Source organism: Pseudomonas sp. KH_021 (genome assembly GCF_057838865.1).
On the sequence record NZ_CM174477.1, the window covers coordinates 4,165,628 to 4,223,298 of the forward strand.

General features: G+C 57.2%; 37 protein-coding genes and 1 tRNA gene (1 of these 38 cut by a window edge). 21 read left to right on the forward strand and 17 right to left on the reverse strand.

Going from position 1 to position 57,671, the window contains the following annotated elements:
- Positions 1–251, forward strand: the end of a protein-coding gene (locus AC3IX4_RS19165) for a PLP-dependent aminotransferase family protein (RefSeq protein ID WP_489256977.1). It extends 586 nt beyond the left edge of the window; only the last 251 of its 837 coding nucleotides appear in the window; its start codon lies off the left edge, out of view; the stop codon is at positions 249–251.
- On the opposite strand, the gene AC3IX4_RS19170 is transcribed toward AC3IX4_RS19165, so the two are convergent.
- Positions 200–1,504, reverse strand: coding sequence for an IS4 family transposase (locus AC3IX4_RS19170; protein ID WP_489261189.1), 1,305 nt, complete (start codon positions 1,502–1,504; stop codon positions 200–202). The two genes, AC3IX4_RS19165 and AC3IX4_RS19170, sit on opposite strands and share 52 nt — an antisense overlap.
- 229 nt (positions 1,505–1,733) lie before the next feature.
- Here AC3IX4_RS19170 and AC3IX4_RS19175 point away from each other — a divergent pair, with 229 nt between their 5' ends.
- The 4 genes from AC3IX4_RS19175 (at position 1,734) to AC3IX4_RS19190 (ending at position 6,204) form a co-directional block, all read left to right on the forward strand.
- Positions 1,734–2,801 carry an IS630 family transposase gene (locus AC3IX4_RS19175; RefSeq protein ID WP_489256978.1) on the forward strand — a complete coding sequence of 356 codons (1,068 nt, stop codon included), beginning with the start codon at positions 1,734–1,736 and terminating at the stop codon, positions 2,799–2,801.
- 496 nt (positions 2,802–3,297) lie between these two features.
- Positions 3,298–4,659 (forward strand): hypothetical protein, encoded by a 1,362-nt coding sequence (locus AC3IX4_RS19180; protein WP_489256979.1) that lies wholly within the window; start codon positions 3,298–3,300, stop codon positions 4,657–4,659.
- Entirely contained in the window at positions 4,659–5,327 is a 669-nt protein-coding gene (locus tag AC3IX4_RS19185) for a phytanoyl-CoA dioxygenase family protein (RefSeq protein WP_489256980.1), read from the forward strand. The genes AC3IX4_RS19180 and AC3IX4_RS19185 overlap by 1 nt, the downstream gene beginning before the upstream one ends.
- 19 nt (positions 5,328–5,346) lie before the next feature.
- The gene (locus tag AC3IX4_RS19190; RefSeq protein ID WP_489256981.1) at positions 5,347–6,204 is read left to right on the forward strand and encodes an aldo/keto reductase; all 858 of its coding nucleotides are present in this window, start codon (positions 5,347–5,349) and stop codon (positions 6,202–6,204) included.
- On the opposite strand, the gene serS is transcribed toward AC3IX4_RS19190, so the two are convergent.
- A complete protein-coding gene (serS, locus tag AC3IX4_RS19195) occupies positions 6,171–7,448 on the reverse strand; it encodes a serine--tRNA ligase (RefSeq protein ID WP_489256982.1) in 1,278 nt (425 codons plus the stop codon). The two genes, AC3IX4_RS19190 and serS, sit on opposite strands and share 34 nt — an antisense overlap.
- Before the next feature lie 68 nt (positions 7,449–7,516).
- Here serS and AC3IX4_RS19200 point away from each other — a divergent pair, with 68 nt between their 5' ends.
- Together AC3IX4_RS19200 and asnB are read left to right on the forward strand one after the other, a co-directional pair.
- On the forward strand, positions 7,517–8,695 hold the full coding sequence (locus AC3IX4_RS19200; RefSeq protein ID WP_489256983.1) for an MFS transporter: 1,179 nt from the start codon (positions 7,517–7,519) through the stop codon (positions 8,693–8,695).
- Positions 8,696–8,705: 10 nt separating this feature from the next.
- A complete protein-coding gene (asnB, locus tag AC3IX4_RS19205; protein WP_489256984.1) occupies positions 8,706–10,517 on the forward strand; it encodes an asparagine synthase (glutamine-hydrolyzing) in 1,812 nt (603 codons plus the stop codon).
- 123 nt (positions 10,518–10,640) lie between these two features.
- Here the strand turns inward: asnB and AC3IX4_RS19210 are convergent, their stop codons facing one another.
- A complete protein-coding gene (locus AC3IX4_RS19210; protein ID WP_489256985.1) occupies positions 10,641–11,537 on the reverse strand; it encodes a LysR family transcriptional regulator in 897 nt (298 codons plus the stop codon).
- 251 nt (positions 11,538–11,788) lie between these two features.
- Between AC3IX4_RS19210 and AC3IX4_RS19215 the strand changes: the two genes are divergently transcribed.
- The 8 genes from AC3IX4_RS19215 to AC3IX4_RS19250 all read left to right on the forward strand — a co-directional run bounded on the left by AC3IX4_RS19215 (position 11,789) and on the right by AC3IX4_RS19250 (position 24,764).
- Positions 11,789–12,892: a sugar diacid recognition domain-containing protein gene (locus tag AC3IX4_RS19215; RefSeq protein ID WP_489256986.1), complete on the forward strand. Its 1,104-nt coding sequence runs from the start codon at positions 11,789–11,791 to the stop codon at positions 12,890–12,892.
- Between the two features lie 110 nt (positions 12,893–13,002).
- Positions 13,003–14,145: a glycerate kinase gene (locus AC3IX4_RS19220; RefSeq protein ID WP_489256987.1), complete on the forward strand. Its 1,143-nt coding sequence runs from the start codon at positions 13,003–13,005 to the stop codon at positions 14,143–14,145.
- A gap of 228 nt (positions 14,146–14,373) precedes the next feature.
- The gene (locus tag AC3IX4_RS19225; protein WP_489256988.1) at positions 14,374–14,796 is read left to right on the forward strand and encodes a DUF2946 domain-containing protein; all 423 of its coding nucleotides are present in this window, start codon (positions 14,374–14,376) and stop codon (positions 14,794–14,796) included.
- Between the two features lie 66 nt (positions 14,797–14,862).
- Positions 14,863–17,028: a TonB-dependent receptor gene (locus AC3IX4_RS19230; RefSeq protein ID WP_489256989.1), complete on the forward strand. Its 2,166-nt coding sequence runs from the start codon at positions 14,863–14,865 to the stop codon at positions 17,026–17,028.
- Positions 17,029–17,436: 408 nt separating this feature from the next.
- On the forward strand, positions 17,437–20,088 hold the full coding sequence (locus AC3IX4_RS19235) for a T6SS effector BTH_I2691 family protein (protein ID WP_489256990.1): 2,652 nt from the start codon (positions 17,437–17,439) through the stop codon (positions 20,086–20,088).
- Positions 20,088–21,236 carry a DUF6708 domain-containing protein gene (locus AC3IX4_RS19240; RefSeq protein WP_489256991.1) on the forward strand — a complete coding sequence of 383 codons (1,149 nt, stop codon included), beginning with the start codon at positions 20,088–20,090 and terminating at the stop codon, positions 21,234–21,236. Before AC3IX4_RS19235 ends, AC3IX4_RS19240 begins: the two co-directional genes overlap by 1 nt.
- Positions 21,237–21,662: 426 nt before the next feature.
- On the forward strand, positions 21,663–22,217 hold the full coding sequence (locus AC3IX4_RS19245; RefSeq protein ID WP_489256992.1) for a DUF3077 domain-containing protein: 555 nt from the start codon (positions 21,663–21,665) through the stop codon (positions 22,215–22,217).
- Between the two features lie 186 nt (positions 22,218–22,403).
- The gene (locus tag AC3IX4_RS19250; RefSeq protein WP_489256993.1) at positions 22,404–24,764 is read left to right on the forward strand and encodes a DNA polymerase II; all 2,361 of its coding nucleotides are present in this window, start codon (positions 22,404–22,406) and stop codon (positions 24,762–24,764) included.
- A gap of 128 nt (positions 24,765–24,892) precedes the next feature.
- Here the strand turns inward: AC3IX4_RS19250 and AC3IX4_RS19255 are convergent, their stop codons facing one another.
- Both AC3IX4_RS19255 and AC3IX4_RS19260 read right to left on the reverse strand, forming a co-directional pair.
- On the reverse strand, positions 24,893–25,624 hold the full coding sequence (locus tag AC3IX4_RS19255; RefSeq protein ID WP_489256994.1) for an RHS repeat-associated core domain-containing protein: 732 nt from the start codon (positions 25,622–25,624) through the stop codon (positions 24,893–24,895).
- A 229-nt stretch (positions 25,625–25,853) separates the two neighbouring features.
- Positions 25,854–26,417, reverse strand: coding sequence for a helix-turn-helix domain-containing protein (locus AC3IX4_RS19260; protein ID WP_489256995.1), 564 nt, complete (start codon positions 26,415–26,417; stop codon positions 25,854–25,856).
- A gap of 82 nt (positions 26,418–26,499) precedes the next feature.
- Here AC3IX4_RS19260 and AC3IX4_RS19265 point away from each other — a divergent pair, with 82 nt between their 5' ends.
- The 3 genes from AC3IX4_RS19265 (at position 26,500) to AC3IX4_RS19275 (ending at position 29,675) form a co-directional block, all read left to right on the forward strand.
- Entirely contained in the window at positions 26,500–27,426 is a 927-nt protein-coding gene (locus AC3IX4_RS19265) for a DMT family transporter (RefSeq protein ID WP_489256996.1), read from the forward strand.
- Between the two features lie 69 nt (positions 27,427–27,495).
- Positions 27,496–28,296 (forward strand): endonuclease/exonuclease/phosphatase family protein, encoded by an 801-nt coding sequence (locus tag AC3IX4_RS19270; RefSeq protein ID WP_489256997.1) that lies wholly within the window; start codon positions 27,496–27,498, stop codon positions 28,294–28,296.
- 314 nt (positions 28,297–28,610) lie between these two features.
- Positions 28,611–29,675: an autotransporter domain-containing protein gene (locus tag AC3IX4_RS19275; protein ID WP_489256998.1), complete on the forward strand. Its 1,065-nt coding sequence runs from the start codon at positions 28,611–28,613 to the stop codon at positions 29,673–29,675.
- Positions 29,676–29,777: 102 nt separating this feature from the next.
- On the opposite strand, the gene glgB is transcribed toward AC3IX4_RS19275, so the two are convergent.
- The 10 genes from glgB to AC3IX4_RS19325 all read right to left on the reverse strand — a co-directional run bounded on the left by glgB (position 29,778) and on the right by AC3IX4_RS19325 (position 52,159).
- Positions 29,778–32,000, reverse strand: a complete 2,223-nt coding sequence (gene glgB, locus AC3IX4_RS19280) for a 1,4-alpha-glucan branching protein GlgB (protein ID WP_489256999.1) — start codon at positions 31,998–32,000, stop codon at positions 29,778–29,780.
- The gene (gene treS, locus AC3IX4_RS19285) at positions 32,001–35,324 is read right to left on the reverse strand and encodes a maltose alpha-D-glucosyltransferase (RefSeq protein ID WP_489257000.1); all 3,324 of its coding nucleotides are present in this window, start codon (positions 35,322–35,324) and stop codon (positions 32,001–32,003) included.
- Positions 35,325–35,345: 21 nt separating this feature from the next.
- Entirely contained in the window at positions 35,346–37,370 is a 2,025-nt protein-coding gene (locus tag AC3IX4_RS19290) for an alpha-1,4-glucan--maltose-1-phosphate maltosyltransferase (protein WP_489257001.1), read from the reverse strand.
- Between the two features lie 1,082 nt (positions 37,371–38,452).
- Positions 38,453–39,226 (reverse strand): enoyl-CoA hydratase, encoded by a 774-nt coding sequence (locus AC3IX4_RS19295; protein WP_489257002.1) that lies wholly within the window; start codon positions 39,224–39,226, stop codon positions 38,453–38,455.
- Between the two features lie 16 nt (positions 39,227–39,242).
- Positions 39,243–40,370, reverse strand: coding sequence for an acyl-CoA dehydrogenase (locus AC3IX4_RS19300; protein ID WP_489257003.1), 1,128 nt, complete (start codon positions 40,368–40,370; stop codon positions 39,243–39,245).
- Between the two features lie 9 nt (positions 40,371–40,379).
- Positions 40,380–41,573 carry an acetyl-CoA C-acyltransferase gene (locus AC3IX4_RS19305; RefSeq protein WP_489257004.1) on the reverse strand — a complete coding sequence of 398 codons (1,194 nt, stop codon included), beginning with the start codon at positions 41,571–41,573 and terminating at the stop codon, positions 40,380–40,382.
- 16 nt (positions 41,574–41,589) lie between these two features.
- Positions 41,590–42,357, reverse strand: coding sequence for an SDR family NAD(P)-dependent oxidoreductase (locus AC3IX4_RS19310; protein WP_489257005.1), 768 nt, complete (start codon positions 42,355–42,357; stop codon positions 41,590–41,592).
- 143 nt (positions 42,358–42,500) lie between these two features.
- Entirely contained in the window at positions 42,501–46,637 is a 4,137-nt protein-coding gene (locus tag AC3IX4_RS19315; protein WP_489257006.1) for an NEL-type E3 ubiquitin ligase domain-containing protein, read from the reverse strand.
- A gap of 106 nt (positions 46,638–46,743) precedes the next feature.
- The gene (locus tag AC3IX4_RS19320; RefSeq protein ID WP_489257007.1) at positions 46,744–50,943 is read right to left on the reverse strand and encodes an NEL-type E3 ubiquitin ligase domain-containing protein; all 4,200 of its coding nucleotides are present in this window, start codon (positions 50,941–50,943) and stop codon (positions 46,744–46,746) included.
- Between the two features lie 196 nt (positions 50,944–51,139).
- Entirely contained in the window at positions 51,140–52,159 is a 1,020-nt protein-coding gene (locus tag AC3IX4_RS19325) for an AraC family transcriptional regulator (protein ID WP_489257008.1), read from the reverse strand.
- A 161-nt stretch (positions 52,160–52,320) separates the two neighbouring features.
- On the opposite strand from AC3IX4_RS19325, the gene AC3IX4_RS19330 reads away from it, so the two are divergent.
- The 3 genes from AC3IX4_RS19330 to AC3IX4_RS19340 all read left to right on the forward strand — a co-directional run bounded on the left by AC3IX4_RS19330 (position 52,321) and on the right by AC3IX4_RS19340 (position 55,893).
- Positions 52,321–54,024 (forward strand): Hsp70 family protein, encoded by a 1,704-nt coding sequence (locus tag AC3IX4_RS19330; protein WP_489257009.1) that lies wholly within the window; start codon positions 52,321–52,323, stop codon positions 54,022–54,024.
- Complete coding sequence (locus tag AC3IX4_RS19335; protein ID WP_489257010.1) at positions 54,021–55,142, forward strand: J domain-containing protein; 1,122 nt, start codon at positions 54,021–54,023, stop codon at positions 55,140–55,142. The genes AC3IX4_RS19330 and AC3IX4_RS19335 overlap by 4 nt, the downstream gene beginning before the upstream one ends.
- Before the next feature lie 97 nt (positions 55,143–55,239).
- Positions 55,240–55,893: a peroxiredoxin gene (locus AC3IX4_RS19340; RefSeq protein ID WP_489257011.1), complete on the forward strand. Its 654-nt coding sequence runs from the start codon at positions 55,240–55,242 to the stop codon at positions 55,891–55,893.
- 280 nt (positions 55,894–56,173) lie between these two features.
- On the opposite strand, the gene AC3IX4_RS19345 is transcribed toward AC3IX4_RS19340, so the two are convergent.
- Both AC3IX4_RS19345 and AC3IX4_RS19350 read right to left on the reverse strand, forming a co-directional pair.
- A tRNA-Gln gene (locus AC3IX4_RS19345) sits at positions 56,174–56,248 on the reverse strand.
- Between the two features lie 186 nt (positions 56,249–56,434).
- Complete coding sequence (locus AC3IX4_RS19350) at positions 56,435–57,670, reverse strand: saccharopine dehydrogenase family protein (RefSeq protein WP_489257012.1); 1,236 nt, start codon at positions 57,668–57,670, stop codon at positions 56,435–56,437.
- Position 57,671: the final 1 nt, after the last annotated feature.

Sequence of the window (57,671 nt, forward strand, 5' to 3'; positions counted from 1 at the left end):
TTAGTCATACCGGTGGTTTGGTATTTGGTAAAAACATCAAAAATCCATTAGATCAAGGCGCCGATTTGCTATGCGGTTCTACTCATAAAACCTTTCCGGGACCACATAAAGGCTTTATATGCACTCGAGCAAAAGAACTGTATCAAAAAATCCAGAAAAGCACGGATCACTTTGTAAGCCACCCTAACACCCAGCCCTTTCAAGGTCTTTCATCTTTTTTGGCCTTGAGCACCCGGTCCGTCGATACATGAGCACGCGCAGCTTTGCCCTCGAGCCATTCCTTGGGTTTATCTACTTTGGGGCCGCGTTTGCTTTTAGCGACCTGTCGGGGCTGGATATTCCTGGCCAGCGCCAACAGACGCTCCGCCAGAGTTTCTGAGGTCGTTTGGAGTGATAGGTAATCCGAGGGCAACGCGATCTGCATCCCCTCATAACTGCTGCGCACCTGCACCGCCAGGTGGAAGATCGAAGCTTCCCAGCCCTCGGGCTGCGTCTGGCGATGGGCCTGTTCAACACTGCGCTTAAGGACCGACAAAACGTTGTAGGCCAAGATCGCCGAGGCAAAACCGAGCAAGGCCGCTCGGGGGTTGCCCAGGCTTGCGATTTCACTGTCCAGCACCGATTCCAGGCGTTGGAACATCCCTTCGATACTCCAGCGACGACGGTACAAATCAGCGATCTGCTGAGCACTGATGCTGTCGGGCAAATTGCTCCAGAATAAGAGCGTGGAGTCACCCGACTCAGTGGGCGTTCGCAAGCTCAGTTCAATTCGCCGCCAGCAGCGTCCGCCTTTCAATTCGATGGTTTGTTCACGCACCGTTCCAGCCTCGACAGACACGGGTTCTTGCCAGTCGTTTTCCTGGATCAGGCGTGGATGGTGACTCTGCTGACGAATAATGAACGAGGCGCCCGACTCCTCGCAGGCTTCCATGACGGGGAGCGTGCAATAGAGCCGATCGGCCATCCACAGCTGTCCCGCCCTCGCACTCGCCAGCAACGGCAGTACGCTGACGCGTTCACTGGCGTAGGCATCTTCGCAGGGCTGAAGGTCAACGACCTGATCCAGGTCGGGGTCATAGACCACGACCGAAAAACCAGGCCGCGCGGCGCCTCGTTCACGCCGCAAAGCCCCCAGACGTTTTTCGGTAGAAGGCAGGTGGTTGCCGTCGACGATACGCAGTTGCCAGCCGGGCAAAATGGCTGAACAGCCCAACGCTTCTATGGTCGGGGTCAACCGCTCTGCGCTGCCGGTGACCAGGGCCCGCAGCAACGCGGGTTCTGTGCGGCTGACCTTGTCATAGAGCGCTGCCAAGGTAACCGGAAGGTCCTCCATCTGACGTGCAGCGGCATGCAGTGAAGGTCGTAAACCCAATGAAACAAGGGACATCAGCTCAACGATGGTCGAAAACAAAAGCTCACGCGGGTACTGGCGTTGGCGATGGTTTTCGAACACCTGATCGACCCACTCGGCCGGGATGGCCTGCTCCAACGCCAACTTGGCCATGACGCTGGCCGGTGCTTTTTTTTCAAACCGCGCTAAGACTTCTTCCCACATCGTTTCGTCATCCTGGACCGTAGATGGGAGAGAGTTTAAACGAAGACCTTGAAAGGGCTGACCCTAACACCGGAAGCATGCTATCACTTGCGATTACAGCTAGTGTGCTGTCTGCGAAATAGCTTTTCTAATTTTTCACCTACACTTCAGGTGTCATTTCCCCCTTGGAGAGCTTCAGGTGAGCGCACTGGACATTACGCTTAGCTCCGAAGAAAAGGCCGAACTGAACCGGCGCGTTCGCTCCGCCACCATTCCCCAGCGTGAAGGTCGTAGAGCACGCATTGTGCTGCTTGCAGCACAGGGCGAAACGCGGGAAGAGATTGCACGACTGACTGGGTTTTCTCTCCCGACAGTCACCAACTGGTGCCAACGCTTTCAGTTGCTCCGGCTCGACGGATTGATTGATAAACCAGGTCGTGGACGCAAGTCGTCGCTGCCTGCCGATACTGTCCGCCGCGTCTTGGAGCAGGTCACGAAACCTCGCATTGGCGAGTCGCGATGGAGCTGCAGGAGTATGGCGAGAGCGGTCGGGATTTCTTCGAGTACGGTCCATAAGTTATGGGCTGCCAATGACTTGAAGCCTCATCTGACTCGCACCTTCAAGCTCTCAAACGATCCGCAGTTCGAACAGAAATTCTGGGATGTTATCGGCCTTTACCTGGCCCCGCCGGACAAGGCATTGGTGCTGTGTTGCGACGAAAAAAGCCAGGTGCAGGCCTTGGAACGCACGCAGCCTGGGTTGCCTCTGGGCATCGGCCACATCCAGACGAAATCACATGATTACACCCGCCACGGCACGGTTACATTATTCGCTGCGCTGGATTATCTGCAGGGAAAATTGATCAGCAGCATCGAACGTCAACACCGTCATCAAGAGTGGTTGTCCTTCCTCAAGAAGATCAACAAGCAGACCCCCAAGAATCTCCAGCTTCACCTGATCGTCGATAACTATGCGACGCACAAGCACGCCGCCGTGAAAACCTGGCTGGCGAAGCACCCGCGTTTCCATATGCACTTCACACCGACGTCCAGCTCTTGGATGAACATGGTCGAACGATTTTTCCGAGACATCACGGTGTATCTACGAGACGGTAGCTTTGCCTCGGTGCGCGAGTTGGAATCCTCGATAACAACGTTCATGGCACTAAGAAATGCTCAGCCGACCCGGTACGTTTGGAACGCGAAAGGCGAGGAGATTTTGAGCAAAATCCAACGAGCTCGCGAGGCACTTGAGGTCGTACCATAGGGATAAATTATTTCGAAGACAGCACACTAGCGAATTCGTTAACTGTGACGGAAAAAAATACAGTCATCAGATTGTAGTCAACGCCAATCTATTTTCTACCTTGCTCAAAGAGCATGGCTTCACAGTTGCACTTCCTGAGTCAAATAGTAATTTGGTACACCAAGTATGGTTCAGGCATGAAGCAATCAACACAAATGATCTTTTTTATAAATTATGCCAAGCCGGGATACTCGTTAACCGAGTGGACTGCTTCCCTGGAGATTTTGGCTCAGGATTAAGATCATCACTGGCAGAGATTACAAAATTAGGCGGTGAAGCAGAACACGTCGAGGCACTTGTCAAGCTCATTAAAAACATTGCTGTAGGAAAAAAGGATTTTAACTATTATCTAAACGAGACAGAGCAACAGAGAAGTAGGTTGAAAAAACCACAATACTGTTATGAGACGATCGATTTCGGAGTCGAGCGCTTCCTTCAATTTTTGAGGTAGTGGTTTATGCTGATAGTGGATGAACAGCCTGCACTGTTGCAAAGGCTATACTTGATTAATTCAAAAATTCATGCCCAGATATCACCACACCTGTCACACTCGCTGGACACTTTTTTAACCCATTCGATAACGTGCGTACCTTCCGAGAACGAAAAATCAGCCATTGACGATTTCAACGATACGCTTGAGCAATATTTACTCTCCCGACAGATTCCAAGCGAAGGTTTTATAAACGCACTAAACAAATGCCCAATACTCCAACAGGCTGATCACTCAAGCTTAGTACTCGAGAGAGAGAGTTTTTTAAATAATCTTTTGTTCTCCAAAGCTCTTCTCAATAACAATATAAACCACGGAATTTCTCTCCAATGCTCCACCGTCAGTTGCATCACAAGCCGCGCCCCTTTACGCGGACCTGTTTTTTTATTTGATGGTCAACGGTCAATACCTTTAACCAACTTGACAAAAACCAAGTTGCAAGCAGCCTCGTTTTGTACGCTGCCAAAACCCTTTCAGTTTAACTCCGATCTCGCACGCAGTTCGGCGTGGGGCAAAACCCTTGAAGATATATGCAATTTAACATATCCAAGTATTGAAGCTGCATACTTCGCCATCAACACAAAATTATTGAAAACCCTGCGTAAATCACTCGGAGTGAACATTCTGTTCCTGGATGAATATTTCACAAATGAATTGATGTGTCGACATTTAAGTATGAGAGACAGCCTGATATCTCGCATGGTATTTGAACCTGACGTTCGAGATATTATTTTAAGTGAAAAGCAAAAATTTGTTAACTCTACAAGTAATTTGACACTAGGCCATGACCTAACGGATTTTTTTTACTTTAATGATGGCCATCGGTTGCACAGAGTTATCCTGAGTGGAGGCTCTGATGTCATCACTCTTAGAAAGCGCGCCGACCACAAAATAATAACAACCACCCACCGACAACATTTAATTCGAATATTGAAAAGCGGCGACCTTTTTTGCGATCGCTTTTTAGGCTACACCCTTCGCTGTTTAGCGAGTGGAATAAAAGCTTTAGGGGGCTCAAGCCAACAAGACTCAATAGATCATTACCTAACCATTCTAATGAACGCTAATCGCCTCAAAAACTTTATGAGTAGCCAAGAAATCTCGTTATACACACGCCCCAACAAGACTCAAATAGGTGGTGCCGCTTTAGTGGAGTTGACTATGCAAAAAGATTATATTTCGGGGCGTTACTTGCTCGATGGCGATATTGAATCTTATATCAAAATGCTGACTGGCAAAACGCTCAAACAATCTATTGGAAAAATGCAATGCATGTCCTACCTCATCGACCGTACTTCAAACCGTCCAGACAACGTCGAGAAGCTCTGATGCTAGACAACTTACAAACAAAAATATCAAACCTAGAGCAACAAGGCTTTTTACACGTGCGCGGTTGTCTGGAAAAAGAGCTAATTGAGATTCTAACGCACGAACTAAATGAGCTCGAGACGCAGGTATCGGAAAAGTTTAATCCTGCTGAAGACACAATCATTTTGTCAGCCACACGAACAATGATTCATTCGCTATACGATCGAAACTGTTGCGCGCTTAACCAACTTATTGAGACAGGGACTGGAATCAACATCATTTCTGCAGCCGTCGGTGGTCAGCCAATTTGTTGGACCTCAACCTATGCAAACTGTAAGCCGGGACATCCGAGCCTCCCGTTTCACACTGATTACTCTCCTTATAAAACTGAGCGGTACCGTCCTAATCACCCATCAGCGCTGAGAGCACTTTACTATCTGGATGACCTCTCACCCACCAAGTGCCCGATACATATTGTTCCCCACTCACATAATTTTCTCCACCAAGATTATCAGCCAGACATTTTGACCGATCTAATCGAAAAGTATGTTTACACTCCCACCGTAAAGGCGGGTGACTTGATCATTATTAATCCGCGCCTCATACATGGTACAGGTCCAAACCTTTCAAACGAAATGCGACGAGTCATTGCTATTACCTACGTACCAGAGTGGTCAAAAAGCATTTAATAATGATGGGGATGTAGAAATGTTAAACCACTGTATCTTGGGAACTGAGCACATTCCAGCGAATTATACTTCTCAATTCATCAGCGCCGCGTGGGAGCTTGGCTACCGTCACTTTGACACTGCCATTCCATACAGGAACGCGGCGAGTGTGTTCAAGGCGCTCAGCGCCTATCCAAGAAACGAGTACAAACTGATTGTAAAATCACCCATAGGGAACTTGTCTAGATCTCAAGTTTATTCAAAATTAGCAACGTTGATCACCCACTCGCGAATTCAATTTATTGATATTTTTTTAATCCACTCACCCAAAGCAGTCAATTTTTTTGAAGCATTACCAGGGCTTGATGACTTGGCAAATGAAAAGCGGATACTAAATTATGGGGTTTCAAATTTCGCAGAAGCGCATCTAAAACTATTAAAACGTGAGGAATTTCCCATAAAATATATTCAAAACGAAATCCACCCCTACCTCCCTGAAAACGACCTGGTTAATTATTGTCACGCAAACCAAATAACCATTCTCGCGCACAGTTGCCTTGCATGCGGTAAGATTTTCAAAGATTCGTCTCTTCAAAAATTGTCTAGTACGGCCGGCCTCAGCCCCCTTGAAATGACTTTAAACTGGTTAAAATCGCGGCAACTCGTTCCGCTATTGAGTACCACTAACCTGGTACACCTTAGGCAAAACTATTCGACATGGATGAACGCTGTATCGCATGCGCCTGATTTCAGTCTGCTCGACATGGCCCCTAGGATATGCAATTCCAAAGAATGGTCAGAGTTCGATTTGACGCCGCAGGAAATTGGAATAAATTTCCTGCGGCAAAAGTTCAGGTACCTTAATCAGCGTGGCTCAAGATACTCCTTACCTAGATAGGAAACCAAAACGTCAGGAACACGAACACGACCATCGCATTGCTGGTACTGTTCCAGCACAGGAATAATCGCACGAGTCGTTATTCCAGTGCCATTCAATGTATGGACCAAACGCGTATCGCCCTGTTCATTTTTATAACGGATTTTTAACCTTCGAGATTGGAAATCAGTGCAATTACTACAGCTTGTTAACTCTCCCCACCCCCAGTTGCCTTGCTCACTGCGACCGAGCATCCAGGCTTCCAAATCATATTTTTGGAATGCCGGTGCACCGAGGTCTGCTGTGCAAATCTTCAAAACCCTGAAGTGCAAGCCTAGCTGCTTAAATGTTTCTATTTCGAAATTTAGAATATCCTGCAAAATTGACCCCGAAGTTTCTGGCGTCACCAGACAAACAAGTTCAACTTTGTTGAACATTCTATTCCTATATAAACCTGCGTCCCTTCTTCCACTGGATCCTTCTCTTCGGAAACATGCACTCATCGCAGCGTTTTTAATCGGTAAATCGGTTGTTGAAAAAATGGTATCTGCGTACTGGCCAACCAAAGGAATTTCTGCCGTACCTATCATGAATAGGTTGTCGTTCATGATAGGAAAAAGCTCATTCCCCTCTGCAGAATTACGAGGCGTAAAACCAATGCCGCGCATTATTTCTGGCCTTGCCATGAGCGGCACACTAATCGGCTCGAAACCTACTGCAGTCGCACGATCCAAAACAAATCGCAATAAGGCCAACTCAAGTTTTGCGAGATCCCCCCTGAGTAACGGAAAGCCAGCCCCACTTATTTTTGTGCCAGCGTCAAAATCCATCCCCAACATACCGCCAAGTGTTAAGTGGTCCTTGGGTTCGAAAAAAAAATCGGGGGGGTCACCAAAAATTTCACTCTCGACATTTTCACTGTCCGACCTACCCACAGGGGTATCATCTGAGTATAGATTTGGCACCTGCAGCATTAGCCCTTCTAGTTCATTATTGGTCTCGGTCACCGAAGCTTCTAGTGCTAACGTCTGCTGCTTCAGTTTTCTACCAACATTCGCTGTATTGTTCTCTTGGGTAAGTGAATCATTAAAATTCTGTTTGGCATTCGTCTTGATTTTGTGCCTAAGGCCCTCAAGCTCACGTAGCAAACGTCGTTTTTTTTCATCCAAGGTCACGATTCGAGAAATATCGACGGTAACGCCTCTATGGGTACAGACCATTTGCACCCACTCAGGACGGGTTCTAATCGTTTTAATATCTAGCATTTTCATCTCTCAAAGGTTAACAGTTAATAATCTCGACCTTTATATTCTCACCCCTGAAGTATACTAAAATGATGAATTCCTATCTAAGCCTGCAACGTTCTGTAAAACTTATCTGCATTATTCGATTGTTGTGTGCATCGGCCAGCACAGTGCCACCGATGATGATATTTATTTTATCCCGAGATTTTGGTCTCGATTCGTTAACCATTTCTGTCAGCATGGCTTGTTTTACGTCAATGATTTTGCTAGGCCATTACATCGGCGGACTCCTCAACAGGTCCATGCATTGGAAACCCATCGTACTGATCACCATCCCCTTATTCTGCCTTTCCCTCATCACCGGAAGTTTGCCGGGAGAGGTTTATTCTTTTTTTTTCTGCGTAGGGTTGGCCTGTTTATTAGCAGGTATTTTTTTAGTGTGCTTTACGGTTGCGACAACTCAGTTAACAACGGAACATGAGCGCCCCCAGGCTTATGCTTTAGGCTATATCTGTTTCAATCTTGGTTTTGCGATAGGGGCCGCCATATCGGGTTTTTTATTTTCTATTTCCACAGCCGCACTTTTTATATTCGACGCCAGTTTGACTTTTGTTGCCTGCCTCGTCTTATTAGCTATTCCAAACACCCCCGTACGCAGCGCAGACAAAAGTTTAAAACCCTCTACGGGCGCCAGATCGCTAGTTTTTTTCCGAGCCGTTCCTCCGTTAATAATCACGTTCCTTTTCATTGCACATGGCTCATTTCTATTTAGCTTCCCACAACATATCAAAGCCAGCGCATCGGGGAATGCCGAAGTACAATTTGGTTGGTTTCTGGCTATATCTGCCATCTGCACAACTGTCGTGACACCTGCTTTGTTAAGGTTATGTAACCGTTATCGGGCACAGACAAATTTCTCTATTGCCGCTCTCTTATATGCAAGCAGTTTTTTCTGGATATACCTATTCTCCTACAGCTTGTGGAGTGCTGCACTAGCTATCCTTTCGTGGTCTTTAGCGCAAATTCTCGCCCTGACTTATGGGGATATATACTTTCAAAAAACAGCGAGTAACAAATCCCGAGGGGATGCAGCTGCAATTTTGCAAATACTCTTTCAATCTGGCGCTATAACGGGATCGATATTGGCCGGCCTATTGATAAGTCAACACTCGGTTACTTACTCGCTTGGCGCATTCCTTGTGCTCAGCACTTTTATTTTGTTTTTTTCTTTATCAAACATACATCAACCTCCGCCCCTCCAACGTTAATGGAGTCACTATGTGTGCAATTGCCGGTGTAGTAAATTTTTCTGCGCTCCCTGATGATGCTGAACAGCTGATTTCCGCCTTTTTAGATACCATGGTGTCCAGGGGACCCGATGGAGTCGGGATTTACGCAAACCAAAAAATCATATTCGGTCACCGTAGACTTTCTCTATTGGATTTACTGGGCGGAGAACAACCATTCATTTCATGCACTCAAGATGTCATCGTAGTGTTCAACGGGGAGATTTACAATCATCGTCTCTGGCAGCAAGAACTGAAGCGCAGAGGCTATAATTTAAGTGGCTATTCGGACGGAGAAATCATTACATATCTGTACCACCTATTCGGCCCCTCCTTCATCAGTAAAATCGAAGGAATGTTTGCAATTGCATTATATGATCTAAAAAATTCTGAACTATATCTTTATCGTGATCGTGCAGGCGAAAAACCATTATTTTATACAAAACATCAAGGCAGCTTGTATTTTTCATCCACCATAAATTCGCTGTTAAGCTTGAAAGGGCTAGAAATAAAAATTAGCGACCCTGCGATTATTCAATATTTTTCCACCACGCAAGCAGGCCCCCAGACAAGTTTTTATGAAAACATTTTAAAGGTACCTGCTGCGCACTATCTAAAATTCTCCGAACACGGAGAATATCATCTGATCAACTACTGGCAACTTGATTACGCTAAAAAAAATCAATTGAACGAATCAGAATTGATCGAGGCCGCTGATGAAAAAATGTCAGCCGCTTTGGACAATATGGTATTCAGCGATCATCCCATGGCAATAACTTTGTCAGGAGGGGTAGACTCTTCACTGGTGCTTGCACATGCAGAGCGCCACTCTAAAAGAAAGCTAACTTATCACTCGTTATCTTCCAAGTACATCGACGACCCCGAATATTATAGAGCAACAAGGGTAGCAGCCTTTTACAAGAAAACACCTGTTCGCTTCACCGTTACAAAAACTACATTTAGTGATCTTGTACAGGCAATGGCTTTTTTTGATGAGCCTGTGGCTGTCTATGATGCTGTCTACCTGTTACATCATAGTAACTTTATAAGTAAAACTCATCGAATTGCCTTGACGGGTAATGGAGCTGACGAAAGCTTCGGCGGGTACTCAGGCTATCTGGACTTTTTACGCGAGTGCCCAAGTAGAGAATGGGGTAAAGACGTAATAGACAAACACATCAAAACCCTTGTGTTTAGCGGCATTAAAGAAGATGCTCATTTTCTCTACTCAAAAAGCCTTAAAAAACTCGCCAACGATTTTTGCATGAACACCTATATGGACAGCATCTTTGGCATGGCCAACTATGAAGATCCGCTGGACGGCCGCTTATTTTATGACTTGTTTTTCGGAATGACACACAGTGCCTCGCTGGGGGATACTGTTGGAATGGCTTATAGCTTAGAATATAGATCACCCTTCTTTGACAAAGAGCTAATGGAGTTTGCGGCTAGCATCCCGACCAAACTCAAGTGCTGCTTGTCATCCTCTACATGCAAGCCGATTTTAAAAAACATGGCAAGCCGGTATTTTTCCAAGGAATTAATGCAACTACCCAAACTGGGATGCGGGCAAACAATCGATCGATTGCACTTAATGAAAAACGAGTGGTTCTTGGATGTTGAGTTGGCCATCATTGAAAATCAATCAATCTTATCTCGATACTTTGACATTGCAAAAACATTGCATTATTGGAGAAATATATCTCATATCAATCTCACACCGACAATGAATCGCAGAGCTTTAAAACTGGCTATATTTATTGCCTGGGTGAAAGCGAAGCGCCTGCTTTTAACGGGAGGCTGATTATCTGATCAGCCAGCGAGACTCGTCCTCCGCTCGCGCCGGGTATAATGCCTCGAAGCCAATCATTCGGGGCGTTTACTTGAGTCGCGGCTAATCTGAAGGACCACAAATAGACACGACTCATTAATCTCGGCCGATTTTGTCTCCTAAATAATCTATAAATTTTCTCGCCCTGACGGGAATTTTCACAGCATTGGGATACAAAACGTATACCGATACGGATGGTATTTGATAATCCCTGAACAGCCGAACAAGCTTTTTATTGTTTATATCCTTTTGCACCATCCATGCAGGCAGACAAGAAACCCCAAGCCCGGAAACTACCATTTGCCTTACAATAGACAAGGCATTCGACTGGTACTTTACGCTTGGTTTAACTTCAAAATTGCTGACACAATCACTTCTTAAAATCCACCCATCGTTTGTTAACTTTTCATTATTGACAACCCAGGGTAGCGCATTAAGAATGCTTACATCCTTGAGATCTGCGCCCTCCACCAAATTCGGAGAGGCCACCAAGTACATTTCAAACTCATAAATTTTCCTGCCCTTTTTTGAGGAGCTGAGTGGTTCGCCCACAAAAACCGTCAAATCATATTGGCCAGCCACATGTGCTTCATTAGATCTTCCCGCGTCGTAGATAATTTCCAACTTTGGATTAAGCACTGAAAACTCAAAAATCAAAGGCGCTATAAATTTACTTCCAAACTCATGCGGCGATACGATCCGCAATACGCCAGAACACTCTTTCGAAATGGCACTCAGGTGGTCTAGGAAAACTTCTATCTGTTGGGATATATCAGAAAATCTCTCGTAGAATTTTTGCCCAACGTCGGTCAACGATAACGCTCGTGTTGTTCTCACCAGCAGAGAAACTCCAAGCGTGCGTTCCAGCTCCCTTATGTGAACACTTACCATCCCAATGCTGATACCCAGTACCTTCGCCGCAGCAGAAAACGACCCTAACTCGGCGACTTTCAAGAAGGCCAGTACTCGATTGAAATTGAAATCTGTCCTCATTATGACTACTCCTCGTTTGCGACCTTTACGCAATCACGCTGGAGTATGTCAATTTACAAGAGCCACGCCAACTATCTGGCGAACTTTGGGAAATATCCTACAACATCAAACGCAATCAACTACAGCGCCAATGAACTGACTGGTGCCGATAACAGCGTAACGCGTTTAAATACATGAAAATGATGGTTAAGCACGAAGCCGTCCGAAGTGTTGTATCTTTGAACAATCCGTTCACTGCCAGAGTCGCCAGGATGTTTGAGCTCACCCACCAACTTGCCCAGAACATCGTCGATCGCGCGATGGCGATCCTGCCCAACAACGTCAACGTCATGGACAGCCAGGGCCTGATCCTGGGCAGTGGCGAAGCCCATCGCATCAACACCCGCCATGAAGGGGCGCAACTGGTCCTGACCAACCGACGTATTGTCGAGATCGACGAGCAGGCCGCGCAGAATCTCAAGGGCGTACAGGCTGGCATCAACCTGCCGTTGTTCCACGATGGGCAATTGATCGGCGTGCTGGGAATTTCCGGCGACCCCAAAGCACTGCGCACGTCTGCGCAATTGGTGTGCATGACCGCCGAAATGCTGGTCGACCAGAGCCATATCCAGGCCGAACAGCAGTGGCGCCAACAGCGCCGTGATGACTTGTTGTCGGTGTTACTGGGCGAAACCGGTGGCTCCCAGCGGCTGATTGATGAAGCCCGGCAATTGGGCCTCAAGCCGCAACTGGGGCGTACACCTTTGCTGATTGAGCTGGAAGATCCGAGCTTCGCCACTGCCGTCAGCTCCTGGCTAGAGAGCCATTTCATCGACAGCTGGTGTGTCCTGCCAGCGGCAGGCTCGATTCTCTGGTGCTGCCCTTCGAGCCTGAACCTCGATCCGCTGCGCTTGGGCGAACGTCTCAAGACTCAAGGTTGGGCGCTCAGGCGCATCGCCGTCGGCTCACCCGCCGCCGACATCCACAGCCTCCGCAGTGGTTGCCATCGCGTCGCCGAATTGATGGCCTACGGGCAAGCGGTCAAGCCCCAGGAACCCGTGTTGACGCTGACTCGCTATCGGCTGCCGACGCTGCTCTGGACCCACCGCGCCGAAGACACCCTGAATGAGTTGTTGGCCCCTTTGCACAATGTGGTCGCCAAGGATGCCAACGGCCAGTTGATCCGTACCCTGCGCAGTTGGTGCGAACACAATGGCCAGCCCCAGCCCTGCGCCGATGCGCTGGGTATTCACCGCAATAGTTTGCGCTACCGGCTTGAACGCATCAGCGAACTGACCGGCAAGGACCTCGCCCGCCTGGATGATCTGGTCGAGTTGTATCTGGCGGTGCAGTTGCTACCTAACGATATCGGCTGAGGGCGTTTGTCAGACTGCACAGTGGGTGCCGCACTCTGTTGTACATTTAGCCAAAGCGCGCGCTGCGCGAAGCATGCCAGCATGAGCCATCGTTGAAGCCGGAGAATTCCATGAAAGTCGTCATCGCACCCGATTCATTCAAGGACAGCCTGGGCGCGGCGCAAGTCGCTGCCGCCATTGCGCAGGGGCTCCGGGACGTCTTTCCCGATGCCACGCTGGTCGAATGCCCAATGGCTGACGGCGGCGAAGGCACCGTCGACGCCATTCTCGCCGCCGTGGGCGGGGAACATCGCAGCAGCCAGGTCAGCGGCCCGCTGGGTAGCCCGGTCACTGCCCGCTGGGGCTGGCTGCCGGAAAGCCGCACCGCAATCATCGAAATGGCCGAAGCCAGCGGCCTGCAATTGGTCGCCTTGGAGCAACGCAATGCCTGCGTCAGCTCGACCTATGGCACCGGCGAGTTGGTTCTGCAGGCGCTAGAAGCTGGAGCGCAGAAAGTGATCCTGACCATCGGCGGCAGCGCCACCAACGATGGCGGTACCGGCATGCTGCAAGCCCTCGGCGCCCGCCTGCTCGATGCCAGTGGGCAGCCTCTCGCCCCTGGCGGTCTGGCGCTGGCGCAACTGGTGACCCTGGATACTCAAGGGTTGGACGCGCGCCTGCCCGATGTGCAATTCGAAGTGGCCGCCGACGTCGATAACCCCCTGTGCGGCCCCCACGGTGCTTCACATACCTTCGGTAAACAAAAAGGCGCCAGCCCCGAGCAAATACTGCAACTGGACGCAGCGCTGGGCCATTTCGCCGATTGCAGTGCGCAGGTGCTGGGCACCGACCGCCGCGAAGAACCTGGCGCTGGCGCAGCCGGTGGCATCGGCTTTGCTGCCAAGGCCTTCCTGAATGCCACCTTCCGCCCGGGCGTGGACGTGGTTGCCGAACTCGCCGGCCTGGATGCCCACGTGCGCGATGCGGATCTGGTGATTACGGGCGAAGGTCGTTTCGATGCGCAAACATTGCGCGGCAAGACACCCTTGGGCGTCACGCGCGTGGCGCGTCAATACGGCATACCGGTGGTGGTGCTTGCCGGCACGTTGGGCGAAGGCTACGAGCAGCTCTACAACCATGGCATTACCGCAGCGTTTTCACTGGCATCAGGGCCGATGACCCTGGCCGAGGCGTGTAGCCAGGCACCGCAGTTGTTGCGCGAGCGAGCGCGTGATATTGCGAGGCTGCTGATGCTTTCAAACAGGTCGGTTTGACGGCGCGGCAAGATGGGTGGCGGCTACGTGCGGGTCTGCAAGACCGGGGCGAAAGGAGCCCGGTAGGCCCAAAGGCCTCCCGCACGCAGCCACCATGAAAAAAACGCAGGCACAAATAACGCCAATGATTGGTGTTGTTGAAGAGGTTGTAAAGCTGGGGCCAGATGCGGCAATTCGCCACCCAATCTCGCTAGTGCGCCGCAACATTGGATGCTAGAGTCGCGCGCCATGAACCGCACTCGCCGACCTCGACCCTTGATTGCATGGATGCTCTACGCCAGCGTCCTGTTCACGGTCATCGCCTGCGGTTTTCATCACGGGCAAATGAGTGCGACCCAACTGGCCGCTCTGAGCGACGAAGTCTGCTCGGAACAAGCCCAGCAGCATCACGGTCATGGCGCCAGCCACGATCAAGGCGACAACAGCGACCACGCCAAGCACATGGCGCCATTTACTTGCCCCCTGTGTTCATCCTTTGGCCTGGCCGTCACCCTCAACAGCGACAGCTGGGCACTGGACTATGTGCCCGGCGAGGCCATCGCCCCGGTGGTGCTGCGCAGCCTCGCGCAGCCGCCGCCACGCTTTATCTGGCCCTCGCTCAACCCCCGCGCCCCACCTCGCTTCCACGCTGAAATGACTTTTTCGGCCTGACCGCTTGCGCCCATCAATGGGCGCAGGCGCGTGTGCCTTTCATATTCTTGCGTGGACGTAACACCCATGAAAAAAACCAACACCTCCCTGGTGCTGCTGCTTGGCGCCTGCAATTTCACCTGGGCGCAAGACACGGCCCTGAACCTGCCCACCAGTACGGTCAGTGCCGTCCAGGAACAGCCTTCGGGCGTGATCCTCGATCAGCCCATCAAGACGGGTTCGCGCCTGGGCCTCACCTCGCGGGAAACCCCCGCCTCCGTCAGCGTTGCCGATCGAGCCATCATCGAAGAGCGTGGTGCCAAGGACACTCAGGACGTCATCAATGGCATGACCGGCATCAACGCCTCGGCCAACCCAGGCTACGGCGGCTTGGTGGCCTATCGCGGCTTTACCCAAAACCAGATCACCCAGCTCTACAACGGCATCGGTATGAGCTACAGCAGTGCGACACGCCCGGTGGATGCCTGGATTTATGACCGCGTGGAACTGATCGGCGGGCCTTCGACCTTCTTGTATGGTGCCGGTGCGGTGGGCGGCTCGATCAACTACATCACCAAGCTCGCCAGTCGCGACGAGCAAAGCGTCGAAGGCCGTGTGCGCTATGGCAGTTACGACAGCTCCGAGCTTTCCATCGGTGCCAACCACGCCCTGGACAGCGGCCCCGAGCACCATCACTTCGCCCGCATTGATGTCAGCCGCACCGCCAGCAACGGCTACATGGACCGCAACCAGCGCGAATCGACCAGCACCGCGTTCTCCTTGCTCAGCGACCTGACGGACAAGCTCAGCCACACCCTGGCGCTGGAATATCAGGAAGACAAGGAAGACAGTCCCTATTGGGGGTCGCCCATTTTGAACCCGGTCGGCGACACCATGAAGATCGACAAGAGCCGACGCTTCGAGAACTACAACGTCGCCGATGGCCGTTACGAACAACGGGTACGTTGGGTACGCTCGATCCTCGATTATCAGGTCAGCGAAACCACCAGCTGGCAGAACACCCTCTACCACTACGATGCCCAGCGTGATTACCGGAACCTTGAGAACTACCGCTACAACGCCGACAACAGCCAGGTCAGCCGCTACTCCGCCTACCTACAACGGCACGAGCAGCAAGTGGACGGCAACCGTTTCGAATTGCGCCATGACAACCGCCTGTTCGGGCTGGCAAGCCAGTGGTCGGTAGGCGTTGATTACTCGATCAACCGCCAGACGCTGTATCCCAACAGCGCGTTTGGCAGCTCGCCCTATGACACCATCAACGCCGACAGTTTCGAGCCCGGCAGTTTCTACGACATCCCCGGGGTCAATGGCGGCTTGAAGAAAGTGCGCAAGCATGAAGTCACGACGTTGGCAGGCTTTCTGGAAAACCGCCTGGAACTGACCGATCGCCTGTCGCTGGTGACCGGATTGCGTTACGACCACCTGCACATGGAGGTGACTAATTACGGCGCCATCACGCCGACCAGCCCACGCTTCTTCGAGCGCACCTGGACACCCGTTACCGGACGCATCGGCCTAGTCTACGAGTTGACGCCGGCGGCCAACGTCTACGTCCAATACAGCACCGCGGCCGATCCACCGGCAGGCTCCCTGGCGTCGGCAACCTTCTCCCAGGTCCAGAACACCGACTTGACCAAGGGCGAGCAGATAGAAGTCGGCAGCAAGTTCGACTTCCTCGATGGGCGCGGCGCCGCGACCGTGGCGGCCTACCAGATCGTGCGCAAGGACTTCTCGGTGACCGACCCAAACAACATCAACAACACGGTCCAGGCGGGCCAGCAGACTTCACGGGGCATTGAAGTGACCGGCAAGCTGCAGATCACGCCAAGGCTGTTGGCCGAAGCCAACTACGCCTATGTGGATGCGCAGTACGACGACTTCAGCGAGAACGTCGCAGGCCAGGTGGTATCACGCAAGGGCAACACCCCGACCAACGTGCCAGACCAGGTTGCCAATGCCTGGCTCAGCTACGACATCGACCCGGCCTGGCAAGTGGGAGTGGATGCACGTTACGTGGCGTCGGTCTATGCCAACAACGCCAACACCCTCAAGGCGCCGGACTACACCCTGTACGGCGCCTTCGCGCGGTTCAAGCTCGACGCCAACACGGCCATCACCGCCCGAGTGCGCAACTTGACGGATGAGATCTACGCCAAGCAAGCCTACGGCACGCTGTATTACCAAGGCGCGCCGAGGACGTTCGAGGTGGCGGTGGATACCCGCTTCTGATTGCATTCCGGCCAACCAAATAGCCGGACCGTTGTAGGAGCAAGGCTTGCCTGCGATGGGCACGACGCAATACATCAGGAAAACCGCGTCGATATCATCGCGAGCAAGCTCTGCTCCTACAGGGCCATTTCTGACCTGATTTTTCTGCCATCAAGCCAAATCTGGCCCGACTAACCCCAGTAAAACCAAGCTATTAAGAACAGTAGGCGAATTCTGTCTCGGCAATCCTGTGTTTTTCATGCTTCGACCCCCGCCTGCGCGCCAAAAAACATTTTGATAAACCTTTAAAAACAATCCTAATAGACTGTTTTTAAAGGTTTTTTATATCAACTTACATCTCGACTTCTCACTTCGGCATCAATCCTGCCCTGTCGCCTTCATCCATCTCAAACCGGACGAAGGCCCCCCATGAACGACTTCGACACCGTTGCCGAAATCTGGAAAAAAATCAGTGCCCAACTGAACCAGCCCCAGGAACGCAACCCCGCCGTCACCTGCACCCGCCGCTTCAACATCCTGCCCCTGCGCTACGCCGCCGTGGGCGCTATTGCTGGCCAACGCCGGCACCTGCCGGAACTGCCCGAGCATCTGCTGCGCCATCCGCTGCAGGTGGGTGAACTGAGCCACAGCGGCTACGCCATTCGTACCCTGCGTGAAGGCTTTCTGCATGTACTGGTCAAGCGTAAAAGTACAGGCCTTTACCAGTGGGAAGGCGCCTACCAGGTCAACGCCAGCGCCGCGCTGACCCGCTTCGACCCCGCCGCTCCCGAACCTGCGGCCGACCCACCGGGTACTATTCGACCCCTGCATTGGGGCTTTGCCCTATATGACCTCGATGACGTCGTTGAACTGCGCCTGCTGTTCAGCCCGGACCGCTTGACCGTCGCGGTGCTGGAGCGTTATCGACGCCTCGACCATGGCAACCGCGAGCATCTGCCCGCCATCGACATCGCCCCGTTCGCCGCACCGTCTTGCCCCGTGCAGCAGCCTCATGTCCTGACCCATGACCAGCTCGACTGGGTGGCCGACTTCGCCGCACAAAACAACCCGGCGCTCAAGCAGTTGCTCGACGCCCAGGTGTTCCAGTCGCCGCACATGATGCCCAAGGTGGCCGTCCACCTGCAGCTCAAGCCCGCCGAAGGCCAGCGCATCCCCCGTGGCGTGGCCGTGGTGGTGGACGATGCCATTGGCATTACCCAGGAACTCAATGGCTGGCGCAACGCGGCGCTGGAGCAAGTCAAGGATTGGCTGGACGCGCCGGCGGTGGCGGCGCCGGGGACCACCTCCATGGCCAGCAACGAACGCAAGCTGTTGGTGGCCCAGGCGTTCACTGAACTGCAGCGCACCTTCACCGAACGCAAGATGGCGGCGTTGGCCGATAAAGACCACCAGTTGAGACGCCAGTACCTGAGCACAAAGGATGAAGCTGCCGCGTTGGTAATGCCCTCACCGCGCTGGGAGAGGGGCAAGGAAGCCATCCTCAATGCGGGCGACGCCTTGAACCGTCCGGCGCTTGAGGCCCGCGCCCAAAGCGGAGAGTTTGCCCGCCAGTTCAACGAGCGCTACCTGCCCCGTGTCGACGAGCTGGCCATGCAGTCCTACCTGAACGCCTTCGACGCTAGGTGCCAATTGGCCCAAGCCCTGGCAGAAGAGCGCTCCGCCGACCACCTGCGCTGGCTGCAACACCCCGGGCTGCTCGCCGCACTGGCGGCCTACGACGAAAGCGACGTGGCCAGCGGCCTGTGCTTCACCCACCAGACCGGGCTGTGCATGATCGGCATGAGCGGCGTGCCGTCGGGCTCGCAACTGCTCAGTCAATGGTGGCAGGCAACGGCGGTGGAGCCCGGTAACCTGGGGTTGCGGGCCTACACCTTCAATCAGCACGCCATCGCCCAGGTGCTGGAGACCACGCTGGCACGCCTCACGGCTCAATCAGAAGCTGGCAGCGACCTGGAAAGCTTGAACACCGCCTTGCTGCTGAGCAAGGAACTGGCAGCCGAGTTCGACCGGGTGGACGGCTTTCTCGACAGGCTCGGCCAGAACGGCCAGATCAACACCGCCGGTGCCCTGGCCTGGCTGGGTGACCTAGGCCGGGAAATGATGCGCACCGGCTCACCCAACCACCTGGACCGCGCCCTGCACCGACGCCTGAGCACATTCCTCACCGCCTCGCTGGGCAGCCAGGCCCTCAACCTGCGCCTGACCGAACTCAACCAAAACGGCCACTCAGCCTCACCCGGCCGGGTCCAAGCCCCCATCCTGCGGAGTCTGGACGCGGCCTACGCCGACAACCTGCGCAATGCCCGCAGCAACTCGTTTTACAAACTGCGCGTGGCCAGTGCATTGCTGTTGCTGGAGGCGAGTTTGTTGCTGATGCAGGGGCGACGCGATGAGATGGATCGACGTTTCGTGACCCAGGTGCTGAGCAATGTCCTGTTTATGGCAGCGGCCGGGTTGGAGTTGCTGGCGGTGGGGACCGAACAGGTGTTGAACACGCTCAATCCCAATGCGGCGGCGGCACGCGGGGCGCAGATCAGTTTGGGACGGTTTCGATTGTGGGGGGCGGGGTTGGCCACGGCGGGCGGGTTGGTGAGTATTGGCTGGGATGTGGTGGATGCCAGGGATGCGTTCAAGAAGGCTGCAAAAGCATCGAGCTCGAGAAAAGGTGAAATGGGGTCGGCTTATACCGTTCGTGCGATCGCCACAGTTGCGCTGTTGAGTGGTCAGGGTGGAATCGCTTTTGCTCAGGCGGGTGCGTATTTCCGTTGGCTGGCACTAAAAACCGATCATACAAAAGCAAAAGTGATGTTTCATAAGTTGGCCAAGTCGTCAGCGCGCCTTGCAGCCAACCAAACCGCGATGCTCTTGCTCAGTCGCATGTTCTGGATTGGCGGTGCCTTCGTTATCGGCACCACCATTGTGTTGCTGATTCTGGATGACGACGCATTGGAAAAATGGTGCGACCGTTGCTGCTTCAGTCGAGACAAGGAATCCAAGCAGTACGCGAAAGATGAAGACGAATTGGATGATCTGTTTGGCGCGATCAAAGGAGTGCTGTGATGTATTACCTCGAATGGATCGCTTGGCGAGCGATGCTGGAAACGGATGAAGATCGAAAGAACGATCATGAAATCGAAAAACAATTAGGCATTGAAGACGAAGGCATCTACGAAGGTGAGGATGAAAAAGATCAAGCCGCATCCCTGCTCTCAGTCAGCGAGGCACCAAAGTTGCGTGGGCCGGTCTATGTTTACAACGACAGCGTGCTGGAAATGCGTTGTGGGCTCTGGGAGCCCAAGCGCGGCTTGGTGACTTTACTTTCAATCATGCCAATCTATTTGATCTTGAGTTTTTCAATAGCCTTGCTGGAGTTGATTCCTGATGTCATTGATTTAATGTCCGGGGTGATCGTCCCTTACAGAGGAGCCCTTCTATATCAAGTGTGTTTTTTTTCCATCGTCGTGATGTTGGTGAGCTGGTTCTACTTCAAGTACGGCTTTCGCTTCAGCCGCTTTGAAATGTTCACCTCCCGCCACCAACTGATCCGCTTCAATCGCAAGACCCAGCAGGTCTACCTGCACCGCCCCAAATCCTGTGGCGGCATCATCACATTGCCTTGGAAGGGCATTATCTCCGAAGGAGCCAGCCAGAAAAAAAGCGAAGCCGCAGCCGTTGGCGTACCGTTAATACTCTGCTGGTCGGAAACTATTACCGGTACGTTGCATCCCGTCATCGTCGGTGTTGGCAAAGCCGCCAATAACCTATCCGAGCTACGAGACGAATGGGAGTTTATCCGCCGCTTCATGGACGAAGGACCACAAGGCTTGCCTCGCCCCTGGATCACCTCGCACTTCCCCTGGCCCTGGCAGGCGTTCACTCCGCAGTTCGAGGGTTTGACCCACTACTTCCGAAATGCCAGCCGGACAATCAAGATCGGCCTGCTGTTGATCTCGCCCGCTTTCCTGATCTTCGGTCTGGGCCATTGGCTGAGCCTGATGCTGTGCTGGAAACCGCGCTGGCCGAAGGTGATCCGCCAGGCAGGGTTGCCCGGCAAGCCAATACCGCCGCAAACCACCCTGGCTGACTACCCACCCGAGATTCAGGAGCGTTTGCGCGCCAATGCCCATTTGTGGGCAGTCCGGCCCGGTAAACGACCAGAGAAAAAGCCGCGAAAGAAACGCACCCGTGTCCGTGAGACGAATGAGTGATGTAGCGTTCATCGCGAACAAGTCAGAGCGCCGAACCGTCAGTGTCTACCCTCCCCGGACGTGACAAGGCAAAAGGTGGTGATTCTTCCTATGATCTGGCGATGAAGATTCTTCGCCAAACGGTTAGAAATTCTCTAGCGCGATCACTGAACCAGAAATATCCTACGCAACCTGTCGCCCTCCGTGAGCTTGTCCCTGGGAAGCCATATCCCTAGGCTTTCCCGGTCGCTGCCAACTGCAGCGATCGGGTTTGGTAGCTCGGTTGAAATCAAGGCGTACAGGCTTGTCGTTATGGCGGATGTGCGCAGGGCGCTTTCGAGTGCGCTGGGTTCCTTGATTCCCGGTCTACCAACCTGCGCACAGCCGTCACCCTGATCGTTTGGTAGCGACAGGTTGAGGCTCCAACAATCAAGGAGCTTGCTCATAATGAAGATTGTTCCAGACCCACCTACCGATTTACCCCCTACCGTCCTGAACACCGCCCAATCGCCCTTCTGCTCCTGCCACAATGCCCACGAATCGCTGTTCCAGGTCCACGCTGGCATCCCTGCCGAAGACGCGCTGGTGCAGATCTCCCAACACCTGCAATCCGCGGCTGAAACAGCTGGCCGGACCTATGTGCTTTCTCCCTTCACCGAAACAGCACTACAACGTTCGACCCTGTGGTCTATCGAGACGGCCCAAGCCTTGGTCGATGCCTTGCGCAAGGGCGCCGACCCAGCGATTCGCCACACCGCCGAGCTGTCGTTCAAGCATTTCGACGGGGGTGATTCACCAATGTTCAGCGTGCGCGGCGGGGTGTTGGCGGAGGATGTGCTGGTGCATGTGTCGCTGTGTTTGCAAGCGGCGTATGCGACAGCGGATGAAGCGTGCATGGGGATGCCCCAGGGCAGCCGAGGACTACACTGGGCGACATTGAATGCCATTGAGGTGGCGATGGGGTTGACTGAAGCGTTGCTGGACGGGGCCGAGGGTCTGTAGCAGACTTTAGTCGCGATGGCATCACCGCGGTCTACGATGAACCGCGGTGATGCCATCGCGACTAAAGTCTGCTCCTACAGCGCAGTGGTCCGGAATTCAGGTTGCGTGCCGGTAAAAATAGCCGCGCCGCGAACGACCTCAAGTCCCTGTACAATCTCGACATATTCTTGCTTCGAGGCCACCACGGTGGATGTACAACAGGGCTTTGTCCTGACCCGCCACTGGCACGATACCCCCGAGGGTACGCAAGTCGGTTTCTGGCTTGCGACCGACAACGGCCCGCGACAGGTGCTGTTGCCCGTCCAACCCTCGGTGGCTTTTATCCCGGTCGAACAACGCGCTCAAGCTGAAGCGGTGCTGCGCGGTGAGCGCGGCGCCGAGCTGCGCCCATTGGGCCTGCGCGACTTTCATCACCGGCCGGTGCTGGGACTGTATTGCCAGCAACACCGGCAGTTGATGAACCTTGAGAAGCGACTCAAAGCTGCCGGCGTCGAGGTCTATGAAGCCGACATCCGCCCGCCCGAGCGTTACCTGATGGAGCGCTTCATCACAGCGCCCGTGTGGTTCAGCGGTACACCCCAGGCCGATGGCAGTTTGAGCGATGCCCATCTCAAACCCGCCGAAGACTATCGACCGGCCCTCAAACTGGCCTCACTGGACATCGAAACCACCGCCCAAGGCGAGTTGTACTCCATCGCCCTGGAAGGCTGCGGGCAGCGCCAGGTATACATGCTCGGGCCTGCCAATGGCGAGGCCGGCGACCTCGACTTTGACCTTGAGTATTGCGACACCCGCGCGCAACTGCTCGAGCGCCTCAACCAGTGGCTCGCTCGTCATGACCCCGATGCAATCATCGGCTGGAACCTGGTGCAGTTCGACCTGCGCATTCTCCACGAACACGCTCAACGCCTGAAGGTGCCGCTGATTCTGGGCCGGGGCGGCGAGGTGATGGGCTGGCGCGAACACGGCAGCCGCACCCACTACTTTGCCGCGGCAGCCGGGCGGTTGATCATCGACGGGATCGAAGGGCTTCGCTCGGCCACTTGGAACTTCCCCTCCTTCAGCCTGGAAAACGTCGCCCAGACTCTGCTGGGCGAAGGTAAATCCATCGACACACCCTACCAGCGCATGGATGAAATCAACCGCATGTTCGCCGAGGACAAGCCGGCCCTGGCGCGCTACAACCTCAAGGACTGTGAACTGGTCACGCGGATTTTCGCCAAGACCCAACTGCTGACCTTCCTGTTGGAACGAGCCAGCGTCACCGGCCTGCCTGCCGATCGCAGCGGCGGATCAGTGGCCGCGTTCTGTCACCTGTACATGCCCTTGATGCATCGCCAGGGCTTTGTGGCCCCCAACCTCGGTACGCTGGAGCCCGAGGCCAGCCCCGGTGGGTTCGTGATGGATTCAAGGCCCGGCCTGTATGAGTCGGTGCTGGTGCTCGATTACAAAAGCCTCTACCCGTCGATCATCCGCACCTTTCTGATCGACCCGCTGGGGCTGGTGGAAGGCTTGCAGCACCCGTCTGACAGTGAGTCGGTGCCGGGCTTTCGAGGGGCGCGTTTTTCCCGCAGCAAACACTGCCTGCCGGCGATTGTCGAGCGCGTCTGGCAGGGGCGCGAGACGGCCAAGCGCGAACACAATCAGCCGTTGTCCCAAGCACTGAAGATCATTATGAATGCCTTCTACGGCGTGCTCGGCTCTAGCGGTTGCCGCTTCTTCGATCCGCGCCTGGCCTCCTCCATCACCCTGCGCGGCCACGAGATCATGCGCAAGACCCGCGAACTGATCGAAGCCCAGGGCTACACGGTGATCTACGGCGATACCGACTCAACCTTCGTCTGGCTCAAGGGCCCGCACGCCGAATCTGAAGCCGATGTCATCGGCAAAGCGCTGGTGCAGCACGTCAACCAGTGGTGGCGCGAGCACCTGCGCGAAACGCTGGACCTGGACTGCGCCATGGAGCTGCAATACGAAACCCATTACAGCCGCTTTTTGATGCCGACCATTCGAGGTGCCGAAGAAGGCAGCAAGAAACGCTATGCCGGGCTGGTGACCCGCGCCGATGGCCAGCAGGAAATGGTTTACAAGGGCCTGGAAACGGTGCGCACCGACTGGTCACCATTGGCCCGCGAGTTCCAGCAGGAACTGTACCAGCGCATCTTCCTGCGCCAACCCTACCAGGACTATATCCGCGACTATGTGCGCCGAACCCTGGCGGGCGAAATGGACGAAGCACTGATCTACCGCAAGCGCTTGCGTCGGCGCCTGGACGACTACCAACGCAACGTCCCACCCCACGTGCGTGCCGCCCGCATGGCCGACGACTACAACGACCGCCAGGGCCGCCCACGGCAATACCAGAATGGTGGCTGGATCAGCTACGTGATCACCAAGGCCGGCCCGGAACCCCTGGAGACCCGGCGCTCGGCCATTGATTACGAACACTACCTGACCCGGCAATTACAGCCCGTGGCCGACGCGATACTGCCGTTTGTGGGTGACGATTTCAGCCGCCTGATCAACCGCCAAATGGCGCTGTTCTGAGGGTAGGAGCTGGGCTTGCCCGCGATGGCATCACCGCGGTCATATTGGCAGCGGCGGTGATGCCATCGCGAGCAAGCTCTGCTCCTACATGCACGCTATCCAGATAGCCAATCGCTACGTTGACACTCTCAAAAGTCATACCTCGGATGCACTGCCAAACCTTGTCTAATTCTCATAGCGTTCAGCTTTTTAAGATTTCTACCGGCCTCCCCTGTCTCCATAAACAAGTCTTTATCCTGACGGTATTTAGGATCCAAATATTCCTCATACTTATCTTCACGCTGCTGATACTTATATTTCTCCGCAGCGGTTAATGGTAATTTTTTGCCCGCTTCAGAGTTCCCTGACCCTGATGGTTGCTGAACATCATTATTTTGTGGCCGAGTAGTTTTACTTGCACTGCCTGCCCCAACGGACTGATCGTTAGTTTTATTCTGACTGCGTTCAGCAGCGCGCTTGTTCAACTGGTCTTGAAGTTTAAGTTTATTTTGAAGTTTTGTATTTTGTTGCCCTGCCGTAGTCCAGCTAGGAGTAGGCTTGGGCATATGCCCAGACTCGTCAGAAAAATTCGCCGGATCCCCACTGCAATACGCATAACAATTAACGCCCCCCTCCCCAAACGGGCTCCAACTGTCCGGGCTATTAAACTTCATCAACACCGGATTAAACGTCCGATATCCACTCCCCAGCAAATAACTCCCCGTCCCCGCTTCCGGCCACTGCCCGTTAAACCCCAGGCCACTGCCCGATGCCCGAAACCCATACGCCGAATACGCCGCCCGAGGACGCCCGTGTACCTGCAACACCGATTGCTGCTGGTCAGTCGCCAGCATGCGCACTGATCCGTTTCTGTTATCCATTGAGAGCTCTCCCGATCTTCGTTGATGGCAGCCTCAAGAGTTCATCAAAACGGAAATGTTGCCTACTCACAGAACTGCTAGGTAGCCGTCGATACACGAACTGTAGGAGCCGGCTTTAGCCGCGATGAATGCGCCGCGGTTTTCCTGATGTATTGCGGTGAGGCCATCGCGAGCAAGCTCTGCTCCTACAAACGCAGGTACCCATCATTTTGCGAATGCCCCCGCGAACTCAGATAATCACATTACGCACAAAGCGCACCGCCACGTCGCCGTCGTTGCGATAACCATGGTCAACGTGGCTGGCATACATGAAAAACTCGCCTGCTGCGATCCGATGCTCCTGCTCGGCAACCCGCAAGGTCAGGCAACCTTCGATCACGTAGAGCTGCTCGCTCCAGCCTTTGGCGTCAGCTTCCGATTGGTAACTGTCTCCAGGCTCCAGCCGCCACTCCCACAGCTCCACTTCGCGGCTGGCGGTCGCGCTGGCGAGCAACACTGCCTTGCTGCCAACCCGCTCGCCGGTCCAGGCCAATTCGTTGATACGGCCAGGGTCGCGATTGTCAGGTGCCCTGATCAGATCGCTGAATGCCACCCCCAATGCCTCGGCCACTCGGTCCAGCGTGGTCAGGCTGACGTTCTTTTCGCCCGCCTCGATGGCCACCAGCATGCGCCGGCTGACATTGGATTTTTCTGACAGCGCACTCTGGCTCAATTCGCAAGCCAAGCGCAGGCGACGGACGTTCTGGCTGACGTGCTGCAGCACGGATGCCCTGGAATTGGAATCTTTGTGCACTATATTGCTCACTTAATGGGTTTGCGCAGTATACTGCCCACTTCGCCGCATTGTGCGTCTCCCCTCCTTCGTGTGCAAGGCCATGATTACCCAGAACTCCCCCCGTCTATCAGCCCGCCTGGGCCTCCGCAAAGCCGAACTGATCCTGGTGTTGATCACCGTGCTCTGGGGCGGCACCTTTTTGCTGGTCCACAACGTCATGACCGTCAGTGGCCCGATGTTTTTTGTCGGCCTGCGCTTTGCGGCTGCCGCGTTGTTCGTAGGTATCGTGTCGCATCGCGCGCTGGCGGGGCTGACCCGGCTCGAACTCAAGGCCGGTATCCTGATTGGCGTTTCGATCATGCTCGGCTATGGCTTGCAGACCATGGGCCTACAGACGATCAGCAGCAGCCAGTCGGCTTTCATTACCGCCCTGTACGTCCCCTTCGTACCGTTATTGCAATGGCTGGTGCTCGGCCGCCGGCCAGGGTTGATGCCCAGCGTCGGGATTGCCCTGGCGTTTATCGGCCTGATGCTGCTGGCAGGTCCTGAGGGTACGTCCATGTCCTTGAGCCCGGGCGAGCTCGTCACAGTGGTCAGCGCCGTGGCCATTGCCGCTGAAATCATCCTGATCAGCCGCTATGCTGGCAAGGTCGATGTACGCCGCGTGACGGTGGTGCAACTGGCGACCGCTTCGCTGCTGGCGTTCTTGATGATGGTCCCGACCCAGGAAGCGGTGCCGGGCTTTTCCTGGCTGCTGGTACTCAGCGCTGTGGGCCTGGGCGCCATGAGCGCGATCATTCAGGTGGCGATGAATTGGGCGCAGAAGTCCGTCTCCCCCACTCGGGCCACGTTGATCTATGCCGGCGAGCCGGTATGGGCCGGTATTTTCGGGCGCATGGCGGGTGAACGACTGCCAGGCATCGCGCTGCTGGGTGGGGTGTTGATCGTGGCCGCAGTGATTGTCAGCGAACTGAAACTCAAAGCCAGGCCCGCGCCCACCACGGCTGAGCAGGAACCCAGCGCCTGAGCCATTGACCGGAACTGTTCGAGGTGTTGACAGTCGCAGTAGTAGGTACCGCGTCTTCAAGGAACGACCGTGTCTTTCGACCCGCTGATTGATCCCATCAACCAGGACCCGAGCACCCCCGAGCCCGCCGTGCAGCGCCTGCGGGTCCTGACCGTCAACACCCACAAGGGTTTTACTGCCCTCAATCGACGCTTTATCCTGCCGGAGCTACGCGAGGCGGTACGCAGCACCCAAGCCGACCTTGTGTTTCTGCAGGAGGTGCTGGGCGATCACGAACGGCATGCCTCAAGGGTCAATAACTGGCCACCCATTTCCCAATACGAATTTCTCGCCGACAGCATGTGGAGCGACTTTGCCTATGGTCGCAATGCCGTCTACCCCGACGGCCATCACGGCAATGCGCTGTTGTCAAAATTCCCCATCGTTCACCATCGCAACCTTGATGTGTCCATCACCGGCCCCGAGCGACGCGGTTTGCTGCATTGCGTCTTGCAGGTGCCGGGGCATGCTGAAGTGCATGCGATCTGCGTGCATCTGTCGCTGCTCGAAAGCCATCGCCAATTGCAATTGGGCCTGTTGCGACGCCTGCTCGAATCCTTGCCCGACAGCGCGCCGGTGATCATCGCCGGCGACTTCAACGACTGGCAGTTGCGTGGCAACGCGCAGTTGACCCAATGCCCGGATCTGCATGAGGCCTTCGAACATCACCATGGCCTGTTGGCAAAAACTTACCCGGCACGTTTCCCTTTGCTGCGCCTGGATCGCATTTACCTGCGCAACGCCCGCAGCCATGAACCTCGCATTCTGGGCAACAAGCCCTGGACGCACCTCTCCGATCATCTTCCTTTGGCCGTGGAAGTTCATCTGTAGCAATGATTCGAGATAGCCTGCGGCGTTTAAATTCCGATGGGGGCTATCCTTGCTGCAAATGTAATACGATTCAAAAGCTTAGGTTGCATCTTTAGCCTGCTAACGGCCAAGTTCATATTCTTGACGCAACCCTTTATATCTCCTTAGCTACAAGGTACATACATTCTCGAAAGAGTACTGGCCAGGCCTCTAGCTCGCGCTTTTTGCGCAGGCTTGGGTTTGGCTTGCTGGCTTCTGCCGCCTTCTGTTTTATGTTTGCAGCCGGCGTGACTCATGGCCAGACCCTTGGCTGTAATATCAAAAGGAGATCCGCCATGAGAAGAGTCTCGAACCCTACGGGCCTAGACTATGTTTTTCTCGCGATTTCCACGTCGGTACTGCTAGCTACCCCTGTGGAAACCCGTGCTGTCAGTCTGGAGGACGACCCGTATTTTGTTAGCACGCAGGCGATGCTCACCCTTACCCCGCCCACTGCTGCCGGCATGACCCGCAACACCCTGGGTTCGTTGCAGGATCGATTGAACGATCGCGATGTCGAGCGCCAGAACGCGGACATCACCAGTACCTGGAGCCAGTTATTCCCCACGATCGGCCAGGTCGGAGCGACGACGCCGATAGAACCGCGCTTCACAAACACCAATGCCAATGTGCAGGTCAGCCCTGAATTGATCGTGCGTGAAAGCCTCAATGGCAACACCCATCGCGCCGGCTTCTTCGTGGGCCATAACCGGTTGCAGAGCGGCCTGGATGGCATGAGCCCTCGGGGCAACGACAACAAAGGGGCGGTACGGCTCGAAGGCCAGAGCCTGGGGGTGTACTGGACCATGGCTCACCCGCAGGGTTGGCATTTGGATGCGGTCGCCATGGGTACCCGCTTTGACGGTAGCGGCCGTGCCGACGACGGCAGCCGGCTCGATGGCAACGGCCATGCCTTGACCTTGTCGGTGGAAGGCGGCTACCCGATCGCGCTGTCGAAAAACTGGGTGATCGAGCCTCAGGCGCAGGTGATCAACCAGCAATTTTTTCCGGGTGCTCAGGATCATGCCGCGACGCTGCAGGCGTATGACTCGATGCCAAGCTGGACCGGGCGTATCGGTGCACGGTTGTCCGGGCGCTATCTGGTGAACAGCATGCCGTTGGAACCCTATGTACGGACCAACGTCTGGCATGAATTTTCCAGCGGCGAGAGCCTGAGCCTGGATCAGGTCGACAAGATCAGCAGCGGCCGCAATTCCACCACCGTGGAACTGGGTTTGGGATTGGTCGCGCGGGTCAATCAGAAAGTCAGCCTGTTTGTCAGCGCCGACTACAGCAGCAACGTGGATGACAACGATTTGAACGGCATGATCGGCAATTTCGGGATGCGCATACGGTGGTAAGGTCGGTAGGAGCAGGCTTTAGCCGCGATGAAAATGACGCGGTGCATCAGGCAAACCGCGGTGCGTTCATCGCGGCTAAAGCCGGCTCCTACCTCTCAACCCTTACTCAGGCTTGAGGATCAACACCCCCAATGGTGGCAAGCGCAGCGACAACGACAACGGCTGACCGTGGCTTGGGACCGCCTCGGTTTCCACACTGCCCAGGTTGCCGTAGTTGCTGCCGGCATACACCTGGGAATCGCTGTTGAGTACTTCGCTCCAGCGCTCGGCGAACGGCACGCCAATGCGATAAGCCTCGCGTGGCACCGGGGTGAAGTTGGCGACCACCAACAACGGCTCGCCACTGCAACTCCAGCGCAGCCAGGAGAACACACTGTTCTGGGCATCGTCGCCGATCAGCCACTGGAAGCCCTGAGGCACGCAGTCCTGCTCATGCAAGGCGGGCAAATCACGGTACATGCGGTTCAGGTCGCCCACCAGTTTCTGTACGCCCAAGTGCTCGGAGTATTGCAGCAGGTACCAGTCCAACTCGTTATCGTGATCCCATTCGCGCCACTGACCGAACTCGCAGCCCATGAACAGCAGCTTCTTGCCTGGATGCGCCCACATAAACGTCAGGTAAGCACGCAGGTTGGCGAATTTCTGCCAGCGATCCCCGGGCATCTTGTCGATCAACGAATGCTTGCCATGCACCACTTCGTCATGGGAAATCGGCAGGATGAAGTGTTCGGAATAGGCATAGATCAGCCCGAAGCTCATCTCATTGTGATGATGGGCACGGTGGATCGGGTCGTTCTGGATGTAGTGCAGGGTGTCGTGCATCCAGCCCATGTTCCATTTGTACGAAAAGCCCAGGCCACCTTGCTGGGTGGACTGGCTAACGCCGGGCCAGGCCGTGGACTCTTCTGCAATCACCAAAGCTCCGGGGGCTTCCAGGGCGACCACATCATTGAGGTGGCGCACGAAATCAATGGCTTCCAGATTTTCGCGACCGCCATGGCGGTTCGGCACCCACTCCCCGGCCTTGCGCGAGTAGTCGCGATACAGCATCGAGGCGACGGCATCGACGCGCAAGCCGTCGACATGGAAGTGTTTGAGCCAATGCAGCCCGCTCGCCAGCATGAAGCCGTGGACTTCGGTACGACCCAGGTTGTAGATCAGGGTGTCCCAATCCTGGTGGAAGCCTTCCAGCGGGTTGCCGTATTCGTACAGTGAAGTACCGTCGAACTGCGCCAAACCATGCGCGTCGCTGGGAAAGTGCGCAGGCACCCAGTCCAGGATGACGCCAATACCGCCCAGGTGGCAGGCGTTGACGAAGAAGGCAAAATCTTCCGCCGAACCGTAGCGCGCGCTGGGGGCGAACTGCGACAGCGGCTGGTAGCCCCAGGAGCCTCCGAACGGATGCTCCATGATCGGCATCAGCTCCACATGGGTGAAGCCCAATTGCTGCACGTAGGGCACTAGCCGCTCGGCCAATTCGCGCCAGTTGAGCGGGCGCACCACCTCGCCCGCGTCGTCGGTTTCGCAACGCCAGGAGCCCACATGCAATTCATAGATCGACAGCGGCGCGTTGACCCGCTGGCGCTCGCCACGGGTTTGCAGCCACTCCTGATCCTGCCAGTCAAACTGTAAGCGCTTGGCCACCACCGATGCCGTCTCGGGGGGCATTTGCGTGGCCAGGGCCACGGGGTCGGCCTTGAGCGGCAGAATTTCGTGAGATCCAAGAATCTCGTATTTATAGGCATCGCCAGCGGAGAGCCTGGGGATGAAGATCTCCCAGACGCCTGAAGCATGGCGCAAGCGCATGGGGTGGCGACGGCCATCCCAGACGTTGAAATCACCCACGACCGAGACTCGTCGTGCATTGGGTGCCCAAACGGCAAAACGCACGCCGTCGACGCCGTCCACTTGCATCAACTGGGCACCAAAGGCACCGCTCAAGTCACGGTGATTACCTTCGGAAAACAGGTAGAGGTCCATGTCCCCCAGCAGTTTGCCAAAGCTGTAGGGGTCTTCGCTGATCTGCTCGCCGCCCGCCCACTGAACCTTGAGCAAATACGGTTGGGCCTGGTCGAAATGGCCCACGAACAGGCCAGGCACCTTGCTCTGTTCCAAGGCACCGAGCGGCTGGCCATCTCGGCTCAGCACCTGCACGCTTAAGGCATTGGGCAAAAAGGCCCGGATATACTGCCCACCGGCGCCATCGCCGTGTGGGCCAAGGATTGAAAACGGGTCTTGGTGTTCTGCTCGCACCAGCGCTTCGATATCGCGCTGATGAGGTAATGCCCCGCTACGACTCATGCCTTGTTCCTTGTGCGCGTTCATCTACTGCTCTCCCCACGTACTCAACAACCCATAGAGACCATGCAAAGGCACGGCCAGCCAGCTCGGGCGATTCTCGGCTTCGTAAACAATTTCGTAGGCAGCCTTCTCCAGGCTGAACAATTCAAGCGCGGCGCTTTCGCCCTCGGCATCGGTCCAGGCGTGTCCAAGGCTGGCCGTGGCCAACCCGTACGCCTCGATAAAGGCATGCCGGGACGCATGCAGATACTGACGGGTAACGCGCTGGCGCGCCTGTCGGGCTTCAGGGGTCTGATCCACGCCCTGGGCATTGCGCAGGGCCATGGCCGCGGCGTAATCAAAGGAGCGCAACACACCGCTCACGTCTTTATAAGGGCTGTATTTAGCCCGACGTTCCTCCAGTGGACGAGCGGGCTCGCCCTCGAAGTCGATCAGGTAGGCATCACCTTGTACCACCAAAATCTGGCCCAGGTGCAAGTCGCCATGCACCCGCATGATCAGCCCGCCCACCGCGCGCTGGCACAGGTCATCGACATGGCTATGCAAGCCGTCGCGCTGGCGCAGCACGTCATCGACCAGCCCCTGCTCGTCCTCTGGCAGTGCATGGCGATGGCTGGCGAGCAAATCCAGTGCACGGGCGACCAGCGCATTGATGCTCGCGCTCCATTGTTGTGCATCCTGTGCGGTGCTGCGCCGGGCGCTGAAGTCAGGGTTGTCGGTGCTGGCGGACAGCAGCAGGTGCATTTCACCCAGGCGCTGGCCGAGCAGGCCGGCAAAGCTTGCCAGTTCCGCCAGCGCGTTGGAGTGCTGTTCCTGGGCTGAGCCGGCAGGCTCAAGCTCATCACGGGTGGCCCGCTCCAGGCTGTTCTGGGTCCAGTCCCAGGCGTCGCCCTGATTGCTCAGGTAGCCTTGGGCGATCATCAGCAGGTGCGGTTGGCCCTGGGCATCGACTCGGCTGACATAGCCCAGCAAGGGCGAGATATTGGCAAAGCCTGCAGCGGTCAGGTAATCGCCCATTTCAAGCTCGGGGTGGATACCGCCACTGACGCGGCGGATCATTTTCAATACCAGGCTTGAACCCACCACCACCGAACTGTTGGACTGCTCGGCCGACAAATAACGGACCTCGGCGCTATCGCCCAGGCCCAGCCGTTCCAGCAGGTCACTGCCCTTGAACTGCAGCTCGCCCTGATCTTCCAGCACCAGGCGCGTGCCCTGGTTCATGCTCTGCAGCACGACCCGGATAAAGGTTTCCAGGGTAAAGGCATCTGTGATCAGGCCGACGCTACCGCCGCGCCTGACGCGGGCCAGGGCCAATTGCTGGGGCAGCGCGGTATTGATCTGCTCTTCGGCGATAAAGCCCAACGGCAACTGATAGCGGCTACTCTGACCGGCTGCTTGCACGTCTATTTCACTGAACAGTACTGGGCTTTCGGGTGTTCCAAAACGTACCCCATAGGCCAGGCGAACCGTATCGATGCCAGCGTCCTTGCCGGCAAACCAGCGGCGCTTGGGCAGATACTGCGGCAGGATCTGGGTTTCCAGCGCCGTTCGGGCGGGCGTTTCGAGCAACTCTTCCATACGTTTTTTCACCACCAGCGTCGTGAACTCGGGGAGCGGCTGCGCGGGCTCCACATGCCAACTGGGCATCTGGTCTGCCGAGGCCAGCAAGAACCAGTAGAAGCCGTAGGGCGGCAACGTTAGCAGGAATGGCAACTGGCCGATGGGCGGAAATGCGCTGCCGCCGAGCATTTCCACCGGAACCCGGCCTGCGAAGGGCGAAAGGTCCAACTCGGCGGCTTGCGCGGCGCGCGATACATTGGCCACGCACAAGATCGTTTCCAGCCTGCCATCGGCCGCCGTGTATTCACGCAAGTAGGCCAGGATCCTGCGGTTGGAGGGCGACAACATTTTCAGGCTGCCGCGCCCGAAGGCATGTTGCTGCTTGCGCACCGCCAACAGCCGACGTGTCCAGTTCAACAGCGAATGTGGATCACTGGCCTGGGTTTCGACGTTGACCGACGGGTAACCATATTGCGCGTCCATGATCGGTGGCAATACCAGGCTTGCAGGGTCGGCTCGAGAGAAACCACCATTGCGATCGATCGACCACTGCATGGGTGTTCGCACACCGTCGCGATCCCCCAGGTAAATGTTATCGCCCATGCCGATTTCATCGCCGTAGTACAAGGTCGGCGTTCCCGGCATCGACAACAATAGACTGTTGAGCAGTTCGATTCGCCGACGATCCCGCTCCAGCAGCGGTGCTAGCCTGCGCCGGATGCCCAGGTTGATCCGCGCCCGGCGGTCGGCCGCGTAGTGATTCCACAGGTAATCGCGCTCCCGGTCGGTGACCATTTCCAGGGTCAGCTCATCGTGGTTGCGCAGAAAGATCGCCCATTGGCAGTTGCCCGGGATTTCCGGGGTCTGGCGCAAAATGTCCGTGATCGGAAAGCGGTCTTCCTGGGCCAGCGCCATGTACATGCGCGGCATCAACGGGAAATGGAACGCCATGTGGCATTCATCACCGTCCGTGCCATTGCCATCGCCAAAATACAGTTGGGTGTCTTCCGGCCATTGGTTGGCTTCGGCCAGCAACATACGGTCGGGGTAGTTGGCGTCGATCTCGGCGCGAATCTGCTTGAGCACCTGGTGGGTCTGGGGCAGGTTTTCGTTGTTAGTGCCATCGCGTTCGATCAGGTAGGGAATGGCGTCCAGGCGCAGGCCATCGATGCCCATGTCCAGCCAGTAGCGCATCACGCCGATCACCGCTTTCATGACCTGCGGGTTGTCGAAATTCAGGTCCGGCTGGCGGGAATAGAATCGGTGCCAGAAGTATTGGCCGGCGACCGGGTCCCAGGTCCAATTCGACTTTTCGGTGTCCAGGAAGATGATCCGGGTACCGCTGTATTTCTGATCATCATCGGACCACACATAGAAGTCCCGCGCCCTGGAGCCACGCTTGGCGTGCCGGGCGCGCTGGAACCAGGCATGCTGGTCCGAGGTGTGGTTGATCACCAGCTCCGTGATCACCCGCAGGCCTCGCTTATGCGCTTCATTGATAAAGCGCTTGACGTCGGCCAGGGTGCCGTAATCGGGGCTCACCGCCTTGTATTCGGCAATATCGTAGCCGTCGTCGCGACGTGGCGACGGGTAGAACGGCAGCAGCCACACCGTGTTGACACCTAGGTCGGCAATGTAGTCGAGCTTGGCGATCAGGCCTGGAAAATCGCCGATTCCATCGTTGTTGGAATCGAAAAACGATTTGACGTGCACTTGGTAGATGATCGCGTCCTTGTACCAGAGCGGGTCATCGATAAACGCTGTCTCATGCGGTTTCCTGGTCATGTCAGTGTCCTTCCCGGCATGCTAGAGGGCCTTTTCGATGCGCCAGATACCGAACGGCAGGTGCCAGGGCTCGATACGCATCCATTGAGTCTTTCCGTGCCAGGTCCAGCGGTGGCCGGTCATCAAGTCTTCACCGTAAGTATCGGCATCGTCAGCCAGGCCCAACTCCCACAGCGGCAATTCGAAATGCGCCTCCTGGGCATTGTGCGGGTCAAGGCTGACCGCGACCAGGATGAAGTTGCCACGGTCTGGAGTGCGCTTGCCAAAATACAGAATATTGTCATTCCAGCAGTGGTAAAACGCCACGCCCAGATGGGTTTGCAGCGCGGGGTTCAAGCGGCGGATACGGTTGAGCTGGGCAATCTCGGCGATGATATTTCCAGGCTGAGTGAAATCCCTGGGCCGAATTTCGTATTTTTCTGAATTCAGGTACTCCTCTTTGCCCGGCACCGGTGCCGACTCACACAACTCAAAGCCCGAATACATGCCCCAAAGGCCCGAGCCCATGGTGGCCAGGGCCGCGCGAATAAGAAAGCCAGGGCGCCCGGATTCGTGCAGGAAAAACGGGTTGATATCGGGCGTATTGACGAAGAAATTCGGCCGATAGCAATGGCTCCAGGGGGGCTGGTTGAGTTCGGTGAAATAGCTTTGCAACTCGGCCTTGGTATTACGCCAGGTGAAATAGGTGTAGCTCTGGGAATAACCGACCTTGCCCAGGCGCGCCATCATAGCCGGCTTGGTGAAGGCCTCGGCCAGGAAAATCACGTCCGGGAACTGGGTGCGGATGTCATCGATCAACCATTGCCAGAACGGCAGGGGCTTGGTGTGTGGGTTATCGACGCGAAAGATCTTCACGCCCTCCTCCGCCCAACCCCGCACAATGTCGCGCAAGGCCAGCCAAAGGCTGGGCACGGCGTCGGCGGCGTAGAAATCGACGTTGACGATATCCTGGTATTTTTTCGGCGGATTTTCAGCAAAACGGACGGTGCCGTCCGGGCGCCATGAGAACCAGCCGGGATGCTCCTTGAGCCAAGGGTGGTCCTGGGAGCACTGGATGGCGAAGTCCAGGGCGATCTCCAATCCATGGTCGGCCACTGCAGCCACCAGCCGGCGAAAGTCTTCGCGGCTGCCCAATTGCGGGTGAATGGCCTCGTGCCCGCCTTCAGGGCTGCCGATGGCATAGGGGCTGCCAGGATCGTCGGGGCCCGCCTGCAGGGCGTTGTTTGGGCCTTTGCGGTAAGCCAGGCCGATGGGGTGGATGGGGGTGAAATACAACACGTCAAAGCCCATGTCGCGGATCATCGCCAAGCGGCTGTGAACGTTGTTGAAGGTGCCGTGTTGGCTGGCATCATCGGTAATCGAGCGCGGAAACAGTTCATACCAGCTGGCAAACTGGGCACGCTCACGCTCGACCTCCAGGGGGAATTCATGGCTGCGAGTCAGATAGGCACGATGGTCAGCCAGCGCCATCAGTTCAGCCGTCTCAGGGCTGAGCAACAGCCCGACCTGGTCATCCTGCTCTGCACTGAGCAGTTCATCGTGCAATTGCTGCAGTTGCACCCGCAGGCTGCCATGGCTGCGCTTGGCACTCTGTAATAAATGACGGCGCCCTTCTTCGAGCTCCAGTGCCACGGGCACACCGGCCAAGTACTTTTTCTCCAGCTCATGGCGGTAGGTGGCGAACGGGTCGATCCAGGCTTCTATGCAAAACAGGTAACGGCCGACGGTCGGGGCACAGAATCGCGCCTGCCAACTGTCATTGCCCAGGTCAACCATGGGCACCGTCTGCCAGTGCTCACTGTGGCTGTGGCGCCAGCGCAGGTTCACCACCAGCTTATCGTGACCGTCGGCGAAGACCTTGCTGTCTACCGTGACTGGGTGGCCCATGATGGCCTTGGCGGCAAACAATCCGCCTTCGAGCACCGGCATGGTGTTTTCAATCACAAGCCTTGGCAGCAGCAAGGCTTGGGAAATGCCCAGCACCTGGGTTGCACTGTCGCTTGCATGGGCCGTCTGGCCCGCTTCGAAAGGCTCATCTACCGTCATCGAGCATCGCTCCTTACGCCCTATGGACGCGGGTTTCACTGGATTGGCTGGTGTCGATCAGCACCGCGAAAACCGGCACCCCCTGCCTAAGTTCCGAGCAGGAGGGACGGGCAAAAGTTCAGACGGATTGAGCTGCAAAAAGTACATCGGCAAAAATCGGAGTCATTGCTTATTCATGCCGGTCCAAGGCTATTACGCACCTTCCATCATGCCCCCCACGGTCGGCGACCCGCCCAGCGACGCGCCTGCCGAGCAGGCATCGCCAACGGAATAAAGAGCATAGAAGGTATAGCGAAAAAATGTGACAGTCGGAGCACGGCTTGCCGGCGATAAAGCCACCGCGATGAGTCAGGGATGATTAAAAAGCGCCGTTGATCCTGATCTTGATCTTGATCTTGATCTTGATCTTCATGCACAAAACGATCAGACGACGCGGATGTCCCTTCAGGAGGCCGAGTGGAGCGCCTGCGTAGTGGGGTAAGGGCCATGGATGGCCCGCAAGCGCCGATGGGCCATGGACGGCCCGTCGGCGCGGCCCCACGGAGCAGGTGCGGAGGGAGGGAACCCGGAGCGAAGCGTAGGGCCGGATGCGGGGACCAGGGGTTTTGCCTACTTTTGCCCCAACAAAAGTAGGACGCCGTAAAGGCGGAAAGGTGACTAAGCGTCACCCTCGCCAACGGATAAGTTCTCGATTCAAGGGTTTTGGTTCAACTAATGGAGAACATATCCAGATTACGCGCAGACGCGGACTCACCTTTCCGCCCTGACGGCGGGTCACTTTTTTTGGCGAAAAAGTAACCAAAACGCCGCGTCCCCGCATACGGCCCTACGCTGCGCTCCGGGTTCCCTCGCTCCCGCACTTGCTACGTGGGGACCGCGCCGACGGGCCGTCCCTGGCCCTACGGCGCTCTCGGGCCATCCATGGCCCTCGCCCCACTACGCAAGTGCTCCGCTCGGCCTCCTGAAGGGACGATCCGCGGTGTTTGGACTTTCTGGGCTCGAAGATCAAGAGCTAGATCAAGAGCTGGAGCTGGAGCTGGAGCTGGAGCTAGAGCTAGAGCTAGGATCAGCTCAGCATGGGGTCAACGATTCTCGAACTTGGCTTCACGTTTGGCGATGAAAGCGGCCATGCCTTCTTTCTGGTCATGCATGGCAAAAGTCGAATGGAAAACCCGACGCTCAAAGCGCACACCCTCGGAGAGGCTCACTTCAAAGGCGCGGTTGATGCTTTCCTTGACCATCATGGCCACCGGCAGCGACTTGTTGGCAATTTCGGCGGCGACCGTCAGCGCCTCGTCCAGCAGCTCTGCCTGAGGCACAATACGCGCCACGACGCCCGCACGCTCGGCTTCTTCGGCGCCCATCAGGCGACCGGTCAAGCAAAGCTCCATGGCCTTGGCCTTGCCCACCGCACGGGTCAGGCGCTGAGTACCCCCCATGCCCGGCAATACACCCAGCTTGATTTCCGGTTGACCAAACTTGGCGTTGTCGGCTGCCAGGATAAAGTCGCACATCAGCGCCAGCTCGCAACCGCCACCCAAAGCAAAACCGGACACCGCGGCGATCATCGGCTTGCGACGGTTGGCCACGCGATCGCTGTCAGAGAACAGGTCGTCCAGATAGATTTGCGGATAAGTCAGCTCGGCCATTTCCTTGATATCAGCGCCGGCAGCAAAGGCCTTGGCTGAACCGGTCAGTACGATACAGCCAATATTGCGGTCGGCTTCCAGTGAATCCAGCGCCTGGTTCAATTCGCGAATGATCTGGGCGTTGAGGGCATTGAGTGCCTGGGGCCGATTGAGGGTGATCAAACCCACCCGGTCACGTACCTCAAGCAGAATCGTTTCATATGACATCAATTAACCTCTCTGTTCAAAGATTGCGCGCAATGACCATGCGCTGAATATCGCTGGTGCCCTCATAGATTTGGCACACCCGTACATCGCGGTAAATCCGTTCCAGCGAAAAGTCGGTGAGATAGCCATAACCACCCAGCGTCTGCAAGGCCTGAGAGCAAACTTTTTCAGCCATTTCCGAGGCAAACAGCTTGGCCATCGACGCTTCCACCAGTGCTGGGCGACCTGCATCACGCAGGCTAGCAGCGAAATGGACCATTTGCCGGGCCACAGCAATCTTTGTGGCCATGTCTGCCAGTCGAAACGCCACAGACTGGTGTTCAATCAAGGACTTACCGAAACTCGTCCGTTCCCGGGCATAGTCGCGGGCGACTTCAAAAGCCGCACGGGCCATGCCAACCGACTGGGAAGCAATGCCGATTCGCCCGCCTTCCAGGTTCGCCAGGGCGATTTTGTAGCCCTCACCTTCTTCACCCAGGCGGTTGGCGACAGGGATTCGTACGTCCTCGAACAGAATCTGGCAGGTATCGGAGGCATGCTGGCCAAGCTTGTCTTCGATGCGCGCGACCTTATAGCCAGGAGAATCGGTGGGCACCAGGAAGGCTGAAATACCGCGTTTACCCGCCGCGGGATCGGTCACGGCAAACACGATCACCAGCCCCGCGTTTTGCCCGGAGGTGATGAACTGCTTGCAGCCGTTCAATACATAGTGGTCGCCATCGCGGCGGGCACGGGTTTTCAGGCTACTGGCATCGGAGCCGGCCTGCGGTTCGGTGAGTGCGAAGGCACCCAGCATGCGACCGCTCGCCAAGGGTTCAAGAAACTGCTGTTTCTGCTCATCGGTGCCGAATTTTAGGATGGGCACGCAGCCGACCGAGTTGTGTACGCTCATGATGGTCGAGCAAGCACCATCGCCTGCGGCAATTTCTTCCAGGGCCATGGCGTAGGCCAGATAACCGGTGTCGCAGCCGCCCCACTGCTCCGGCACCAGCATGCCGAAGAAACCCAGTTCGGCCATCTGGGTGATCGCTTCGCGGGGAAAACGGTGTTCGCGGTCCCACTCGGCAGCAAAGGGACGCAGGCGTTCCTGGGCAAACTGGCGGGCTGCTTCGGCAATCTGTTGTTGCTCGTCATTGACTAACATGCGCTCACCTCACTCCAGGCATTCAATGGCCATCGCCGTGGCTTCGCCGCCGCCGATGCAGATGGCCGCCACACCACGCTTGAGGCCTTTGTGGCGCAGGGCCGACAGCAAGGTGACCAGAATCCGTGCGCCCGAAGCCCCTATCGGGTGGCCCAGGGCACAGGCGCCGCCGTGAATATTGACCTTCTCACGGGGCAGTTCAAGCTTGGCCATGGTCACCAATGTCACCACCGCGAACGCTTCGTTGATCTCGAACAAGTCGACTTGATCCAGGGTCCAGCCAGTCCGTTGCATAAGCTTTTGAATAGCGCCTACCGGTGCTACCGGGAACAACCCCGGCTCATCGGCATACGCCGCATGGCCATGGATCACCGCCAGCGGCTTGAGCCCCAATGATTGCGCCTGGGACTTGCGCATCATCACCAGCGCCGCGGCGCCGTCGGAGATGGAGCTTGAGTTGGCCGCCGTTACGGTGCCGCCCTCACGAAACGCAGGCTTGAGCTGGGTGATCTTGTCCAGGCGTGCCTTGGGGGGCTGTTCGTCATCGCTGATCAGGTGCTGCTCCTTGCCGACCGTGACCGTCACCGGAACGATCTCGGCGGCAAAGCTGCCGTCCTTGATCGCGTTCTGGGCGCGGGTCAGTGAGTCGATGGCGAAGGCGTCCTGGGCTTCTCGGCTGAAACCGTTGGCCTGGGCACAGTCTTCAGCGAAGGTACCCATCAGGCGGCCCTTGTCGTAGGCGTCTTCCAGGCCATCGAAGAACATATGATCGATGATCTTGCTGTGGCCCATGCGGTAGCCGCTGCGGGCGCGGTCCAGCAGGTAGGGGGCGTTGGACATGCTCTCCATGCCACCGGCCACCACCACCTCGGCGCTGCCGGCCAGCAGCAGGTCATGGGCCATGATGGCCGCCTGCATGCCGGAGCCACACATCTTGTTCAGGGTGGTGCAGGTGGTGGCTTTATTCAGGCCAGCACCGAGTGCTGCCTGGCGTGCGGGGGCCTGGCCCAGGCCGGCCGACAGCACGCAGCCGAACAACACCTGGTCGATTGCCCCGGCCTCCACACCGGCGCGCTCCACCGCAGCCTTGATGGCGACGGCGCCCAGTTGCGGGGCGGTCAATGCCTTGAAGTCACCCTGCAAGCCGCCCATGGGCGTGCGCACGGCGCTGACAATTACGATGGGATCATTGGCGAGTGTCATGTCATTTATTCCTCGATTACTTGGCCGCCATGCGCAAGGCACCGTCAAGACGGATCACCTCACCGTTGAGCATGCTGTTTTCAATGATATGGCGGGCCAGGGCTGCATATTCACAGGGTTTGCCCAGGCGCGGCGGGAACGGCACCCCGGCGGCCAGCGAATCACGGACCTCCTGGGTCATGCCGGCCATCATCGGCGTTTCGAAAATGCCGGGGGCGATGGTCATCACTCGCACACCAAAGCGCGCCAGTTCTCGCGCAGCCGGCAGGGTCAGGCTGGCAATCGCGCCCTTGGACGCCGCATAGGCGGCTTGGCCGATCTGGCCGTCGTAGGCGGCGATGGACGCTGTATTGATGATCACCCCGCGCTCACCGCCCTCGCCCACCGGGCCTTCGGCCATGGCGGCGGCGGCCAGTCGCAGCATATTGAAACTGCCGATCAGGTTGATATTGATCACCCGGCTGAAGCTTTCCAACCCGTGGGGACCGTTCTTGCCGAGGATTTTTTCGGCCCCGACCACGCCTGCGCAGTTAATCAGCCCGTGCAGCCCACCAAAGGCCTCGACGGTAGCGTCAACGGCCGCCTGGGCGGCCGCTTCCTGGCTGATATCGGCGACCGAATAACGGGCATTGGCGCCCAAGGCCTGGGCCTTATCCGCTACCGCTTGGGCATTGAGGTCAACCAACATCACCCGAGCGCCGGCATCGATCAGCATGTGCGCAGTGGCTGCGCCCAGGCCGGAGGCGGCACCGGTCACGATAAAGACGTTATTGGCTATGTGCATTGCTCTATTCCTTAGGGTTCAGCCGCGTGTTTTCAGGCTTTGAAAGTTCTGAAGATGGTCGCGCCCAATCAGCGCCCGGGCAATAGTCAAAGCCGCCAACCTGACTGACTGCTTTGGCCACTGCTACCGGGCGGGTTAGAGCGTCAGCTTGAATGCCTGCCCAGCGCCTTTTCGGTCAAGGTCATGATCAGTTGGTCGCGCGCCAGCTTGCGCGCCTTGCCGATGGCCTCCATCTGTCGCAGGTGTTCGGCATCGGGCAATTTCAGCGCGGGGTTCATCAGTTGCTCGACTTGCTCATGAAAAGGCGCGTCGGTTTCGTCGAACGCCTGGCGATGGCGAACTTGCAGGTACTCGACCCAGAAGTCGCGTTGGCTGACGGACGCCTGCAACGCTTCGCCCTGTTCGGCTGCCAGCACCTGTCGGCGTGCAAGGCCCAAGGTGTATCTGTCGACTTGGGCCGCACCGCGAAAAAGCATGCTCATGGGCTGGCCAGGCAATTGCAGCGACTCGCGCAGACCGATGCGATAGGCAAGGCTGATCTCGACTTCATCACCATCCACGCCGGCGTTCTCTCGGCTCTGGATATCCCTCAGGGCGAAGCGCTCGACTTCGTCCAGCCGAAACAGTCGACGGGCGAGTTGCAGCAGCGCAGCCCCTTGAGTGCCTGCGCCAGCCGTTGCATTGGCTTGCCAGACCAGGCGCTTGATTTCCAGGGCACTGAAAAGCCCCGCCACGCTGTCCTGGCAGGTCCTGGGCAGGCGTGCATGCTCGAAGATTGCCCTGCGTAGCTGGGCATTGTCGTGCATGGCTTGCACAAGCTCGAACACACGTGCCGTCAGTTCATTGCGGTGACGAAGAAAATCGGCTGTGCTTTGGAGATCCTCCAGTACCGCGAAAAACGGTGAACCGCCCGCTTCTTCCATCAACGCATCCCAACAGGCCCCACGCTGCGCCTGATCAACGACGGGGCTGCCCGCCAGCCAGTTGAGTCGTGCGCGATACAAGGCCGCTGCGTCTCCTACTTCTGGCCCTACCCTATAGGGTGCTTCACGGAAATTATCCAGCCTTGCAACCGTTGAACGCTCCAACGGGTTGTCCGACAGCACCAGGTTTCGAGAGACCCAGCGTGGCGCCTGGAAGAACTGTTGCGGCAAGCTGCGGATGCGGTTGTGGCGCAAATCAGCCAATTCCAGGGTGTAGCGGCTTAGCAAACCGGTCGGCAGCGTTTCAATCTGGGTTCGGCACAGCATCACACTACGTAAACGGTCGAAACTGCTCAGGTCCAGAGTGGGGCCAATCGGGTTGCCGGACAGGTCCAGCCTTTGCAGGTTTCGCAGGCGCCCCAAGGCCAAACTCTGCCGAGTATCCAGGTGAATGAAGTTGTCGCGCAGATCAAGCGTCGTCAGTTGCAGGCAGCGATCCAGATGCGCCGGCAGTTGCTGCAAGCGGTTACCGGCAAACACCAATTGGCGAAGGCCGGTAAAGCTGCGAAAGAAGCTGTCCGGCATGCTATCGAGCCCTATACCGGTGATGGACAGCTCGCTCACGTGGCTGAAATCGATCGACAAGGGTAATGACGGCAAGTGAGGCAATTCGCCTTGGTCCAGGGTCAGGCTGTAGCCGCTGAAGCGTCCGTTTTCATCAACGCAACGCGGGCTGCGACGACACCAGGCATCTTCGATACTGCGCGCCACCTGCCGGCGCAACAGCCGTTCAGCGGCCATCGGCGCCGTGGCGACGGCGTCGATCCACTCTTGCAACGCTATCGCCAGAAAATTCGACTGCCTGCGAAGATTATCGAGCCGAATACTCAGGTCCATGCCCGGTTGCTGCTCGATCCACCACTGGATTTCATCCTCATCAAGGCCTGGATAAATCTCCCTGACCCGACTGAGCAAGGCCCGTGGCTGACCCTGCCCGCGTCCGCTCAAGAGATATCCCAACCGGCCGCTGGGCGAACGCGTCGGCCAGCGGACATGGGGCTCAAGGTCGGGTAATTGCAAGAAGGTGGCGACCTCTTCGCGCCGCAAACCTGTCGGCGCCTGCGCCAGTTCCGCACGCTTGAGTGTGTGCAGGTATCGGCCTTCCAGGGCACGGGTGATGCGGGTTTCACGGACATGCCGGCGCGCCAGCTCCGCCAGGCGTAAAGGCACTTGGCGCTTGATGTCCATGCGCTGGATTTCTTCGCTGTTGGCCGTGGTCAGCATCTCCTTGGCCGCGGCCAGGGTCAGGGACGGAAAATCGCGACGCAGCAGCAATGCCTGGGCGTCGTCAGTGGCTTGGCTTTGGCGGTACTGGGATTCGAACAGGTCTACACGCTGGCGTTGCAACTGCGCCACCAGCGCGGCGGCGTCGCTTTCGCCCGACGAATCCACGACCGCATCAAACAGATCGTCGGCACCGCGTACGGGCAGATCTGCATGATTAAGCCGGGCCAACAGCGCTTCAATCCGCCCATTGATCGCAAACCGCACGCAGGTGTCCTGAAAGTTGGCATCGGGTGGCGAGCATTCGACGTGCCACTGACGCAGGCGCGGGGCATCGATACCGGTGACTTCCAGGATTCGATCAATACTTTGCCCATCCACCCCCGAATACAGGTGACCCAACCGACGAAACAGCTCATGGGGCTCGCGCCACTGCAAAGGGTCTTCCATTCGAAGTCGCCAGGCACCGGCATCGTTATGCACCAAGGCTGGTGCCAGGTCGTCATGAGGCAACAATTGCCAGCGCTGCGTGTCGGCGACAGCGCGCACGGGGTAGAACTCGCCCCCCATGCCCACCCATTGCCTGGCCCCGTCTCGATACAGGCCAGTTGCATCCGCCTCAAGCAGGCGAGGCAAGGCTTGTCGATAGGCGGCCAGGTTCATGTCCCAAAGTCGGGCGCGGCCGTTCTCCAGATCGGCCGGCAGCAACCCATCGACGAAACCCGAACGGCTGAACGCCTGTCGCGCAACGGTCACACCGATCGCCGTGGCGCCGATCAGGGCAACATTGGCCGCGACATTGAATAAATGCCCCAGCGCCTCATCGACATCCCCGTCTCGCCAATCCTTGACGCCGTGATACACCTCCCCCATCAATTGCCACACCGCGACCCCAAGCATTATTTCACCCAGGCCTGGGACGAACAGGCCGGCCAGGTTCAGCAGCGTCAAGCCTTCTTGCCGGCGGCGCCGGGCGTGCTCGATAGCGGCTTCTCGGTCCAGGGTCGCGGTCGGTACCGCCAGCAGCGCTGCGTCATTAAGAATGCGCGATATTTTCAGGCGAGCCACAGTGTCGAACAGGCCCTCTTCAACGCCCAGCAGCCTTTCGTCCAGGCCAAACGTGGCGGAGCCAGAAGGCATGGGCAGACGCGCCTGCAAGGTGGCAAAAAACCGGACATAACCGGCACGAGGGACAAAGCGGCTGAAGAAACGCTGATACGCCGGTGCGCGAAGACGATGCGCCAAGTCATCGGCAAATAAACGCAGCGAACCGAACGTTTGCAAGGGTTTGGATGAGTCACCAGGCAGGTACGCAATCACATCCCCTGCGGGCAAGTCGAACACCAGGATATCGCTCAACTCCACGCCCAAAAGCTTCAGGCGGTGTGCCTGTGTCGAGTGACCCGCCGAGGACGAACAGGCTTGCTCAAGTACCTGAAATTCATGCTCTTGCAGTTCGCCCTTAAGAAAGGCGATTTGCGCGTCCAGGCGCAGGGCATCGCGAAAGCTCTCGGCAATGAACGATTGTGCCGTCGGCGTCAGTAGTTTCGAGCGCAGATGGGCCTGATAGGCACCGCCCAGGTCCACGGCTCGACAACAGGTGACAAAGCCCTGCGCAGTCGGGGCTACGGTGCGCGCCGTCAGCAAGCGCGAGCCGGAAAACAGGCCATTGGCCTGCGCCTGATCCGGGCTGAAATTGCGCAACGCCGCCTCGAACAGGCTCATGGGTGTTTCCACAATGTCGGTCACCGGTACACCGATGGGCATTGAGGTCAGCACCGGCTCTTTATGAGTGGCGACAAAAATGTCCTTGTAGAGGTTCAGCCCATCGCCCAGATGCTGCTGCAAGGCCCTTTTTAGTAAGGGTGCGCAAAACGGCTCCATAGCCTCGAGAGCGCTCAGGCATGTGGAGAGCTCGCGCTGGGAGTCCAGGCTGGCCCGCATGCGCTGGTGCAGTGTCGCGACTTGCACTGGCGTAGCCTGGCTTACCCAAGCTGGTAGGGCCTGTTCGATGATGTGATCATGGAAGTGCTCGTGCACAAGAGCAGGAGATTGCGGGACGTAGTCGGTCATTGGGGCACTCATCCTTGAGAAAACCCGAGGATAAAGCGCCCCACCGACAACCAGCCCCTACAAGGTTATGACCCGCAGGGCTGCAAGATCCGCCTGCCTGGATACATCAATGCCCCACCTCAGGATTCGTTGCCAACGATTCACGCGTCAGCCTCAGGATCAGCGCTTCACGAGCAATACGACGCTGGTCGGCGATAGCGTCTATTTGTTTCAGATAGTCGGCATCCTGCAGGCTGGACTCGCTATCCATCAGGGTGTCAACCTGAGCATGAAACGGGGCATCCATCGCCTCGAACGCTTGCGCATGATGCACGCGCAGAAAATCGACCCAGAAATCGCGCTGGCTGATCGACGCGGCCAACTGCTCGCTACGCTCTGCGGCCAGGACACGTCGACGAGCCGCGCTCAATCGCGGGCCGGTGACCCCGGAAATACCGCCATAAAGCATCCCCATGGGCTGACCGGGCAATTCGAGGGAGTCACGCAAACCCGTGCGGTAGGCCAGGCTGACTTCGATTTCATCGGGGTTGGCGCCACTTTCGCGCCGGGCCTGGACATCTTCAGCCGCAATGCGCACGACCTCGTCAAGACGGAACAAGCGGCGAGCCAGCCTCAATAAAGCAGGCCCTTGAGCGCCTTGGGCTGCCTGTTCGTTTGCCCACCAGACCCAGCGCCGCATCTCTAGCGAGCTGAACACCAGCGCCACGCTGTCATGGCAGGTAAGCGGTGCCATGGCATAGTCAAATATCTCTCGGCGCAGTCGTGCATTCGAGCTCATGGCCTCCACCAGATCAAACACTCGGCGGTTCAAGTCGGCCCGATGATCGGCAAAATCAGCGGTGTCTTGCAGGTCGACCAGCACGGAAAAAAACGCACTGGAGCCCTCCTCGGCTTCCAGCAGGTCCCAGTTCACCGTGCGCTCGGCCCGCAGCGCCTGAGCACTGCCTGCCAGCCAACTGAGCCGGGCATTGGAACGTGCCGCCGCATCTTCAGCTACCGCCGCTATCCTGAACAGCACCTCCATGTGGTTGCTCCAACGCAACGCGACCTGCTCCTGAAGCGGATTGCCCCTTAGAGCGATATTGCGAGTCACCCATCTCGGCGCCCGGTAGAACGCTTCTGGCAGCGTAGTAATCTGGTTATCGCGTAAATCAACCACATCCAGCGTCCGACAATCGAGCAGGCCCCTGGGCAATGCGTCGATCTGAGTTCGGCGCAAGTACAGGCTGGTCAATTGATCAAGTGAAGTCAGGTCCAGAGCTGGACCAATTGGGTTACCCGACAAACTCAACGTTGTCAGCGCGCTCAGCCGCCCCAGTGTTGCACTTTGCACCTCGTTCAGATGAATGAAGTTGTCGTTCAGGTTAAGGGTCGTCAGTTGAGAACAACGAGCCAGGTGCGTCGGCAGCCGCTGCAAGCGATTATTGGGTAATTCCAGTTGTCGCAACTGGGTAAAACTGCGGAAAAAACTGTCCGGCATATCAGTCAACCCTACAGAAGTCAGGCAAAGCTCGTGGACATGGCTGAAGTCGATCGCCATGGGCAGGGAGGGCCAACTCGACAGATTGTAGTGAGCAATAACCAGGCGATAACCGACGACATTGCCGGCACCGTCGAAAACCCGCGTACTGCGACGATGCCAGCAATTTTCGACATAACGCGCCACCCGCTCGCGCTGAGTGCGCTCAAGGCGGCGCTGCGGCCCTGGAACTTCGTTGATCCAGCTCTGCAAGGCTTCGCTCAACAGCCGTGAATGCTGACGCAACGTGTCGAGGCGAGCACACAGATCGCCCTCTGTCAGCGTTTGCGATATCCACAGGTCAACTTCGTCTTCGCTCATGCTCGGGTAAATTTCCCGAACCTGACTGGTCAGCGATCGCGGCCTACCCTGCCCGCGGCCGCTCAGGGGATAGCCAAGCCTTCCACTCGGCGTTCGTATCAGCCCGCGAAAGCTTTGTCCGGTGACTGGCATCTGCAGAAACGTCGCCGCCTGGTCGCGACTCATTGTCGCTACAACCCCTTCCAGCTCCGCACTCTGGGCACTCTGCAGGTAGCGCCCCTCCAGTGCCCGGGTGATGCGTGTTTCGCGCACATGGCCACGCGCCAACTCCGCCAGTCGCAAAGGTATTCGAGCGTTGGCACGCATCGATAAGAACTCGTTAGCGTTGGCAGTGGCCAGGATTTCATGCGCCGCGGCCAAGGTAAGCGAGGGAAAATCCCGGCGCAGCAACAACACCTGAGCGTCCTCGCTTGCCTGGCTCTGACGGTACGCCGACTCGAACAGGTCGACACGCTGGCGTTGCAACTGCGCCATCAACGCCGGGGCATCGCCATCAGGTAGCGTATCCAGGACAACATCCAGAAGCTCATCATGACCTCTGGCGGGTATTTGACCGGCGTTCAACAGTGCCAGGAAGGATTCAAGGCGCTCATTGATTGCAAAACGAATGCGAGTGTCTTCCAGGCTGGCATCGGCGGGCAGGCCTTCCACATGCCACTGGCGTATCCGCGCGGCATCGATCCCTGTCACTTCCAGCATGCGGTCGATGCTCAGATCGTCGAAGTGCGCAAAGGCTTCACCCAGGCGCCGAAACAGGTAATGCGAACCGTCCCATTGCAAGGGGTCTTCGGCCACTGCGCGCCAGGCGCCAGCCCCATTTTGGATCAACATGGGGGCTAGACCGTTGATGGGCCGCAACTGCCAGCGTCCAGAGGCCTCGATTTTTTTCACCGGGTAGAAGTGACCCTCCATGTAGACCCAACGCAGCGGGCCATCGGTGTATAGGCCGAAAGCATCAGCAATCAAAAATCGCGGTAACGCTTGCTGCCAAGGAGCCAGCGTCATTTTCCACAATCGCGTGCGACCATTTTCAAACTCCGCCGGCTCCAGACTGTCGACGAATGCCGATCGCGCAAAAGCGCCTCGGGCCACGGTTACACCGACGACAGTCGCGCCAAGCAATGCGACGTTGGCGGCCACATTGAACAGATGCCCCATCGCTTCATCGATATCGCCGTCGTGCCAGTCTTCCACGCCGTGGTACACCTCGCCCAGCAACTGCCAAACCGCCACCCCGAGCATGACTTCGCCAAGCCCTGGCACGAACAGGCCGGCCAGATTTAGCAGCGTCAGGCCTTCGGCCGCTCTGCGGCGGGCATGCTCCAGGGCGGCCTGGTGGTCGAGGGTCGAGGTGGGTACGGCCAGCATGGCTGCGTCATCAAGAATTCGCTGGATACGCCTGCGCGCCAGGCTGTCATAGAGCGCGCCGTCCACGCTCAGTAAGCGCTCGTCCAACCCGATGATGGCCAAATCCGAAACGCTGCCAAAACGTTGCTGCAAGGTTGCAAAAAATTTTCCATAGCCCGCATAAGGCACAAACCGGCTGAAAAAACGCTGGTATTGTCGGTTGCGAAGTCGGCGCTCCAATTCGTTGGCCAAAAGGCGCAAAGAGCCAAAGGCTTGCACTGGTCTGACAGGGTCGCCAGGCAAATAGGCGATAACGCGACCATCGGCCAAGTCGAAGACGACGATGTCGTCAAGCTTGACACCCAGTAGTTTCAGACGGCGAACTTCCACAGCAGTACCCGAGCGATCCAGCACGGGTTTGAGCGTGCACGCCTGTTCAATGATGTGAAAGTCATCAGTGCTCAGCGCTTGCTTGAGCTGTGCAAGTTGCGCATCAACATACATGGCCTGGCGAAAGCTCAAGGCAATCATCGAGATCACCCGCTGCGCTGCAGGGCCGTTGGATTGACCGGATTCTTCAGTGGGCCTCAGCACCGATTTCAAATAGATTTGATAAGCGCCACCCAGGTCCAGCGAACGGCAGCAATCAATAAAATCCAGCGTTGATGGCGTCTGGGGTCGGGCGACGATCATACGAGTGCCGGCGATCAAGCCCGCTGCGCTAGCTTGATCGGAACTGAAGTTGCGCAAGGCGGCCTCAAACAGGTTCATGCGCTGCTCGATCAGTTCGGTGACCGGCACACCGATAGGCTGCGAGGTAATGACCGGCTCTTTGTGGGTGGCAACAAAAATATCCTGCTGGCTGTCTAGCCCGTCCCCGAAGCGGCTAAACAAAGCCTCGGTCAACAAGGGTTTGCAAAATGCCTGGATAGGCATGAGGTTGCTCAACAGCTCGCTGAGTCTTCGCCCAGACGCAAGGCTTTGCTGCATGCTCTGGCGCAAGACATCCACTTGCGCAGGCGTGGCCCTGCCCAGCCAGTCCGGCAAGGCTTGCTCGATTAGGTGATCGTGATAGTGCGTATGGGCCAGCGCGACAGCGGCTTGGTTTAATGGGGTCATGGTAAGGCGCTCTTCCTTGAGGGAAACTCGAGAGTAGAGCGACTCACCTTGGCATTGCGCTTAAATGCTTATGACCCTTTGAGTGGATAATCAAGCTCTGCAGACTTCATCCTCGCCAATCTGCATTGCTGGCAAGGCCTGTTCAATGAGCCGATCGTGGAAGTATTCATCGGGTAGGCACTGGGTGGCTAAAAGGTTATGACCCGCCCTGGGACAAAATCAGGCTGCGGTAGTGGCCGGGGTTGCTACCGGTCCATTTGCGAAACGCCTTGTAGAACGAACTGGTGTCGGCAAACCCCAGGCGCGTTGCGATCTCGGCAAAGCTGATCTGCGCCTCGGCCAGCCAGTGCACGGCCAACTCCTTGCGTACCGCATCCTTGAGGCCTTGGTAAGTCTGGCCTTCATCAGCCAGGCGACGGCGCAATGTCGACGCCGAAATGCACAGGTTGCGCGCCAGGGTTTCGGTTTCTGGCCATTGACTGGCCGGCAATTGACGCAAATCACTCCTGATGCGCCAGGCCAGGCTGTCCTGGTTGCGGTATTTGACCAAAATATTGGCCGGCGCGTGAGCCAGGAATCGCTGTAATTCCTGTTCTGTTCGGCGGATAGGCAGGTCCAGGCAGTCACCGGCAAAAATCATCCGAGTGCGGGCGCGACCGAAGCGCAGGTTGTCCGAAAACATCACTCGATAATCGTCGCAGTATTCAGGCTCGGCGCAGCGCAATTCGATCGCCAGGATCGGAATCCGTCGCCCGGCCAACCAGCAGGCGACGCCATGCACCAGCATCCAGTAGGTGAAATAACAAAAAGCGCGACGCGGGGCTCGGTCCTGCTCACGCAGCACCACTTCGGCCAGGCTTTGCTGGCGCCCAAGGTCCGCTTGCAGGTGCTCGAACATCAGAGAAAGAAACTCCAGCACCAAGGCCAGCCCCGACGCCAGGGTTGGCTGGGCCATGGCGGCGCGGCAAAGAAACGCCAGGCTGCCGGATTTCAGGCGCCGTGGGTCCATGCCAAAGAACTCATCATCCCGTTGCCGGGCGAGCAGGCGCCATAGCCGAGCATAGGCCAGTGCCGGCACGCGTGCCTGGGGGTGATCCAGAAGCGCTGGCGCGATGCCCACTCGCAGCAGTGCCTCGTGGGTCGCCTCCCCCGGTGGGCAGCTTTGCAGCAGGGCCTCGCGGACCAGTTGAATGGAGATGGTGTCTTTTTCCGCCATGGCGCGCCGTGCATCCTGTTCGGTATCCCGTGTCGGCCATCTTAGGGCGCTGTCGATAAAACGCCAGCCCCATGCCCGACCACGACATCCAGACGGCCGACATATCACCAGGCCGCGCTCCTGTCCTATGCTGAAATGCGCCATTCGGACCTGGAGCCAGCATGATTGTCGGCATCGACCTCGGTACCACCTATAGCCTGATTGCCGCTTGGCGCGATGGCGTCCCTCAGTTGGTCGCCAATGCCCTGGGCGACTTCCAAACGCCCAGCGTGGTGGGGCTGGACGATGAAGGCCGAATCATCGTCGGGCACATTGCCCGCGAGCGCCTGCAAACTCATCCACACAAAACCGCCGCCTTGTTCAAACGCGCCATGGGCAGCGCTCGGCCGATCCGTCTGGGCGATCAGTCATGGCGCGCCGAGGAGCTGTCGGCACTGGTACTGCGCAGCCTGCGCGAGGATGCCGAGCGACACTTTGGCGAACCCATCCAGGCGGCGGTGATCAGTGTGCCGGCCTACTTCAGCGACGCCCAACGCAAGGCCACCCGAGCCGCTGGCGAGTTGGCAGGGCTCAACGTCCTCAGGCTGGTCAACGAGCCTACGGCCGCGGCCCTTGGCCATGGCCTGCAATTGCACGGCAGCACGACCAGCCTGCTGGTATTCGACCTGGGCGGCGGTACCTTTGACGTGTCGGTGCTGGAGTTGTTTGACGGGGTGATGGAGGTGCGAGCCAGTGCCGGTGACAATTTTCTGGGTGGCGAGGACTTCGACACCCTGCTGGCCCAGGCTTTCATTGCCGCGCAAGGGGGCGCCCCAGCACTGCCGGACCTCACTGAGCCGCTGATCGCTGCACGCTTGCGCCGCGAAGCCGAGCGGGTGCGCCACGCCTTGGGGCATCAGGCGCAGGTCACGTTCACCTTGAGCCATCACGACCGGCAGTGGCAGCGGCCATTCTCCCAGGACGAATTGCCAAGCCTGTATGCGCCGCTGCTTGCACGCCTGCGAGCCCCCATCGAAACGGCCCTTGCCGATGCCCGGATCCGTCCAGGCGAGCTCGACGAGATCCTGCTGGTGGGCGGCGCGACCCGCATGCCGCAGATTCGCAAGTTAGTGGCGGGGCTGTTTGGCCGCCTGCCCTCGTTGCGCCTGGACCCCGACCATGCGGTAGCGCTGGGCGCTGCCGTGCAAGCCGCACTGGCCAACCATGATGCCGCGCTGGATGAGGTGGTCATGACCGATGTGTGCCCGTATTCCCTGGGCATCGAAACCTCGGTCAGCCTGGGCAACCGAGTGGAGCCTGGGCATTTTCTGCCGATCATCGAGCGCAATACGGTAGTGCCTGTCAGCCGTGTACGGCGGGTGATGACCCTGCACGACCAACAGACCGAAGTCTTGCTCAAGGTGTATCAGGGCGAGAGTCGCTGGGTGCGAGAAAACATCTATTTAGGCCAACTGTGCATCGAAGTCCCGCCACGCCAGGCCGGCGAGATCAGCCTGCAGGTGCGCTTGAGCTACGACCATAATGGATTGCTGGAAGCGGAGGTCGATTGCCCGGTACTGGGCGAAAAACGCCGACTGGTGATTCAGAACAACCCAGGCGTATTGACGAGTATCGAAATAGAACAACGCCTAGAGGCCCTCACCGCGCTGAAGGTTCACCCTCGTGAGCAACAAGCCAATACCTTGTTGATCGCCCGTCTGGAGCATCTTTACCAAGCCAGCCTCGGCGCTGTGCGTGAGCGGATCGATGTCATGACCTCGCAGTTCGAGCACGTCCTCGACAGCCAGGACGAGCAGCAGATCAAGGACCTGCGCCGGCAGTTGAATGCCAGTCTGCAAGCACTTGAACAAGGCGTCTGGCCTTGAGTTGCTGGACCCTGCTGGGCCTGCCTGCCGATGCTGACCCGCGTAGCATCAAGCGCCGCTATGCCTGCCTGCTCAAGCGCTGCCGTCCCGACACCGACCCCCAGGGTTTCCAAAGCCTGCGCCAGGCTTATGAAGAGGCCTTGGCGCTGAGTGATCGCCGCGCAATCCTGGATACCGCGTTAACCGCTACCGGTGAGCCAGCCCTCGAACAGCCGTCCCCCGCCCAATGGCTCGCCGAACATTTACTGGAAGATGCCACCGCCGAAGACCTTGACCAGCGCTGGGCTCAGGCTCAGGCCTGCTACTGCGAAGCCGAGTTTGAAACGACGTTGCTACACACCTGCCTTGCCGCCACCCACCACGCTCATCAACTGGCCGAATGGGGCATGCAGCGGTTCAGTTGGCTGACGCCCTGGCAGCGTACTGACTTACCCTCCCCTGATCTTGAGCGCCTGCTTTGGCAATTGCAGGCGCACAGTGAACAAGCTCTGGAAAATGCCTTGTGTCACAACCAGCCACAAGCATTTCTCAGGGTGTATCACCAGCTTGACCAGACACTCTGGTTGCAAGCGCACAGCCGCCGCGAATGGCTGGACAGCACCCTCGCCCGGGTGCTGTTGGGCAGCGAGTCATGGTCACAAGAACTGTTCGATACCGTCAGCCGTCTGCAAGGCTGGAATGATCCGCAGAGCCGCCCGCCACCGCATTGGAACGGATTACTGCAACGCAGCCAGAGCCAGGCGTTTCTCAACGAGCAACGCCGCTTGGCGCGGCTGGCGGCAGACACCCCGGCCGGGCGTGCGGCGCGATTGCTGCTTGAACCGATGAACGACGAACAACGCACGCTGCTGACCCGTCACTTCGGCAGCGATGACTGGGCTGCCTGCCATCAACTGGCCGATCGCCTGCAACTGGGCTATCCGCTGTTACACCAGGAAGTGGTCGACGGCGACCCGTATTACTGGTGCCCGTTGCAGCGCCGTCCCAAACGCTGGTTGGCGCCGCTCTCGCTGCTGGTCGCCAGCGGGGCAGCCTATGCCGTTGGCGGGGTGTCTGGCGTTGGGGTATTTTTACTGACGCTTCTGGGGTTGCGGGCACTGACGCGATGGCGCGCCTAGGCATATCGCGCCATTGCAGTGAATCAACGCTCCGGTTCGGCAAAACCCGTCTAGTCTTTCCAGGCTTACTCTTCATCACACCTGCGAGGGCACTTCCATGGCATTGCGCATCAACGATTCGGTACCCAACTTCAACGCCGATACCGATCAGGGCCCTATCAGCTTTCATGACTGGATAGGCTCGGACTGGGCGATTCTGTTTTCCCACCCCAAGGATTTCACGCCCGTGTGCACCACCGAGTTCGGTGTCGTCGCGCAGCTGGCGGACGAATGGGCCAAGCGCGGTACGAAGGTGATTGGCGTGTCGGTGGATGGCGTGGACGCCCACAAACAATGGAAAACCGACATTGAAGGCTATTGCGGTACGCTAGCGGGCTTCCCGATCATTGCCGATGAAGGCCTGGCAGTGTCCAAGGCGTTCGACATGCTGCCTGCCGAAGCCTACCTGCCGGATGGCCGCACCGCGGCCGACACCGCCACCGTGCGTTCGGTGTTCATTATTGGGCCGGACAAGAAGGTGAAACTGTCCATGACCTACCCCATGTCGGTAGGTCGCAACTTTGCCGAAGTACTGCGTGCGCTTGATGCGCTGCAATTGACCTATAACGTGCCACTGGCCACCCCCGCCAACTGGACCGAGGGGCAGGACGTCATCGTGGCCCTGGCGCTCAACGATGATCAGGCGCGGGAGAAGTACGGCGCGATCGACATCAAGCTGCCTTACCTGCGCACCACCAAGGCCCCGAAATAACGCGGCCCCTGTAGGAGCAAGGCTTGCCTGCGATTCAAGCGCCACGGTCTGGCGGTAATCCGCGGTGATTTTATCGCGGGCAAGCCCGGCTCCTACAGGATCGAGCGTCTGGCGGGTTGATGCCATCGGGTAGGAGCAAGGCTTGCCGGAATGCCGGACCACTGCGATGGTATCGGCGCGGTGAATTAGATAGACGGCGGTGTCTGTATCGCGAGCAAGCTCTGCTCCTACAAACAGATAGACGATCTGGTGGGATCAAAAAGGAAGGGTAAAACGAAAATGGCAGGGGCGGCTGGATTCGAACCAACGCATGGCAGGATCAAAACCTGCTGCCTTACCGCTTGGCGACGCCCCTGTATCTGATGCTACAAGTACCCGCTACGCTGCTGCGTGAGGCCCTGTGCAAGAATGCGCGCAAATTTACCAACATTTGCTTGGCTTGGGAAGCAAAAATTGAAATAAATTTTTTTAAAACAGCAACTTAGTGTTTTCAACTGCTCAACCAACAAGGTGCGCCGGCCTCGGCGCACCTTGTGTCAACTCAGTTCCAGGGACGATCGCCGTTCTCGTCCTTGATACGAGTCGGCAGGCCCATCACGTCCAGCGCCTTGAGGAACGGCTCTGCCGGCAGCTCCTCGACGTTGACCATGCGCTGCACATCCCACTCGCCACGCGCGACCAACAGGGCCGCCGCTACCGGTGGCACGCCTGCGGTGTAGGAAATGCCCTGGCTGTCAGTCTCGGCGAAGGCTTCTTCGTGGTCGGCCACGTTGTAGATGAACACTTCACGAGGCTGGCCATCCTTGGTGCCCTTGACCAGGTCACCAATGCAGGTCTTGCCGGTATAGCCCGGTGCCAGGGAGCCTGGGTCAGGCAGCACGGCCTTGACCACCTTGAGCGGCACCACTTCCAGGCCTTCCGCGGTCTTGACCGGTTGCTCGGAGAGCAGGCCCAGGTTCTTGAGCACGGTAAACACGTTGATGTAGTGCTCGCCAAAGCTCATCCAGAAACGCACGTTCGGCACGTTCAGGTTCTTGGACAGCGAGTGGACTTCATCGTGACCGGTCAGGTACAGGTTCTGCGAGCCGACCACCGGCAAGTCGTCAGTGCGCTTGACTTCGAACATGGTGTTGCTGGTCCACTGGCTGTTCTGCCAGCTCCACACCTGCCCGGTGAACTCACGGAAGTTGATTTCCGGGTCGAAGTTCGTGGCGAAATACTTGCCATGGGAGCCTGCATTGACATCGAGAATGTCGATCGAATCAATGCGGTCGAAATACTGTTGTTGCGCCAACGCGGCATAGGCGTTGACAACACCCGGGTCGAAACCCACGCCCAAAATGGCGGTGATGTTCTTCTGCTGGCACTCTTCGAGGTGATTCCACTCGTAGTTGCCATACCAGGGCGGCGTTTCGCAGACCTTGCCTGGTTCTTCGTGGATGGCGGTGTCCAGATAGGCCACGCCAGTATCGATGCAGGCACGCAGCACCGACATATTGAGGAAGGCGGAACCAACGTTGATCACGATCTGCGACTCGGTGTCGCGAATCAGTGCCTTGGTTGCTTCTACATCCAGGGCGTCCAGCGAGAAGGCCTGGATTTCTGCGGGCTGTTTGAGGCTGCCCTTGGCCTTGATGCTTTCGATGATGGCCTGGCATTTGGAGATGTTGCGCGACGCGATAGCAATACGACCGAGTTCATCGTTGTGCTGCGCGCACTTGTGGGCCACCACCTTGGCGACACCTCCTGCACCAATGATAAGTACGTTCTTCTTCAAT

Excerpts from the sequence above, each read along its gene's own strand:
- AC3IX4_RS19170 (WP_489261189.1), bottom strand. The coding sequence starts at position 1,504 with ATGGCCAAGTTGGCGTTGGAGCAGGCCATCCCGGCCGAGTGGGTCGAT.
- AC3IX4_RS19180 (WP_489256979.1), top strand. The coding sequence starts at position 3,298 with ATGCTGATAGTGGATGAACAGCCTGCACTGTTGCAAAGGCTATACTTG.
- AC3IX4_RS19185 (WP_489256980.1), top strand. The coding sequence starts at position 4,659 with ATGCTAGACAACTTACAAACAAAAATATCAAACCTAGAGCAACAAGGC.
- AC3IX4_RS19190 (WP_489256981.1), top strand. The coding sequence starts at position 5,347 with ATGTTAAACCACTGTATCTTGGGAACTGAGCACATTCCAGCGAATTAT.
- serS (WP_489256982.1), bottom strand. The coding sequence starts at position 7,448 with ATGCTAGATATTAAAACGATTAGAACCCGTCCTGAGTGGGTGCAAATG.
- AC3IX4_RS19200 (WP_489256983.1), top strand. The coding sequence starts at position 7,517 with ATGATGAATTCCTATCTAAGCCTGCAACGTTCTGTAAAACTTATCTGC.
- asnB (WP_489256984.1), top strand. The coding sequence starts at position 8,706 with ATGTGTGCAATTGCCGGTGTAGTAAATTTTTCTGCGCTCCCTGATGAT.
- AC3IX4_RS19210 (WP_489256985.1), bottom strand. The coding sequence starts at position 11,537 with ATGAGGACAGATTTCAATTTCAATCGAGTACTGGCCTTCTTGAAAGTC.
- AC3IX4_RS19215 (WP_489256986.1), top strand. The coding sequence starts at position 11,789 with ATGTTTGAGCTCACCCACCAACTTGCCCAGAACATCGTCGATCGCGCG.
- AC3IX4_RS19220 (WP_489256987.1), top strand. The coding sequence starts at position 13,003 with ATGAAAGTCGTCATCGCACCCGATTCATTCAAGGACAGCCTGGGCGCG.
- AC3IX4_RS19225 (WP_489256988.1), top strand. The coding sequence starts at position 14,374 with ATGAACCGCACTCGCCGACCTCGACCCTTGATTGCATGGATGCTCTAC.
- AC3IX4_RS19230 (WP_489256989.1), top strand. The coding sequence starts at position 14,863 with ATGAAAAAAACCAACACCTCCCTGGTGCTGCTGCTTGGCGCCTGCAAT.
- AC3IX4_RS19235 (WP_489256990.1), top strand. The coding sequence starts at position 17,437 with ATGAACGACTTCGACACCGTTGCCGAAATCTGGAAAAAAATCAGTGCC.
- AC3IX4_RS19240 (WP_489256991.1), top strand. The coding sequence starts at position 20,088 with ATGTATTACCTCGAATGGATCGCTTGGCGAGCGATGCTGGAAACGGAT.
- AC3IX4_RS19245 (WP_489256992.1), top strand. The coding sequence starts at position 21,663 with ATGAAGATTGTTCCAGACCCACCTACCGATTTACCCCCTACCGTCCTG.
- AC3IX4_RS19255 (WP_489256994.1), bottom strand. The coding sequence starts at position 25,624 with ATGGATAACAGAAACGGATCAGTGCGCATGCTGGCGACTGACCAGCAG.
- AC3IX4_RS19265 (WP_489256996.1), top strand. The coding sequence starts at position 26,500 with ATGATTACCCAGAACTCCCCCCGTCTATCAGCCCGCCTGGGCCTCCGC.
- AC3IX4_RS19275 (WP_489256998.1), top strand. The coding sequence starts at position 28,611 with ATGAGAAGAGTCTCGAACCCTACGGGCCTAGACTATGTTTTTCTCGCG.
- glgB (WP_489256999.1), bottom strand. The coding sequence starts at position 32,000 with ATGAACGCGCACAAGGAACAAGGCATGAGTCGTAGCGGGGCATTACCT.
- treS (WP_489257000.1), bottom strand. The coding sequence starts at position 35,324 with ATGACCAGGAAACCGCATGAGACAGCGTTTATCGATGACCCGCTCTGG.
- AC3IX4_RS19290 (WP_489257001.1), bottom strand. The coding sequence starts at position 37,370 with ATGACGGTAGATGAGCCTTTCGAAGCGGGCCAGACGGCCCATGCAAGC.
- AC3IX4_RS19295 (WP_489257002.1), bottom strand. The coding sequence starts at position 39,226 with ATGTCATATGAAACGATTCTGCTTGAGGTACGTGACCGGGTGGGTTTG.
- AC3IX4_RS19300 (WP_489257003.1), bottom strand. The coding sequence starts at position 40,370 with ATGTTAGTCAATGACGAGCAACAACAGATTGCCGAAGCAGCCCGCCAG.
- AC3IX4_RS19305 (WP_489257004.1), bottom strand. The coding sequence starts at position 41,573 with ATGACACTCGCCAATGATCCCATCGTAATTGTCAGCGCCGTGCGCACG.
- AC3IX4_RS19310 (WP_489257005.1), bottom strand. The coding sequence starts at position 42,357 with ATGCACATAGCCAATAACGTCTTTATCGTGACCGGTGCCGCCTCCGGC.
- AC3IX4_RS19315 (WP_489257006.1), bottom strand. The coding sequence starts at position 46,637 with ATGACCGACTACGTCCCGCAATCTCCTGCTCTTGTGCACGAGCACTTC.
- AC3IX4_RS19320 (WP_489257007.1), bottom strand. The coding sequence starts at position 50,943 with ATGACCCCATTAAACCAAGCCGCTGTCGCGCTGGCCCATACGCACTAT.
- AC3IX4_RS19325 (WP_489257008.1), bottom strand. The coding sequence starts at position 52,159 with ATGGCGGAAAAAGACACCATCTCCATTCAACTGGTCCGCGAGGCCCTG.
- AC3IX4_RS19330 (WP_489257009.1), top strand. The coding sequence starts at position 52,321 with ATGATTGTCGGCATCGACCTCGGTACCACCTATAGCCTGATTGCCGCT.
- AC3IX4_RS19340 (WP_489257011.1), top strand. The coding sequence starts at position 55,240 with ATGGCATTGCGCATCAACGATTCGGTACCCAACTTCAACGCCGATACC.